This is a genomic window from Niabella drilacis, assembly GCF_900101395.1.
GTDB lineage: Bacteria > Bacteroidota > Bacteroidia > Chitinophagales > Chitinophagaceae > Niabella > Niabella drilacis.
On record NZ_FMZO01000028.1, the window covers coordinates 1 to 48,961 of the forward strand.

Consider the following 48,961-nt stretch of genomic DNA (forward strand, 5'->3'; position numbering starts at 1 on the left):
ATTCCCGCCTATGCCTGTATTTACATCGATGGTAAACCGGGATGCTAATTTAGCTTCGTATCCAAAGCCGGTACCACCGGGGCCCGCCTCTATCTTTGCCTGGCTCCGTGTTGCAGGCTGTTGCGCACCAGCCGTTGCCAATAAAAAGCCACCTCCCATAGTCAATAAAATTTTTCTCATTTGTTAGAGCCTGTTTAAATTTTATTGATGGAATTTATTATGAAGCTATTTTGGAGCGAAACAAGGAAAATTTTGCAGGCATAGCAGGCCACTATGGCGAAAAATTTAACGCAGTTGCAGCCCAAAACAGCCATAATAAAGCCATTGAATGAATTTTAAGCAGGCTCTTAGTCTCCGTCCTGTATTGCGCGTAAAAATATCACTTCAATACAGAAGACAATGTTTTCCATTTGCCGGTGTTGCATCCAGGCCAGGTAGCGGGGCTAAGTTTTTGATACAGCTTTATCCCAATACCGCATCCGCAGCGGCTTCGCCGGTGTTGATAGCGCCTTCCATAAACCCCTGCCAGTCGGCCAGGTGCTCTCCTGCAAAATGCGTATGCAGGAATTTCCGTTTTAGTTCCGGCATTAGTTTAAACCACTGACCAACGCCGTAAAGCGCATATGCTCCATACGAATAGGCATCATTACCCCAGTAATAATTTGCCTGGCTTTTCAGCAGCGGCCGCAGATCACCAAAATGAGGTTCCAGGCAACGAAACACATCGCCTGCTAAAAACGCATCAGACTGGTTGGCATTGGATGCCGCTTTATCCCCGATGCTGTAAGCGATCAGCACCCCTTCTGCTGAGGGCTGATTTTTGGTAGCATGATAAAAATAATGGGGCGACTGGTCCGATACCAGGTCAAACGCTTCCTCCTTCCAGAACCGCTTTGTAAAATGCAGGGCATGTTTATTGATCCTTGCATATTGCAGTTCGTTTAATGCAGCCGATAAGGAAGGCGGCAGGCCGGGGCTCCAGCTGATCTTCTGAACCGAGGCGGTTGGTATGGCACAGATCAGCTGATCACCGGTAAATTTCTTTCCATTGGTACAAACCACTTCTACCCGGTTATTTTGAACAATATGGGAAACATGATGATCGCAATAGATATGCTCTGCGCCGATCTGCTCCCTTAATTTATCGGCCAGTATAGCATTACCCCCTTTTATTTTGAGATCCATCTCGTTCTTTTCGCTGCTTTCCACATACTCTGCAAGAGCCGCAAAGGCTGAGACATGGCGGATGCTTTCCCCAAAATCCGTACTGTCCAGCAATTCCCGGATATCAAGATCGCGGCCGGTACAACCATTGTTCACCAGGAAGCGCCACCAATCATATTGATCCAGTTTTTGTTTATCCGTTTCCTTTAAATGCGGGTAGGCCTCCAGGATCTTTTTAAATTTCTCATTCCATGCATCGCTGTAATCCCAGGCCCCGGCTCTATGGTATTCTCCTTTGTAAACAAGGTGGGTATCCATCTGGTTGTTTTCCAGTGCCAGGCCAAACGCAGTACAAAGCTCCCGCATGCGGGTGTGCGAGTTGCCCACCCATTCGCCACCCAGCTCAACCACAAGGTCATTGCTGATCCGGTGCGAAAAAACACGCCCCCCGATCCTGTTCCGGCTTTCGATCACCACAACTGCACAGCCCTTCTTTTTTAGCCGGTATGCTGCTGCCAGGCCGGCGAACCCAGCTCCAATTACAATAACTTCCGGCTTTTTTAAAGGATAAGGATTGAACCGAGGATGGCCCGAAACAACCAGGGCTCCGGCAGACAATGCGCTCTGACGAATAAAACGGCGGCGATCCATGAAAATAAATTTAAGCCGTGAAGATAGCTTCACCGGCAACAGGTGCATATACCTGAATCTGGCGAGTACCTATCTCCTTATAGCGGCTGTAATTGCAGCAAGGGACATTTCTTCCAGCACGGTCCTGCCCGCCCCCTGGTCGGCGGCTTTCCATTTTACCAGCCGGATCACCCCACTCTCAATCTCAATACCGGTAATATCCCCATCTGAAAAACAACAGCACCCTGTATTAAAATAGGTAGGCAGCATTCTCTTATAGTCAAATACCAGGCTATTGAACCGGTCCTGGTAGAGGTTGGTTTCCTCCTGGATCTTTTTGATCGTTTCGTTGTCGTTATCGCTTTTTGCAATATCCATCTGTCGGTATAGCCGTTCAATATGCGTCAGCGATTCAAACACCGGCTGATGCGTATGACCGGTTATCAAAAGGATATGATCCTGCTCTGCCGACCATTCGTACATGATCTCATTATGAACCGTTTTTTTATAGGCATTGTTAGAGGGCTCATTGGGGTTGATCCGCAGGTACGACTGGAGTGGTCCCCAGATCCGGGAAATAAAGAATTTTGTGAACCAGTTACCGTCACTGTTGGCATCACCCTGGTGACCGTGCGTGCAAAAGATCCTTAATCCTTCTCCATTGATCCCGGTATTGAGGATCACGCCCTCACTGGCCTTTATTTTCCGTCCATACACCGCTTCCAGTTCCAGTCCTGCCAGGGGGTCATTTGCCCAATACAGATCATGATTGCCGATCACTTTTACAAAAGCGTTTCTTTGTACAAATGCTTTTTCTGCTGCAAAAGCTGCTTCATTGTATTTCTTGACCCTGGAAAGCGTATTTTCCCAAAGCTCTTCGCAATCGCCGAGGTTAATAAAAAGGAAGCCGGCTTTATTATAATATTTCAGCGCCTCCAGGTAAGCCGGAGCTGCCACCGCAAAATCATCAGCGCCGTTACGGGCGCCTTTGTGCTGGTCAGAAAATATAATGAGCTTACCGGACTGGCTGTCGAAATCAATTACAGGCCCCAGCTTTCCGGGATTATTTAAAATATGATTGAACAGCCGGGTCAGTGCATCATAGATCCGGGCCTTATCAGGACTGGAATCAAATTTTCTGGCAGCCCATAAAACAGGTCTTAATAAAAGAAACCGGAGCAACCGACGCATGGTCTCAAAATTATATATTGGGGATTCGTCAATCCGATAAGGCTTCTCAAATCTTACGGGCTGGCTGGTTCCGGATTACATGCCCGGGTAAACAGGGCCGTAACGGAGTTTTTTGGCACGACGATGCCCTTTTTCGGGGTAAATAATGTCATGTGCAGTTTCATAGCCCTCATTTGCGGTATCCAGCAATCGTTTCATCGCATTTCTTCTGCGCGCTTCACATACTGCACCTGTAACCGCAGACGCAGCGATTCCTAAAATCACAAATCCTATTAAACGATATGTATTCTTCATCACTCTAAACTATTTATTCATAACCGTAAGATATGAAATAAATGGCAAAAGTTGCTTGCTTTTTTACCCTCTGAAAACGAATGAGTGTTAGCACCGCCTTCCCATTTATCCTCCTGCAAATCTATCTATGAACAGCACAACGGGCCATTAACCAATTGCTAATTCATGATAAATTAACACTGGTGGAAATTAATTGTTGGGCTTTTTATTAAAATTATCATTTCTTTTTATGCGAAAAAAGCCATTTTAACAGTCCGGGTTCGGCAAATGCTGCATCCCAGCTGTTATGCCCCGCTTCCGGATAAACGGTGAACCGGACGGGAACTGCTTTTGCCTTCATGGCCTCCACCATCCTGCGGGAATACTCGGGCAATACCACGTCATCTTTACCACCATGAAATACCCACCAGGCGGTGTTTTGCAGGTTTCCGGCAATGCCGGGGTCTGCACCACCACAGATAGGAACGGCTGCAGCAAAGGTACCCGGCATACGGTTCACTATTTCAAAAGTGCCCATTCCTCCCATGCTCAGTCCCATCACATATACCTGGTCTTGCTTTATCTGGTACTGCCGGTTCAGGTTGTCTACAAGCGCCATCACGAGGCGCATGCTGGGAGAGGGTTCCCCGCCTGTTACAAAATAAAAGCTTCGCCTGCCATTGGAATCTGCAACCGTTTGAACATTGCTCCAGTAGTATCTTACTGCATTCTGCGGAAACACAACAATGGCCGGGTAATTTTTACGGTTCTCTGCTTTTAAAAACAAGGAGGCTCCGTGCAATAATTGCGCTTCGTTATCATTGCCGCTTTCTCCCCGCCCATGCAGGAATAGTACCAGGGGATATTGCTTCTTGGGGTTGTAGTTCTCCGGCAATAATAAACGATAGGGCAGGGTATCACCATTCTGTATCAATTTAAATTTCTGAAACAGGGAGTAATCCTGGGCCTGGGTCATCCCGGTAAGAACTACTGCAACAAGCATAAGGAATATCTTTTTCATCCTGATCATTTTTGAAACACGCGTACATAGTCTACTTCCATAATAGCTTTACTGAGCTGCTCGTCCACCCCTTTAGCACCACCCCAGTTTCCACCCATAGCAATATTCAGCAGTAAGTGAAATTTTTGATCAAAGGGCCATTCTTCAAATCCCTTCCCGGTATTCTTAAATGAAAAGAATAACTGGTCGTCTACAAAGAAATCGACCTGGTCCTTATTCCATTCAACAGCATACAGATGAAATGCGGTTCCTGCATCCTTTAAAAAGAAACCCTTTGTTTTTTGAGTGCCTATTACATGGTTAAACGATTTGGTATGTACACTGCTGAACACCGTATCCGGGTTATACCCTACATTTTCCATGATATCAATTTCACCACTTGCCGGCCAGCCACCATATTTCCATTCGGTGGGGAGCATCCATATGGCAGGCCATACGCCCCTGCCAACCGGTAGTTTAGCGCTTACTTCCACCCTGCCATATACCCAATCTCCTTTTCCCTTGGTAACCAGGCGGGCGGAGGTATAGGTATTCTGTTCCCGTTTTTCTTTGCGGGCCGTGATCATGAGCTTACCGTCTTTAACCACAGCATTGTTACTATCAGCCTTTGTATAATACTGCAGCTCCCTGTTGCCCCAGCCGTTGCCGCCTACATCATACCCCCATTTGTCTGCATCCGGCAATCCATTCTTATGAAACTCATCACTCCACACCAGCTTCCATCCCCTCGAGGCAGGGGCGGCTTTGATCCGTTCTGCCAGAAGCTCCGGCTCGTTGGTGGTAATAAATTCAAAATCGTTGGCCAAAAGCCAATCCATTTCAGCTGCCGTATTTACCGTCCAGGCATTCAGCACCACCTGGTGTTGCCGGGCCTCCCCGATCCATTCCGGATGCTTTTGAAATACTGAATAATGATAATCGATCCCATCCAGGCCATCAGCCTTTACTTCTGCCGGCGATTTTTCACCATTCAGGTACTGCACATGCGCCCGGGGATCCAGCTCTTTTACTTTTTTACATATATCATAGTCAAAGCTGATATAAACCGTCATAGGTGCTGCACCCAGTTTGTGCACCAGGTCCACTACCCGCTGGGCGATCAGCTGTCCCCGCTTCTTGCTGATGACCGATGGTTTTATTTCCAGTACCAGGCGGGTCGACTGGTTGTTCTTCAATCCAGCCAGGAGATACTCCCTTAATGTGGGCAATTGCTCCCCGTTTGAAAGAGGTGTTTTGACCAGGTCCGCATAACGGGTTTCTTCAATAGACAGTTTATTATAATGCGGGTCATGATTGATGATCAGCGAATCATCTGCGGTCATCTGTACATCAAATTCTGAGCCGGTACACTTTAGCGCTATTGCATGTTTCAGGGAAGCGATGGAATTTTCGGGGAGCTGATTTTTCTTAAAAGCGCCCCTGTGCGCCACGATTGGGCTGGCGGCAAATGTTACTTTTTTTTCTGTCTGCTGTGTTTTTGCCGATCCGCTGCAGCCACTTAAAACAAAGGCTGCCAATGCTGCCGGGAATAAAAATTGCTTCATATTTAGTAAAAGGTATGTATTCATTTATTTTAGTGCCTGGTATACCAGGGCTTTAAATTTATCGGCAATTTCGCCATGTGAAAACGGCCACTGCTGTACAAACAGCAGCGCTACGATCTCTTCTTTCGGGTCGCCCCAGTAAGAAGTGCCAAAGAACCCGCCCCAGGCAAAGCTGCCGGCAGACTGGCCCAGTTTCAGGAATCCTTTTTCGGTTGTGATCTCAAAACCCAGCCCAAATTTATTGTTGCCAAAAGGAATGTCGCCGATCTGGTTTTGGGTCATAATCTCAACCGTATGCCTGGACAACAGCCGTTTTCCGTTAAACACTCCCCTGTTAACGATCATCTGCAAAAAAGCGGCATAGTCCGCAGTAGTCGAAACCAGCCCGGCCCCTCCGGAAAAATACCCATTGTTATTTACAGGGTAATCAACCGTTATTCCCGGGAATGTCGTATCGGCCCAGGGTACGGGGGCTTTTGTTACCCGGTCCTCTGTGTACACGCCTACCAGGCGGGCGCGTTTTGCATCCGGTAAATGAAAATAAGTATCCTTCATATTCAGCGGTTCAAAGATCCGCTTGCGGAAAAATGCGTCCAGGCTCATACCGGAAACCACCTCTACCAGGCGGCCCAGTACATCGGTATTGAGCCCGTATGTGAACCGTTCACCCGGCTGGTGCACGAGCGGCAATGTTCCCAGCCTGTCTATCGCATCCGCCAGCTTCCGGGGATGGATCACAAACCCTGCGGGGATACCGGCTTTAGCATAGATCGCCTTCATGTTAGGCGAGCCGATCTGCGCATAATCCAGCCCCGAGGTATGTGTGAGCAGGTCCCGGATGGTGATCCCTCTTTTTGCGGGAACCGTGGTATAGGAGGAATCTGCAGCGTTAAACTGATCCAGCACTTTTGGATTTGCAAAAGAGGGGATGAATTTTGCAATAGGATCATCCAGCAAAAATCTTCCTTCTTCAAACAGCATCATTACCGCAACGCTGGTGATGGCCTTGGTTTGGGAAGCGATCCGGAAAATGTCATCGGTCTTTAAGGGGATGTGGTCCCGGGTATTACCAAACCCAAAGGCTTTATTATAAACGATGGTACCCTTATGCGCGATCAGCGCGGTTGCACCTTTGATCCAGTTTTTTTGAACATAGCCCTGTATAACATTGTCGATCCGTTGCAGGCGCTCCTCTGAAAACCCGTTTGCTTCCGCTTTTCCCGGAACAAAAGGGCTCAATTGAGCCACCGCAGTCAACTGCAGGAGCATGCTGATCAGTAACAAGCGAATCCGTTTCATTCGTAAATTTTGGCTTCTAAGCTACAAAAATATAAGGAAACCCCAACCGGCAGGCAATAAAAGTACAGGGTAAAAGGGGGTATATCAGGTTAACGGAAAAAATCCAGGCATCAGCATGCCTGCATCTGTACCCGGTGCAAAAATAAATAGTGGGTATTCAAATAAGAAGCGGGCAACCGGGCTGCTTTTTATTTTTTCTGCTGATCTGCAGTTACCAGGGTCGTATCCGTAACAAGGGTTGGAACGGTGTAACCACCGGAGTCCAATATGGTTTTTGGAAAGGCCTGCTTCAATTGTGCCCAGGCGTTTTTGTTCACATCCGTTTTATAAAGATAAACGGCCCGTAATGCCGGTAATGTTTTCAACTGCACAAGTCCTTTTTCCGTAACCTTTGTTCCTACCAGGTTCAGCACCTGCAAGTGCTTCAACGATTTCAGGTGCTGTAAACCGGCATCGGTTATTGCCGTACCGCTGAGGTAAAGTCTTGTAAGCCCCTCCAGTTTTGCAATTGCGGCCAGACCAGCGTCATCGATATTGCTGCCATCCAGCTTGAGCCATACCAGCTGTTTTTCCAGGGGGTCCAGCAATTTTACCAGCTCGCGCGCCTGGCTGCCGGCGGTAACAAAGCTCACCGACAAATAATTCTTTTCATTTGAAACGGGTACGACCATTATACCGGCATCTGTCAGCTTTTTTACAGCGTCTCCGCCCGCAGCGCTTATCTCCGCATCCGGCACATCCGTGTTTTTCGCCGCGCCGCTACCGCCGCTGCCCGACTGCAGTGCTGCCAGTACGGGTTTGATCTTATCGGTTTGCGGCAATTCCTTTACTTTTTTTGTAAAACTGTTGCCCGTGCTTACCCACCAGCTCAGGATCGCCACTTCGTTGGGTGTAAGCTGGGGTTTTTCTTTAGGCGGCATATGGTCATCATCATTCAGCGGCAGCAGTAACCGTTTGATCAGTTCGCTTTCATCCGGTTTACCGCTTATAATCGCTTTTCCGTCTTTTCCGCCCTTAAGGATATAGTTTTCCTCATCCAGGCGCAGTTTCCCTTTTTGCTTGCTGCTGCCATGACAGCTGTAGCATTTCCGTTTCAGGAGCGGTTGTACCACATCGGCGTATAAGACCGCCTCCTGTATATTGGGGATCGGTTTAGCGGCTTCTGCTGCAGGATCTCCTTCTATGCCCTCGGTCAGGTAACCGGCACCATGCGTTAAAGAGCCTCCCAGGTGGCCGGTAACCGTAATGAGTGCAATAATGGTCACAGCCGAAAAGCCGGCATATCCTGAAGCCAGCGACAACCGGTTCAACAGGTAAAAGATCAGGGAAACAACCGCAGTGGCAATTCCCAGCCACTGGTGCTGTGTTACCAGGTCGCCGTCATAATCGCCGCTGAGGGAAAGCAGGTATCCCGTAATACAGGAGACTATCGCGGCCATGGCACCCCAGAACAGCAATACCGGAATGGAGGGCTTCAGCAAAGGAAAACGCTTTGCAAACAGCTGCAACAAACAGGCAGCCAGCAACACACCAATAGGCAGGTGTACCAGTACCGGGTGAAATCTTCCTATAAAATCCACAAATGCAAGTATCATCATAAACTATTGATACCGGTTTCTAAGTATTTTCATCATATGTACATTGATGGCCCACTGGTCGGCCACGGGCTGCTGGGTATACGGCAATACCGGCATATATGCAGGCGGGCCAAATTCAGTGAGCACTGTCATTATTTCTCCCTGCTTCCGTTTCCGTTCTGCAACCACATCCCACCAGTCAAAATGTTGTTTAACCACCGCCTCCCATTCCGGTGCCCGCGGATCATTTACCTGCGGCCCTTCCGGATGACCGATACGCGCATGGATATGCGCTGTGCGTTCCAGGGCCCGGGCCACCGTCTCCTTCTGATCGCCCAGCATACTTTCATGCACATTGCACCAGTGCGAAATGTCCAGGGTCAGTTTTAAAGACGGGTTCTTTTCAATGAACTGCCGCGCCACATGTGCGGCAAACAACATCCGGGAGCGATGCGTTTCATGACAGATAGTGATCCCCGTCTGCGCGGAGAGCGCGGTGGTAGCATCGATAAATGCTTTATTTTCCTCATAACTGAAATGATCCCTTCCGGAATGACAGTTGATGTAAACCGGCTGCTGCAGGCTATTGGTTGCTGCAGCATTTATGGCACGTTTAAAGGTCTCAAAATGCTCCTTAAAATCAGGTTGATAACCGCCGCAGAGAAACCCTACCTGCAGATCGTGCTTTTTTAATGCACTGAACAGTTCTTTTTGCTGTGCAGCTTCTGCCGGCCACCAGACTTCGATACCATCATACCCTTCCTTTTTAGCCGCTGCACAAAAAGCGTCAACAGACCCGTTAAAACCCCAGTTGGTTGCCATTATCACCAGCCGGAACCCGGCCTTTGCAGGCGATGAAAACACCCCCGCAGTTGTGGCGGCAGCCGGAAAAAACACTCCTGCCATCGCTGCGGCAGATGATGTTTTTAAAAAACTTCTCCTGTTTTGATTCATATGTGTTACAATCGTTCTTAACCTTTATGCAATAATTTCCTGTATCACCTTACCACCCACATCGGTTAATCGGAACGGCCGCCCCTGGTAGGGATAGGTAAACTGCTCATGATCAAACCCCAGCTGGTTTAAGATGGTAGCCTGTATATCAAACGCATCCACTTTTCCGCTTACGGCGCTGTAGCCGATTTCATCTGTTTCGCCATGCGTAGCACCTTTCTTTATACCGCCGCCGGCCATCCAGATGGTAAAGGCCTCGGTATGATGATCCCGTCCTTTAAAAGGGTTCTGCACGCCATTCCGGTTTTCCATCATGGGGGTGCGCCCAAACTCACCTGCCCACACAACCAGGGTTTCATCCAGCAGGCCTCTTTGCTTAAGGTCCAGCAACAGTGCCGTTACCGGTTTATCTACGCTCCGGTATTTATTAATGATACCAATGTTAAGCGCATTGCTGGCATTATCGCCATGTGCATCCCAGCCCCAGTCGAACAACTGTACAAAACGTACGCCTTTTTCCACCAGTTTTCTTGCCAGCAATACATTGTTTGCAAAACAGGCCCTGCCGGGTTTTGTTCCATACATTTCGTGTATGTATTGCGGCTCATCATTAATATTCATTACCTCCGGTGCCGTGATCTGCATCCGGTAAGCCATTTCATATTGTGAGATGCGGGAGAGGATCTCCGGGTCATTATATTCTTTGTACTCCTGCATATTGGCTTTGTTCACCGCCTCAATGGACGCTTTGCGCAGATCCCGGCTCATACCATCCGGGTCCTTGATGAACAGTACCGGATCCCCTTCGCTCCGGCATTGAACGCCCTGGTACACCGAGGGCAGGAACCCGCTTCCCCATACGCTTTTACCGGCATCCGGAAAGCTGCCGCCACTGGTGAGCACCACAAAGCCTGGCAGGTTCTGGTTTTCTGTACCCAGTCCATAAGTAACCCAGCTGCCGATACTGGGCCGCCCCAGCCGGGGGCCGCCGGTATGCACCAGCAACTGCGCAGGCGCATGGTTGAACTGATCCGTGGTCACCGCTTTTAAAAACGCAACCTCATCCACCACCGTTGAAAAATGCGGAAGATGCTCGCTTACCCAGGCGCCCGATTGGCCATGCCGGGCAAAGGCCGCCTGCGGCCCCAGCATTTTTGGCACACCGGTGATAAACGCAAACTGCTTCCCTTCGAGGAAGGAGGGCGGACAATCCTGCCCGTCCATCTTTGCCAGCTCCGGCTTATAATCGAATAACTCAAACTGGGAAGGCGCCCCCGCCATATGTAAAAAAATAACGCTTTTGGCCTTGCCAACAAAGGGCGGGGCCTTGGGCAATAAGGGGTGTGCCGGATCAAATGCGATGGAATGGGCGGCCTTCCTTTTCCCCCCGCAACTGCCCAGCAGGGATCCCATAGCCAGCGCCCCCAGCCCCATGGCGCTTTCCTTTAAAAAATGGCGCCGCGTATGCGTGTGCATCACCATCTGCTCGGCTTCCTTTACCAATCGCTGATCAATAAGGTCTTTTTTTGTCATTGTAATCCGTTTTTGAGCAGTGTTTAATTCTTCACTACTACTTCATCAAGGTTCAGCATCGCATTGGCCACCACTACCAGGGCCGCCGTACCAGGAACCGCTTTTTCCGTCTGGCCGCCGACCATTGCAGTGGTCTTTCCAGAATCCGATTTAAATTCCTTTAAGGCCTCCGTATATAACTCCTCAAACACTTTCAGCTTATCTTCTTTTATTGATTTGTACAGCATCAGCTGATACCCTTTTCTGATCTGGGCAGTTACCTCACTACCGCCTTCTTTCTGCATCCGGTAAGCCAGATGCCGCGCCATATCAATATAGGCGGAATCATTAAGCGTGGTTAAAGCCTGCAGCGGGGTATTGGTCTTGATGCGCCGCGCGGTACACAGTACGCGCTGCACCCCGTCGAAGGAGATCATAGAGGGGTAAGGAGCCGTGCGTTTCCAGTAGGTATACACCGCCCGCCGGTATTGATCTTCCCCGGTACTGTTGTTCCAGCGGGCGCCATTATAAGGCGAAAGCCAGATGCCATCCGGTTGCCAGGGCATTACACCCGGCCCGTACATTTTACCGCTCATCAGGCCACTGATACAAAGGTTCTGATCCCGCAACTGTTCGGCGCTCAGGCGCACACGCGGTCCACGGGCATAAAACTTATTAGCCGGGTCTTTTTCCTTCAGTTCGTCCGTCAGCTTCGAGTCCTGCCGGTAGGTAGCGCTCATCACCATTTCTTTCAGCAGTTTTTTTATGCCCCATTTATAGTCGTTCATAAACTTCCAGGAAAGGTGATCCAGCAATTCCCTGTGTGTGGGCAGCATGCCCTGTGTGCCCATGTCTTCCAGTGTTTCCACGATCCCCGTACCAAACAGTTGCTCCCATAACCGGTTCACCATGGTCCGGGACACCAGCGGGTTGCGCTTGTCGGTAAGCCACATTGCAAGCCCCATCCGGTTCCCGGGTGCATTGGCGGGCATGGCAAACGCCAGCGATTGTGGCACTGCGGGCTGTACTGCTTTTCCTAATGTGAGCCGGTTCCCTCTTTCAAATACATGTGTCTCCCGCTGCATCCAAACAGGATTTTCTACCATCACCGGCGTGGTAGTGGCCGGGGCATTCAGCAGGTCTCTATACGTTTTTTCATGTGCATCATACCCGGGAGTACCCTTTGCCGGTAACTCCGGGAGAAAACCGAACCAGTCAAAAGTGGCCATAATATCCTCCCCTTTCTCGCCCGGGTTCTGGTAAGTAACATATATATCATGCACTCCGGTTGCGGGAGTGGTACCCATGATACCATAACGCCACCGGCCCTCCGGCTGAACTACATAAGTGCCCAATACTTCTCCCTGCGGGTGATCTTTTCTGAAAATGATCTTACCCCCGGGTTTGTTGGAGTAGAACATAAAAACGATCTGCCCTATACCATCCAGCTGGATATGCTTCAGCCGGGCATAGGATTGGTTACGCATATTTAGCGGACCATTTTTATTGGTAGGGAGCGCATTCTTTAAGCTATCGGCCGTGGTGGCATAAAAAGCCGGCTGCAGCGTTTTCAAAAAATGGCGGACACGCTCCGACTGCTCTGCGGTACCATTGTCTTTGATCCATCCGATCAGCTGCGCCAGTTCATTCTTCAAAGAATCATTGTATTCCCGCAGTACCGGATATTCGCCGGGGATATCATTATCCCTTGTATTGTTAAAGTACGCCATGAACTTATAGTACTCGTCATGGTGGAAGGGGTCATAGGGATGGCTATGGCACTGTACACAGGAGAAAGTGGTGCCCATTATTGATTCCCAGGTCGTATTAACCCGGTCCATCACCGCAGCCACACGAAATTCCTCATTATCCGTTCCGCCTTCGTCATTGGTCATGCTGTTCCGGCTGAAGGCCGTGGCAATATACTGGGCATCGGTTGCGCCGGGCAGCAGGTCTCCCGCTATCTGCTCCGTTAAAAAAGCATCATAGGGCTTATCTTTATTAAACGCATCGATCAGCCAGTCGCGGTACCGCCAGATGCTGCGTCCGCCGTCGGATTCGTACCCTTTTGTATCTGCATACCGCGACAGATCCAGCCAGAGCGAGGTCCATTTCTCGCCAAAATGCGGAGAGGCCAGTAATGAATCCACCAGCCGCTCATACCCTTTATCGTCTGGATTCTTCAGGTATTGATCAGCAATTGCCGGGGAAGGATACATCCCAATAAGATCCAGGCTTACCCTCCGCAGGAGCGTTTGCGGATCGGCCTGCGGTGCGGGCTTCAGGTCCTGCGCATCCAGTTTTTCATAGATGAACCGGTCCACGTCATTCCGGATCCATGAGTCGTCCTCATCGGGCGCCGGCGTTTGTTTTACGGGAAGGTAAGCCCAGTGATCGCCCCACTGTGCCCCCTGTTTGACCCACCTGCGCAAGATGTCAATTTCATCTTCACTCAGCGGCTCATGTTTATAAGGCATCCGCTCTTCGGGATCCTTTAGCGTAAGCCGGCGGATCATTTCGCTGTTGTCCGGATCACCCGGTATGATGGCCGGTGTCCCGGACTCTGTTTTTGCCAGGGCTTCTTCCCTGAACAATACACTGAAGCCGCCCTTTGCCTTAACCCCTCCATGGCAGGTGATACATTTCTTATTCAGAATCGGCTTTACATCCGTACTGAAATCTACTTTTTTGGAACGGCTGCTCAGGCATGCAACCATGCCTGTGATCGCCAAAAGGGCCAACACCAGCAGCATCTTCCTGTTGTAATAAAAATGAGCCATCGTCTTTCGCAATCATTAAAGAAACGGGACAGGGAAAAATAAGGGTGCCCCTTCCCTCTTTCAAACTTACTAAAGTTTGAGGTTCTGCTAAAGAAAATTCATCGCTTTTAACGAAAGACAGGTAAAACTGCAACGATTCTATCCTAAACTAATACTTTTTTACCCGATAGCCTGTTTTGCCTGCAAAGGCGGGTCAGTATTTGTAGTACTCCCGCATTCTTTTTATAAACAGCTCCTTTTTCCTGCGGGAGATCTCTACTTCATGATTATTGGTCATGATAACGCTTCCTCCCTCGCCCCGGATATATTCTTTAATATGCTCAAGATTGACAAGAAATGACTTGTGCACCCTTACAAAAGAGCTGTCTTCCAGCAGCATTTCATATTCAAAAATGGGTTTGCTGGCACACAGTGTGCTGCCATTGGCCAGGTAAAAGTTGGTGTAGTTGCTGCTGGCCTCACAATAAATAATATCGGGGATCTCGATCACTTTAACCCCTCTTAATGAAGGTACGCAGAGCTTCATTTTTTTTACCGCCCCATTTTGCTGCAGGTTATGCAAAAACGTGTTCAGCTGCATGCCTTCGCTTTTATCGGCGATCCTTTTTGCTGCCCGCTGTACCGCTTCAGCAAGGAGCTCATCCTCTACCGGCTTCAAAAGGTAATCAACAGCGCTGAACCGGAAGGCCTGCATCATATAGCTGTTGTGCGCGGTTACAAAAATGATCTCAAACGATATCCGGTCCAGGCTGCGGAGCAGGTCAAACCCGTTTCTCCCGGGCATGGCAATATCCAGGAATACCAGCTGAGGCCGTAAATGTTCTATTTTTTCAGCAGCGTCCTCAATATCCTGGCAGCAGGCCAGGATGTTTACTTCCGGGCAATTCAGCTGCAGCAATTTCTGCAGTGAGGAAAGGCCTCGGGGTTCATCATCTACAAGCAGGGCGGTAACGGGGTTCATGAGCTGTTTTATTTAATGGGGAGTAACAATTCCACAACTGTTCCGGTTCCGGCATAAGCATCAAGATCGGCTTTGTCGTGGATATGCACGCTGCAGCTGAGCGCATACTTTTCGTTCAGCAGCCGGATGCGGTTGGCAATATTTTCAATACCAACGGAGTGATGCGTTTTGCTTCCGTTCACTTTATTCTTAAGGGACTGCCTGATGCCGACACCATCATCTTCCACAATGCAAAGCAGCTGTTCTCCCTCCTTTTTAAAATCAATACGGATGTTGATATTCTTCCGTGTAGCGGAAGTCCCATGCCAAAGCGCATTTTCCACAAAGGGCTGTATCAGCATGGAGGGGATCATCACTTCATCAGGATCCAGGTCATCATCTGCCAGGATGCGGCTGGTAAATTCCCCGTTGCGGATCTGCTCCATTTCGATATAACGGGTAAGATGATCCATGGTCTGGCGAAGCGGAACAAAGGGCTTACCCGACTGGTCGAGGGTGGTCCGGATCAGGCCCGCAAATTTTCCCAGGAAATGGGATGCTTCTTTATTGTCATTGCACAGGATCATTTCCCGGATACTGTTGAGGCTGTTAAACACAAAATGGGGGCTCATCTGCGCCCGCAGGGCCGTCATTTCCGCTTCGGCGATCTGTTGTTTCAATGTTGCTTCTTTCTTGATGGCTCTTTCCCTTTTACGGATAAAAAAGAACACCAGGCCTGCCAGCAAGAATACGGCAGCCGTTTTGAACCATCCCCTCTGCCACCATGGTGCCCGGATGGTGATCCCCAGGGTTTGTACCTCGTTGCTCCACTTTCCATCACTATTGGCGGCTTTTAGTTCAAACACATACTGGCCGGGCGGCAGGCTGGTAAAGCTGGCAATATTTGCAGGACCGGGAGTGCTCCAATGATCATTGAGCCCCTTAAGCCGGTAGCTGAACCGGTTGTTCTGCTCATTGGAAAAATTATTGACCGCAAAATAAAAGGTAAGGAAATTTTGATTGTGATTAAAGGCCAGTGCACGCATCAATGCGGGGTTGCCGGGCGGTTGCCAGTCCCTGTCATTTACTTTAACGGAGGTGATCAGCGGCCCCGGGCTGAATTGGTTCTGCCGCAACTGCAAGGGATTAAAGAATGTGATGCCGCCTACTCCTCCAAACAGGAGCGTGCCATCCGGGTCGGTGAGCGCACAGGCCGTATTATATTCGAGGAAGCTCAGCCCATTGCCCAGGTTATAATATTTCTGTACCTCGAAGGTACGGGGATGGATCCTGTACAAACCGATATTGGTGCTGACCCAGAAAAAACCTTCTTTATCCTTCTGAATGGCGTAGCATACCCTGGAGGCATCTGCCGGACCCGGAACGATGTGCTTTATCACCTGTTTTTTCCTGCGGTCATAGACCGCGATCCCATTATCCGTAGCTACCCATAAGTAATCCCCATCCGGAAAAAGGTGACGGGCATATATGGAGATCTTCTTTATGGGGTCGATCACTTCAAAGACCTGCGTTTTATAATTGTACCTTACAAGCCCCGCGCCCCCGGTACAGATCCACAGTTCATTATCTGCACCTTCGTAAATATACCGGCCCGTAAGCAGGCTGCCGGTACCGAGGGAAGCCCGCCGCAAAATGGTATCGGGGAAAGGACGCCACGCCGCTTCCTTTATGGAAAAGAAACCCGGTCCGTTTTCTGAAGCGATAAACAGGCTGTCTGCATTTTTTAATTTTATAAGCGCATACAATCTTTTTGACACCGGCAGCGTTCCCTGTTTATACGTGATCTTTTTCGTTTTCGGATCCAGCTCCATCAACCCACCCCAGCTGGCGATCCAGAGGTTACCCCGTTCATCCTCTGTCATATCATAGATCGTATTATTTGACAGGCCGTATTTTTCGGTACCGGCCCGGGGGTAAAAACGATGCGCCTGCCGGTCCCACTCCAGCAGCCCGCTGTTCTGCGTGCCGATATAACAGGTACCACCGGTAGTGCGGTAAATGTCAAAGATCATGTTATCCGGCAACGAGGTACTTCCGGCAGGTTCATTACTGACAGCGCCAAACTGGTACCGCAGCGGGTCGTATTTGGCCACACCATTTCCGCTTACTCCACACCAGACAATACCCTGCCGGCCGCAAAACAATGATAGTACAAAATCCTTTCCCAGCGAACGGGCATCATATTTATTATGCATGGCGGACCGGAGGGTTCCCGTATGCGGATCATAACAGATAATACCACGACCCCGCGTGCCGATCCAGACATTACCGGTCGCGTCGCCGGCAAAACACCCGATGCCCAGCGCATTGATGTTTAAGCGGGAAATACCGGCAACCGATTCAAGGGGCTCCCGGATCGTATAGCATCCCTCCGTGAGCGAACCCACCCAAAGCATATCGCCATAGGAAAACAGGGATTTTATTTCCGGGAACCGGTAGTCTTTATATAAAAGAGCCCCATGGTAAGTGGCGTTTACCGGATGCATCACCACCAGTGCATCCAAAAGCGCAACAATGATCTTCCCTTTATGCCCTACAATATCATTGACATGATTACGGTCCTGCTCATTATCAAAGAACGACTGAACGGAACCCTTTTTTGTATCCAGACAGATCAATCCCCTGTTATAGGTTACGATCCAGTATTCGTCTTCCCTGAACGAAACAATTTTTTTGATGGCGATCGTTTCCAGCGCAGCCGCAAAGGGATAGCGTTCGCTGATGCGTATTAAAGAGTCGCCGGCGGATTGGTAAATACAGGCACCGCGGATAGTGCCTACCCATAACTGCTTCTTATACGGATCAAAGAACAGTGAGGATATATAATTGGAAGGTAATTTGCGGCCCCGGGCAGACTGCGGAAGCAGTACGGAAAAGGATCTTCCGTCATAGCGGTTAAGCCCATCCTGTGTGCCGAACCACATAAACCCCAGATCGTCCTGGGCAATGCTGAAACAACTGTTCTGCGACAATCCCTGTTCTGAGGTATAGTTCTCAAAACTGAGCAGATTGGGTTGGGCCCGGACATACCCGGCACCAACAGAACAGAGCAGCATGAATGCACTGAGCAGCGCGGCACAATAACGCAGGACAAGGGGTATGGTGGTACAGCGTTTCAGACAAGTACAGTTTTTCCGGTCTGTTTTTCGATTTCCCCGTAAAGTTACGGCTACAATTCAATAACTTTTTGCACCCGCAGCCCGGTGCCGGCAGTTACCACCGGTAGTGGGCGCATAATCGCCTTTTACCCCAAAAACACTACCGGAAACTCAACCGATCACAGCAAAAAAAAAGGAGCCCCATTCGCCATTTACAAATTAACCGCCACCGTTGGCTCAATGCCATCTGAAAGCGGCAACGCAGCGGCGTAGCTTTACTGCAGATCATCCAAAAACATTTGCTCATAGCTAAAACAATATCCCCTTTTTACTTCCTAAACAATGCAATAATGTCATTAGAACTACAACCCGCAGAAACGGCCATCGACACCTGGGCCATCAACTATATTGGCCCCAACGGCAAAGCGGCCACCGGTAAGCTTACCGTAACCAACCAGCGCCTGTTATTTCTGCCCCAACATGGGGCCGACTCTTTATCCCTGTCTGTTTACAACAGGAAAGGGTTGCTTGAACTGGACAAATCCGATATCAAAAATGTAGCCCCGCAAAAAAGTTTTCTTTCAAAAAAAGTACTTGTTACCATGTCGGACAATTCGGTACACACATTCAATTATGGTGTGATGAACATCGACAAATTAGTGGCCGCCATTCAGAACAGTTGAGCCGCGCATTTTCATCCCTTAAAAAATCTGATATGAAAACCATTGCTCTTTTTCTCGTTTTCAGTTTTGTTGTTTCAATAAATGGCAATACCCAGGTACTTAACAAGCTGCGGCAAAAAGCAACCGCTGCCATTAATACCACAGCGGCTTCAGACGTTCAACTCCCCTCAGCCGGTAGTACAGAAGCCGGAGGCCCCCCGTCATCGCCCGCTTTAAAAGATGCGGATACGAAATATCCTTTTACGGTGGTGCCGGCCGCAAAATTCTATTTTTCTGACCAGCCGTTCACCGGCAGCAACGCCGGGGCAAAAACAAGCTTCACTTCCCAGGAATTTATTTACGGGCGGTTGGAACTCGGCGGCAAAACCCTTGCCGAAGTATTTAAAATGGATGCACAGCCTGTTAAAGGATTTCACTACCTGAAGTATGGCATGGTGATAACGCCGAAAGGCCAAAGTGAAGAGGCCCTCAGAACTGATCAGACCGTCCAGTACGCCATTTATAACCGGAGCCGGCCCATTTTGATAAAAGAGGGTGAAGAAAAAAATACCTGGCTGAATTTTGATGTGCTTGCCGAACCCTCCAGGATCACAACACTTGAAACCGTTTACCCGACACCTGAAAAAATCAGCAATTTTAATTTTTCCACGGGGCTCAACTTTTATACTGCGGACAATAACATCCGTCAATATTTCCCGGCCAACGGCCTTTATACCATACAACTGCTCCTTTGGAGCCCTTCTTTTGACGATTGGGGAAACCCCCTGGAGTATGAAAAGAATATCGTAAGTATGGGAACTTTTGACTACCAGTTCAGCACAAAGGACGCCGCAGCCCTTACCGCCAATACAAAAAAGAGATATGAAGCACTTGAGATGAAAGAAAAGATGAAAACGAAATTGTCGAAGCTGCCCGACTGGTGGCACAAACCCTTCAGTTCCGGTGATGCCATGCTTAGCGCTGCAAAACTTACGCCCATGATCAAATCATATATCAGCCAGTGGGGGCTTACCTATATTTCGCACAAAATATACCCCAATAGCAGTACCGGGTGGACTCTTTTTAAAGACAGCCAGACGGGCTTCCCGGTATCACGCAGGTCGAATGCCGAAATATACCTCTTATATAAAGATACAGACGGCACCTGCCATATTGCTTCGGTTACCCTTGATGAAAGCTATGCCGGCGGAGGCACCTACGGTTCTCCTTATCTGAAAGGGTTGTGGAACGATGAATTTATCGAATGCAGCGCCATCAAATAACTAAAACACACACAATGAAAAAGAAACTCCTTCTTTTGCCGGTTACCGCAATAATATTAATGGCATCCTGTAACAGTAATGCAGATATGCAGACCGTAATTGATAAATATTGTGCATTAAATGCAAAGGAGCAAAATGCGCCCACTGCCCCTGAAAAAGCAGCCGCAGCTGTGGAAAAGAAAGCCTATGAAAAAGAAGTAGATGAAAAATATTTTAAGGATAACAAAACCTACCAACGCATAATGGAGGGAATGAAAAAATGCGATGAGGCTTTTTCCACCGGCACACAGACCACTACAGCGGCTTCCGATAATGATTTTCCTGCGATGCTACCGCTTGCATACAGCGACGCTGCCACCACCGCAAAGACTTATTGTACACTGACAGACCAGTCTATTGCGGCTGCAAAAAACGGAACGGATACCGAATTGAACAACATTGTTGCCGCCAAAACAATATTTGAAAAGAATATGGAAGACAGCTATAAGAACAATTCCGAAAGAAGAGACTCTATTTTCAACCTGATAAAACCCTGCCTCGACAAAGAAGTACAGTTCCGGCATCACCATCAATGAATTTTAAGAGAACCATATCGACATTAGGCCGATACCTGGGCATCAACCTGCTGACGCTTTTGGCCGCGGCGTTTGCTGATATCCTCTTATCTGCAGTGCTGTTACGTTTTTCTTCACATGCACTTACCATCGCCTGCTTTGCTGTGGCTGGAGTGTTTGCAGCGGTATTTTGTTTCGGGCTGACAGAAAATACGATTCCACAGGAAAAAAAACGCATGGCCGGCTGTATCCTCGTCATTACCATTCCCTTTTGCGCTGCTTTGTTTTTTGTTATAGCACCGTTAAGCGGCCGGGAGTACAACTGGCCGGTGAAATTTTTTGCCATGGCCCAACTTGCAGCAGGCTTCTTTTTATGGAAGAACAAACTTTATGACGATGCGGAAACATCCGGCAGTAACTCATTTAACAACCCGTAAATCTACCTCACATGAAATACAGCATCATTCTTCTTGCCTTACTATTTGTTTTCGGTTTTGCCGGCTGTAAAAAAGACGAGGCCGGAACCAGGCCTGCCTGCCGTATTAAAAAAATAGATGAGCCGAGGAACATTACCACCATGTTCAGCTACGATGCACAGGGCCGGTTACAATCTGTAAACCACAACGGCAGTATTACCAGTTTCACTTATATCGGGGATTCCATTATAAAACAAGGGGTATGGAAATCGGTATATGCATTAAACCGTAATGGATTGGTTGCTTTTGAGAGGCGGGAATATAACAGCAGTGGCACACAATGGGAAACCAGGGCTTATGAATACAATGGAATGCAGTTAAAAAAAATGACGGCGAAATCTCATTCCGGAAATTTCATACGAACCTTTACCTGGAGCAATGGCAATATGGTACTGGAACACACCGAGGGCAACCTGTACACCCAGGATATTACCTATGAATATTACACCGGCAAGCCTTACAGCCCCGGTGATGTACAATCCTGGGATCTTTGGGAAAACGGGGTGGAAACCATCCGTAATAAAAATCTTTTAAAAAGATATAGCAGCATTTTTTCAGACTACAGGAATCCCGACCCAAGCGCACCTCCGGGTACCCCAGCAGTGGAAAAAGATGCCGGTAGCTATACATATATCTTTGACGGCAATGGAACGATTACAGCCATGACGGCAAGCAGCGAAAACAGCAGTGATCTATCTACCTATACGTACGAATATCAATGCAACTGATACCAAAAGATTAGCACATTTAATTCTTAAACTACTATGAAACGATCTCTGTTATTTCCCCTGTTGCTGATCCTGGCCATCACGGCCTGCAGCAAAAAGGATCTTAACCAGCTGCGCAATGAACTGAACGATCAAAGAACCCGGATCGACAAACTGGAATCCTCCGTAAGCGGTATGAACAGCGACATAAAAAGCCTGAAGGAACTGGCAGCCGCATTACAAAAAAACATCAGCATTAAATCTTATACCGCCATCTCCACCGGCTATCTCCTTTCTATGAGCGATGGCAGCACCATTGAGCTGCGGCATGGCGCCAACGGCGCTAACGGGAAGGACGGCACCAAGGGAAAAGATGGCGCTGACGCGCCCCGCATAGGAGTAAAGCAGGACACCGATGGCCAATACTACTGGACACTGGCTGGCGATTTTTTACTGCAGGACGGGCAAAAACTCAAAGCCACAGGCAAGGACGGCGTCAACGGAACAAACGGGGCCAATGGCATTACGCCCCTGTTGCAGGTAAACAGCCCTTCCAACTACTGGATGATCAGTTATGACAATGGCAGTACCTGGACTGCCGTAACTGATAAAAATGGCAACCTGGTACCCGCTACAGGCCCCCAGGGCGCACCCGGCATACCCGGGGTGCCGGGGCCAGAAGGGCAACAGGGGCCGGCCGGAACTCCCGGTTTTGCTATTACCGAAACCGGTACTTCCGTTATTATTACCTACATGGGCGTTACTTATACCCTTTCTAAAGCGGAATACCATAATACCACACCTCAACGGGTTGTATTTGCTACAGGTAAAATACCGGGACAAACATTATCAATAACCGTAGATGCCGCCCTTGCCGAGCGCTCCAAAGTATGGATCGATCTAAACAACAATGAAGTACCCGAAGCCGGTGAAAAAATAAACAGTTTCGGAAGTGCCGTTTCCTACACCATTGGCATATCCCAGACAATGACCATTTATGGTACGATCCGGACGCTGACCATTGCCTCCGGTCAGCTTACCGGGCTGGATGTTTCAAATGCAGCCGGGCTAATAACACTTGATTGCAGCGGAAACCAGCTTACAGAGCTCGATCTATCGAAAAATACAGCATTGCAGGACCTGAAATGCCGGGTCAACAAGCTTGCAACACTGGATCTATCGAAGAATACGGCATTGCATGAGTTAAGATGCCGGGAAAACAAACTCACAGCGCTCGATCTCTCAAAAAACACACTGCTAACCATATTAGAGTGCAGCTATAATCCGCTTACAATACTGAATACGCGGAATAATGCAGCTTTAACATTCTTAGATTGCAGCGTTACTGCTCTTAATGCACTGGATATATCTCAAAATACAGCGCTTACGCATTTAAACTGTGGCGCTTCGAAACTCACAATACTGGATGTAGCGGAGAATACGGCCCTGGAACTCCTGGACTGCCGTTCCAATCAGCTTACAGCCCTGGACCTATCTAAAAACATATTTCTGAAGAACCTGTACTGTTACAGCAACAAGATTGCAGGAACCTATATGGATGCCCTTGTCAATAGCCTGGTTAACCGCGCTGCAGCAGCTACGGCAGGAGAAGCAGAGCTTCGCATAAACAGCATTTTGCAACCAGCAGATAGCAATACGCTGCCTTCATCCGCAGCGATCACTGCAGCCAACAATAAGAAATGGAACCTGTACCGGCTTGAAGACGACCCGGTCACTCCGGGCATTTACAACCGCAGCCTGCTGACTCCATAACCAGACAATATTTTTAAAATGACCCCTGTAATTTACTCCCTGGAGCATACCACCGCTACGGTAAGCTTTGTTTTAAGCGAGGACCGGTTGATTGTTGAAACAAAAGGGAAAGGCGCTCTGGATAAGCTGCAGATCATTCGCCTTCCTCTTTCAGCAATAAAAAACTTTTGCCTGGTGCCCGTTACCGGAGTTCAGCAACTTCAAACATTCCGTTCAGCCGGTGATCAATCGTATAATTCAGAATTTATTTTTTCCTACCACGAAGGCAGAAAAGTAAAAACCAAAAGGGTATTTGTAAACAGCAGTGATGCAGCTTTTGACAGGTTGCTAACCGAGCTGAAAAGAAAATGTCCGGAGGCCAGCCTGCTCCATTTGCAGCCGGCAACGGCCTTAAACCAGGTGGGCGTAGTGGCTGCCACCAAAGCCATGCGTGTTATTTTAGCATTGCTTATTGGTATCCCCGTATTGATCGCGCTGGTTTTTATTATCTCTAAAATTGTTCATGGCTAAGAAGCAGCAATTCATTTTCCTGCTCCGCACCACTTTTCACATCACCCGGCATTTTGAACTTCTGCTATCATTTATTGAGGCATCCGGATACCCGATGCCTACGCTGCTGATAGCTGAAAACTGATGGCTGACCGTAGGCAACTATTTCATCGCTCCCAGTTCACCAGTTCTTTTTTTACATCCCTGGAATTAGCGCCGATCATGATCTCGAATGCACCCGGCTCCCAGTCATATTTCAGCCGGCTGTTGTAAAATTTCAGGTCCTCCGTGGTAATATCAAAACTGATGGTCTTTGATTCCCCGGCTTTCAGCCATACCTTCTGAAAGCCTTTGAGCTCTTTTACCGGCCGGCTTACCGAGCCCACGAGGTCGCGGATGTAGAGCTGTACTACCTCCGCACCATCGTATTTGCCACTATTGGTAAGGGAGATGGAGGCCTTTAAGGTCTGGTTACCCCTTGGAGACTTACTGCTTAATGTTACGTCACCATAGGTAAAAGTTGTATAGCTGAGCCCGTAGCCAAACGGGTAAAGGGGGTCGTTGGATACATCCAGGTAATTGGAACGGAATTTCTGGAACCATTTACCATCCGGCAGCGGACGGCCGGTGTTCAGGTGTGCATAGTACAGGGGAACCTGTCCTACGTTTTGCGGGAACGACATGGTCAGCTTTCCGGAAGGGTTTACATCCCCGAACAACACATCCGCAATGGCGGCACCCGCCTCCGAACCACCAAACCATACATTTAAAATAGCAGGGAGCTTCTGCTGCTCCCAGTTCAATGTGAGCGGCCGGCCGGTAAACAATACCAGCACTACCGGTTTACCGGTTTTCAGTAATGCCTTTAAAAGATCCTGCTGTACCTTCGGGATATCCAGGTCGGTACGGCTGGCGCTTTCCCCGCTGAACTCGGCAGACTCTCCCATGGCCGCAACGATCACATCCGACGCATTTGCGATCTTCAGCGCTTCTTCTTTCATTGCCTCGGGCGTACGCATATCTCTTTCTCGATTCAGCGTTTTTCCAAATAGGGTGGCCCGCTCTTCCAGCGCCGCATCACCGGTAAGGTTGCACCCCTTCGCATATGACACTACCGCGTTGTTGCCCAATACGTCTCTTAAACCCTTTAATACGGAAACAGAGCGGTCCTGCACAGTAGCCACGCTCCAGGTTCCGGCCATATTATTGGCAGCATCGGCCAACGGGCCCACCAATGCGATCCTGCCCGATTTTTTTAACGGCAGTGCCCCCTTGTCATTTTTTAAAAGCACAAAACTCTCCGCGGCAATCCGCCGGGCGGTTTTACGATGCTCCGGTGTATAGATCTCCGTTTTTGCACGTTCCGCATTACAATACCTGTACGGATCCGTAAACAGGCCTAATTTATACTTTGCTGCCAGCACATTGCGGCAGGCGGCATTGATCTCCGCCAATGTGATCTTTTTTTCTTCCAGCGATTGCTTCAACGTTTTTAAGAATCCTTCTCCCACCATGTCCATATCAACACCCGCTTTTAACGCCAGGGCCGACACCGCCTGCAGGTCGCCCATACCATGGTCGATCATTTCATTGATGCCGGTATAATCCGTTACCACAAAACCATTGAAGCCCCATTGTTTCCGCAACACATCGGTCAGCAGCCAGCGGTTGCCGGTTGCCGGGATGCCATCCACCACGTTAAAGGAGGCCATTACACTGCCCACACCGGCATCCACGGCTGCTTTATAAGGAGGAAAATATTCATTGTACATCCGGAGATGGCTCATGTCTACCGTATTATAATCCCGGCCCCCTTCCCCCGCACCGTAGAGGGCATAGTGTTTTACACAGGCCATGATATTGGAGTTTTGCGAAAAATCGCCCTGGTAGCCTTTTACCATAGCCCGGGCGATCTGCGAACCCAGGTAGGGATCTTCGCCGTTTCCCTCCGATACCCTGCCCCAGCGGGGATCTCGGGCTATATCTACCATGGGGCTAAAGGTCCAGGAAATGCCATCTGCGCTGGCTTCCGTGGCTGCGATCCGGGCCGACTGCTCAATGGCTTTCATATCCCAGGTACAGGAAAGCCCCAGGGGGACCGGGAAAGTGGTCTCATAGCCATGGATCACGTCCATACCAAACAGCATCGGGATCTTCATGCGGCTTTCCTCCACCGCCACTTTCTGGATAGCTTTTATTTTCTCTACCCCTTTGATGTTGAACAGCCCGCCCACACGGCCTTCCTTCACATTTTTACCGATGTCCGAGTTGGTGGCCGTACCGGTTGTAAATTCACCTGCACTGGGCAAATTCAGCTGGCCGATCTTTTCTTCAAGAGTCATCTTGCTCATCAGCGTGGTGATAAACGCATCCATCCCGTTACCGGGCTTTACACCACGCACCTGTGCATATGCCCCGGAAAAAGCAACGGTAAGAAGCAGGAACAGCAGTGTAACCTGCCGGTATCTTTTCCTGTTGGTTTCATTTCTTGTTATCATGATTCCAGATTTTTTATTTCTTAAGGTAGGGCCGCATGATCTTTTGCCAGATCTGGTACCCACCCGCGTTCATATGCAGACTGTCACCAAGAAAAATACCGGATATGGGTCGCCCGTTTTCGCCCAGCATGGCAGGAAACACATCAATGTAACGCGTATTTTTCTGCCTTGCTATAAATGTTTTTATGGCGGCATTGGCATCCCTGACCTTCGGAAGGTACCTGGCACGAACCGGGCTCGGTTTTATGGATATAAAGGCAACCGGTACTTTTTTATTGTATCCCCGGATAAGGCTATACAACTGTTTAAAGCGGCTTATGGCGCTGTCTGCCGGCGTGGCATCATTGGCCAGGTCATTCTCTCCGCAATAGATCACGATCTGCCTTGGATGGTAAACGGGCACCAGGTCGTTAAAATAATAGATCAGGTCCTTCAGGGTGGAACCGCCAAAACCACGATTGATGATCGTATACCCCGGAAAATAATCGCTTACATCTTTCCATTTGGTAAACGATGAGCTCCCGATAAACAGTATTGCCTTCTTAGGCGGGGGCTGCTGCCGGTCCAGCTCCTTAAACTGCTGTATGTCCTTATAAAACGGCGGTGTTTGCGCCAGCACGCCCGTTACACACAACGATAATCCTACAAAAAACAAACAAATCCTTTTCATGTTCTATTATTTTTTCCCAAATTTACTAAACTGCTGCAGACCTGATAAACTACCTTGCCAGTGCAACATCCATGCCTCAACTCATTTCCTTACCACGGGCCTGAGTAGCCCGCCTTCCTCTTACAGCCCCTCATTTACACATATCTTACTTTAACCAGGGGCTTTTAAAACCCAGTTTTTTTAACCCGCGCTGTACATCCTTATCCTTCATAAACCATTTCCACAACAAGCCGGTGCGGTAGTTCTCGATCATCAGGATCGTAGCACCCTGGTTAATCGCCAGGTGGGAGGTGGCATACCATTTCCTTGTTTCATTATAGCTTTCCGAAAATCCGCACTTCCCCCAGATCCTGTTTCCCAGTTGCTCATAAAAATAGCGCAGGGCTGCCATCGATTCTTTGGGTGTATAAGCGATACTCGAAAGGGCCGCTGCACAACAGATAGTTCCGTTATCCTTTATGGGAGAGTGCTCCCGGTACCTTCTTTTGTAATCGCAGGCCGACAGTCCCCAGGAATGGCGTCCATAATTTTTAAACTTTTTAGGATTGTGCACACAATACCGGTAGTTGATGGTTGCGTGGGCCTTGTTCTGCCTTTCATAATTGGCAAAAGCATCTTTTAACCCCCGGGGGTCCAGCCCTGTAAAACTATAATGAGCAAAGAACAACGGCCCGCCCAGGTCCGGCCCCAGCGGCAGAACCGTATTATAAAAACGCTTCCCGTTCTTCATGGCACCGCTCCGCGCCCAACCGGTTTCATATAGCTGCTTCGAAATGGAATGTTCGGGAGCTGCGGCTGCCAGCACATAGGTAATCAGGGCTTCATTGTAGCCTTCTATCCGTAAATTCATCGCCCAGCGATGCCTGGGGCTCCAATGCCAGTACAGCGCATCCCGGCCCCTTGTAAACCAGCTCCACTCCACCTCCTGCCAGAGTTTAGTAATGGTGTTCCGTATGCTTTGCTCTTCCTTATTCCTGCGGTTAAAATATTGCCGCACCGTCAGCAATCCCTGGAACAAAAAGGCTGTTTCCACCAGGTCTGCACCATCATCTTTTTTTGCAAACGGGATGGTTTTGCCGGTACGCCCGTTGAGCCAGTGCGCAAAAGCACCATGATGTTTCTCTGCCTTAGCTAAAAAAGCAACGATCTTCGAAAGGCGCATTACCGCCTGCGCCCTGTTGATCCACTTCCGCTCCACCGCTACAATGAGCGTCATTACTCCAAACCCGGAACCACCTGTCGTTATTACCTCTTTATAGTGCTCATGATCCCTTTCTTTAGGCAGGCCGCAAGCGGGATGGGCAAAGTCCCAGAAATAGGAAAAGGTCTGCCGCTGCACCAGTTCCAGCAATGCATCATTCTCCATGTACGAAAGGGCCGCTTGTTTTGTCATGCTTATGGCAGGTAGGTACTTGTAAAACCCAGTTTCTTTAACCCGTTTTGTACTTCCGGGCAACTCATAAAAAGATTCCAGAGCAAACCGGTACGGTAATTTTCGATCATCACCACGATGGGCCCCTGGTCAATGGCCAGGTGACTTTTTGCATACCAGTTCTTTGTTTCATTAAAGGCATCCGTAAACCCGTATTCCGTCCATATTTTATCCCCCAGCGTTCCGTAAAAATACCGCAGAGCCTTCATCGATTGCTGTGGCGTATACGGAAATGCCGACAGCGCGGCAGTGGGTGTAATGGTTCCATTATCATTTGTGGGCTGATGGGCATCATATCCCCCGGGGTCGTCGCTGGCAGTGAGGCCCCAGCAGTTCTCGCCATAATTTTTAAATGCCCTGGGGTTGTCTACACAATACGCGTAATTAATAAGTGTGTGGTGCTGATTCTGCGTCCAGTAATCTGCATATTGATCTTTTAATCCTTTGGGGCTCAATCCGAGGAAGGAATAATGCGAAAAGAACAGCGGGCCGCCATAGTCAAACCCTAACGGGAGGATATAATTGTAGAACTGTTTTCCGTTCCTGAAGAAGTTGCTTTGCGCCCAGCCACGGTCATATACTTTGCGGCTTACCGGGTAGCGCTCTGCGGAAGCAGCCAGCACATAGGTGATCAGGCATTCATTAAACCCTCGTAAAGGAAAATTCATGGCCCAACCGTTGTTCGGGCTCCAGTGCCAGTATAATACTTCCTGTCCTCCCCGGGTGAACCAATCCCATTCCACATCATTCCACAGCCCGTTGATCCGGCCGCGCAATTCTCTTTCTACAGGAAGATCTTTGTTAAAATACTGCCGTACGCAGAGGAGTCCCTGCAGCAAAAAGGAAGACTCCACAAGATCGGCCCCGTCATCCTTCCTGCTGAAGGGGATGGTTTTACCGGTAGCCCCGTTATACCAGTGTGGGAATACACCATGATAAGCATCTGCCTTCAACAGCCATTTCACCATCTTCAGCAGGAACCGGGCGGCGGTATCCCGTTCGATCCATCCCCGGTTTACACCGGCCACGATCGCCATCACTCCAAATCCCGTGCCCCCGGTGGTGACCACTTCCTGTCCATAATCGAACGAACGGTTACTCCGCTCCCGGGCCATACCGCTTACCGGGTGCGCAAAATCCCAGAAATAACGCAGGGTCTGTCTCTGAACAAGATCCACCAGCGCAGAATCGGAGATATCCTTATCAATCTTTAAGGTGTAAGGAATGCCGGATTTTGATACGGACGCCGGCTTCTGGGCTGTTACCGTGCCGCCGGCACATAAGAGGGCTGCAAAAAACAGCGTTCGCAAACTTGTTGTATGCATAGTTTCAACTATTCTTTAAAAAATTATACTTCCGGACCATCACCATCCCCAACTTACAAAACAATCTATATTTTTTACCATCCCGGCTGCAAAAAGTCACTTTTTCGTCTAAACCCCATAAGCGCCAGCAAGATGCAACCATAACGGCTAATCCTTTTTTCACGTTGTTTTTAACAAAAAAAGTACATAATTTTGTACAAATTATTGTACCATGTTAGTAACAAATATTTCTGAGTTCAGGAAAAATCTCAAATCCTATATCGACAATGTATATGATAATAATGATACGCTGATCGTAACGGGCAGTGGCAAAACCGTGGTAATGATCTCGCTGGACGATTTTAACAGTTATGATGAAACGGAATACCTGACCAGTACCAAAGCAAACAAAGATCGCCTGGATTCCGCTATAAAAAGCTTTAAAAATAACAGCGGCAAAGAGCAAAGGCTGATTGAACCATGATGCCCATTGTTTTTGAACCTGAAGCATGGGAGGATTATCTCTATTGGTTAGAGACAGATAGACAAATAATAAAGCGTATCAACGCTCTGATAAAAGATGCAACGAGAACGCCCTTTTCGGGAATCGGAAAACCGGAAATGCTTAAAGGTGATTATACCGGCTTTTGGAGCAGAAGAATTGATCAGGAACACCGTCTTCTGTATGCAGTTAAAGATAAGCGCCTGCACATTCTTCAATGTCGCTTTCATTACAGGAAATAGATCTTTCAAAGAGCTTCCTTCGGCAGGCTCAAGCCCGGGGATGGCACGGGAGATCAGAAACCCGCAAATCCCAGCTTTGTTAACCCATTCTGCACTTCCGGAGCGCTCATAAACAGGTTCCACAACAGCTTTGTACGGTAATTCTCGATCATTACAATAATGGGCCCCTGATCTATGGCCAGGAACGCATCATCGAACCAGGCGCCATTATTCTTCAGCACATCCAGCGAAAAAGCATCTACAAATCCATACTCTTTCCACAGCTTATCACCCAGCACGTAATAATAAAATTGAAGTGCTGCCATAGACTCTGCCGGTGTGTAGGGCAGGGAGGCGATGGCGGCAGTGGGGGCAATAAACCCCTGGTCATTCGTGGGTGAAGCCGCTGCATACCCATTTTTTATATTGCTGGCAGTCAGCCCCCACACAGAATCACTGTAACCAAAATAATTTTTGGGATTGGTGCTGCAATAATGATAGTTGATCAAACTGTGGTTCTTTGCTTGTTCTTCATAACTGGCATATGCATCGCTTAAGCCATTGGGGTTGATCCCCATAAATGAGTAATGCTCAAAGAACAGCGGACCGCCGTAATCCGGTCCCAGTGGTAAGCGGATATTATAAAAGGATTGACCGTTTTTCATGGTGCCGCTCCCGGCCCAGCCCTCATCGTAAACCTGCCGGGTAATGGCATGCTCTTTTGAGCCCGCAGCAAGCACATAGGTCACCAGGCTTTCGTTCCATCCCCGTATCTTTAAATTCATAGCCCAGCCTTTATCTGCACTCCAATGCCAGTACAATACCTGCTGGTTGTTTTGCCGGAACCAGTTCCACTCCACGCTGTCAGCGATTGCGTTGATCGCTGTTCTTAACAGCACTTCTTCCCCTCCCCCTGAAAAGTACTGCCGGGCACTAATAAGTCCCTGAACCAGGAATGCGGTTTCCACAAGATCGGCACCGTTGTCGTTTTGGCTAAACGGTATTACGTTGCCGGATGTGCCATCGAGCCAGTGGGGAAAGGCCCCGTGAAAAGTTTGCACTTTGTTTTCTAAAAAGTCTGTTATTTTTTCTATCCGTTGCAGCCCCTCAGTCCGTGTTATAAACCCCCGTTCGATACCAACCAGCAATGCCATGATCCCAAAGCCGGTACCGCCTGTTGTTACAATATTTGAAGGATGTTTCGAACCTTCACGGATCATACCCGAAACGGGGTGGGCAAAATCCCAGAAATAGTTGAACGTCCTTTTCTGAATAGTATCCAATAAAGCGTTGTTTGCAATAACCGGGAACTTGCGTGAAGAATCAAGGGTGGTAACAAAGCTGCCATTAATGGGGCTTTGAAGGCTTCCTCCTGAAGCTGATTGCAGTGCCGTACTTACTGAAAACGTATATTTTGTAAGATACGACAGGCGCTGCGCCGGTTGCACCAAAACTACGGAGTCATTATCGGATAACAGCGTTGCTACCGGGATCTTCGTATCGCGATCATCGCTCAGCGAAATGGCAGTTAAAGAAGCGGCTTTAATAGGTTGAGAAAACACAAGTCTGAATTGCGGAATAGCAGATACGTTAACAACTGATGTATTAAAAATAGCCCCGTTAAGCATCATATTGTTTAATGACGGGTTCTTTTTTATATCAATTGCCGGAGGAACAATATCCTTTTTACTGCCACAGGAAAAACAAAGTACCAATAGCACCGTAAATACAAGCCCCGGGTTTAATTTACCTGACATTATTATTGATAAAAAGGGCCGCCTCATCCACTGCCCTGTTAAAGCTAGGCGTTAAAAGTTATTTCTTACCGGTGAACAATGCTTTGATTTCTCCCGCACCCAATGCTGTATTATATAATCGAAACTGATCAATTCCCCCTGTCCATGAATTTCTAAGCCAGTCATCGGCACCGGCGTCGATTTGAGCCTGTGTAAATTCCAGTGGCCCTGCGCCAACTTTTAAAGCCGTTATTTTGGAAGCCTCCAGCTTTACATTGCCGTGCCCGGTCCATTCAGACACAAAGGAGTGCGCAACACCATCTTTATACAGCGTCATTTTAGAGCTGCTCCCGTCATACACAAATGCCAGGTGATGCCATTGATCATCATAGAGCCCCGTTACAGCGTTCGCGCCCGACCATTCGAACCATTTTTCAGCTGTTGCATCTTTTACATACAGCTTGGCTACAGGTGTGGCTACAGACCCCTCCTCCAACAAAAACATACTCCCATTGCCCGTTGAAGGCATGCTAAAAATATGCTCCGTTTTCATCAATCCTCTCTTTTGCCAGAAAGCTACGGTAAAACTTCCCGCTGTAGCCGCAAAGTCATTGGCAGTTGAATATTTGATGTATTTATACTTTTGCCCCTGAACTGCTTTCCCGCTTATCCCATCTGCCGGCGCTAACGGGTTATCCGAAGGGAAATTGGCCCTGACACTATCCACTGCATTCCTTTGAGGGTTGTTAGAGGTTCCGTCAAAAGCTGCATAAAATTTCAACGGACCTCCCGGCTCATTGGCATCTTTTGGATAATTACCCAAAGCCGGACGATCCATTTTTTGACAGGCAGTAAAAGCAATTGAAAACATCAGAAAGCCTGATAAATTATAGAGTATTTTCTTCATTTTAAACAATTTTGGAATTAGTAATCAGGGTTTTGGATCAACACGCCACCAGACTTATCTATTTCCCCCTGGGGTAATGGCAATAGCCGGTGCTTTACCTGGTAATTACTTTTGCCGGCAGCCGGCAAAACAATGACATCGATTTTCCATCTTACAATATCATAAAAGCGCTGCTCTTCCATGCCCAGCTCTACCATACGCTCATGTCTTATGGCATCGCGAAGCTGGGCCTGGTCTGTGGTTATAACCTTTGGCAAAATAGCCGCATTGCTGCCCCTGGCCCGGGCCCTCACCATTTCGAGATACGTTAAGGCATCTGTTGTATTCTGAGCGCCACCCAGTTCGTTTGCAGCCTCGGCAGCAAGCAGCAAAATATCAGCGTACCTGATGATACGATGGTTCATCCACTTACCAAAAGTATTGTTCAATGTGATCCTGTCCGCAGGATTGGTATACACCTTCATATTCCAGTAAGGCTGCGCTATGGTGCCGGGATAAGGCGGCAGCACTGCTCCATAGTACGGATCTGCCTGGCCGGAGTATAAAAGTGTGGCAGCTTTTCTCGGATCACCGGCCTCGAATTCATTCTCCAATACACTGGTTGGCGTATTCCATCCCCAGCCCAGGTTCCAGCTGCCCGCGCCCCTTACACCCTGTGGCAAAGCATATTCTATACCCTGGTCATTGGTAGGTACATAATAAGCCTGGATCTCAAACAGGGATTCAGAACCATTCTCTCCCTCCTTGGTAAACTGGTACCGGTAACCATTATTATTGGTTGCCGGAGTATTTAAAACAAGTTGATATTTATTCAGTCCCATTAATGCCTTGGCGCTGGCAAGCGCTGCCGCCCAGTTACTACGCCACATCAGGGTCCGGGTTTGCAAACCAAGCGCAGCTCCTTTTGTAAGCCTCCCAATGTATTTGGGCTCCCAATCTACCGGCAATATATTTACTGCATTATTCAGGTCTGCATCTATCAGCGTAAACAGCTCATCTGCATTTGCAACTTTAGGGATATTCAGCTCGGCAGCCGTACCGGTAAAGTCTATTTTTGGCACCCGGCCAAAGGTCCGGACAAGATCAAAATAACAAAATGCGCGGATAAATTGTGCCTCTGCCCGGTTGATCAACGTAGCAGGATCCGCAGCAGCGCCCACAGAATCTACATCTTCGATGATCTTATTGGCCGCTAAAATTGCGGCATAGTGGTCTGTCCAATACGTTTGCAGGGCCCCGTTATTCGCCACATATTGAAAATCGTCGTACATTAAAGCATAGGCAGCCCCATCGCTGGCAGCGCTGCCCTTCTGTGCTTCATCCGCCCTGAAGCTCTGTATAGCGAGATAGGTATTTTGATTAAACCCGGCCCGTCTTAATAGCGCATACATGCCAAAAACTTTACTGTCAAGCGCCCCAATGGACACATCCTCTTCTGTATATCTGCCCAACGGCTTCCGGTCCAAAAAGTTTTTCTGGCAGGAGACAAAGGCTCCTGCTGCCAGTACAAAGAGCAGTATGTAATAAGTTTTATAAACCAGTTTATTGCTCATAAAAAATAATATTTAGAAGTTAAGATTAAGACCGATGGTATATATCGCCGGAACCGGGTAGGTCCCATTGTCTACACCAAAGCTGGTTGCCGAACCGCCGATCTCCGGGGTATACCCGGTATTATTCGCAAAAGTGGCGAGGTTCTGGGCGTTCAGGTAAACACGCAGCGATTTGACCCTGATCCGGCTGAGCAGGTCTGTATGAAACCGATAGCCTAGTTGCACATTTCTTATTCGGAAGAAACTGCCATCCTCGATCCAGTAACTTGAGTTCTGATAATTATTGGCCCTGCCGGAATGCAGGATCGGCTCCCAGTTGGAAGTGCCTGCACCTCTCCACCGGTCAACCCGGTTTACCTGGTAGTTAAAGTCAGCAAAAGTGCCCTGGTTCCAGGTCCGGTAAATTTCGTTGCCATATACGCCCTGGAAATCAACACCAAAATCCAATCCTTTATAAGAAAGATTAGCACCACCGCCATAGGTAAAATCAGGGGTCGGGTTGCCGATGATGGTCCGGTCCTTGGTAGTAATGGCTCCATCGCCATCCACATCTTTATACTTAATATCCCCGGGCTGCACCGCACCAATGGTACTGTTGGGGCTGGCAAGTATATCAGCAAAGGATTGATAAATACCGTCATGCTGATAACCATAAAAATATCCGATGGGATAACCTGCTGTGGTCCGGGCAGGTCCGTTAATAATATCGAATCCTTCCAGGTTCAGCTTTAATACTTTGTTTTTGACCGTGGTAAAATTAGCATTCAGAGAAAGGGTAATATCTTCGCCAATTTGCTTGTTCCAGGAGGAAGAGAACTCGAAACCCGAATTCTGTATCGTTCCTAAATTGGCCAGCAGTGGAAGTAAACCGGCTCCCTGGTTCACTAATGTAATGACATCTTCTGTTTTTTTGCTGTAATAAACCACCTCGAAATTCAGCTTGTTCCGGAACAGGCCTAATTCAAAACCGGCCTCCGTGGTCCTTACTGTTTCCCAGTTCAGATCGTTGGAAGTCATATATGAAGGCTGCAGCGCATTCACAACATTTTCGCCGAAAACACCGGCTTCTGCATTTGTTAAAACCGGGTATGCGGGATAGCGGTAGGCCTCCGGGATATTTTTACTACCCAGCACGGCCCAGGACCCTTTGATCTTAAGATTGCTGATATCACTAACCCCCTTCAAGAAGTCTTCGTTACTGGCAACCCATGCCAGACCCACGGCACCAAAATTTTTCCATTGGTTCCCGATTTTATAGAACTGACTGCTACCGTCCCGACGGAACGATGCATTAACAAGATACTTCCTGTCAAAATTGTAGAGCACCCTGCCCAGGTAGGATATCGAGGCATCTTCCCAGGCGCTGCCCGAGCCCTGTTTGGTTGCCTGGTCCCCCACCGCATCTACATACCAAAACCGGGGATCGTTTGGAATAATACTCGCCGTACCCTGTTGTAGAGACGAAGAAACACCTTCGTAACCTGAATAATAGGTGGTAATACCCCCCAACACCGTCAGGTCATGTTTATCTATTTTTTTCTTATAGGTCAGCAAATAATCCATTTGCGTTTTAGGGTACCGGTTTTGACTCTGATTAACCGAAGTCTTTCTTACAAGTGAATCAATTTTACTGGCACCTGCTATATCAGGATTGTAAACGGTAATGATCGGGCTATAGCCCCTGCCGCTGTTAAAGCCATAGTCGGCAAACAATTGTGTTCTGAAAGTAAAATTCTTCAAAAAGTTCAGTTCTCCAAATACACTACCTACCACGCGGTACTCTTTATTGATCCTTGTTCCATTGAGCAGATCGATTGACACAAGGGGGTTATTGACCTGCGCCCGCTGAAAGGACGGAAGACTATGCAAAAGGCCCGAACCATCAGGCGCATATACCGGGGCAATGGGGGCTGCAATCACGGCCGAAGCAACATCACGCCCAAACGTCGGTTCTGCATAGTAGCCACTGAAATTGGCCCCAAACTTCAGGTTCTTTGAAACTTTCAGTTCATCGCTGAAATTAATAGTATACTTTTTATACGCTTCATTTTTTATCACTCCTTCTTCCGTCATATAACCCAGGCCCAGGTAAAACTTATTTTTTTCAGTGCCGCTGGTAATGCTGATGTTATCATAGTTTATTTTGGCTTTTTGAAAGATAACGTCCTGCCAGTCCGTATTTGCTGTATAAGCGGGATTGCTATAGGATGTTCCCATATTAGCCATTTGCTCCTGGTATAGTGTAAGAAAGGTAGGTCCATCGGTAACTTTAATTCTCCGCTGAACATCTTTTATACCAAAAGAGGTATTAAAGTTTACCAGTAACTGCCCTGCTTTAGCTTTTTTAGTGGTAATGGCAATGGCACCATTTGCCCCTCTTACCCCGAAGATGGCCAAGGAAGATCCGTCTTTTAAAACCTCTATGGATTCAATATCCGCCGGGTTTAAAAAATTGATATTATCATTTAAAATTCCGTCCACTATATAAACGGGCTTAACACCATTAATACTGTTTGTTCCCCGGATCCTGATATCGGGTTCCGATCCTGGTCTGCCGGACGTCACTACTGATACACCGGATACCTTTCCCTGCAGCAGGTTCAAAGGATTGGCTGATGGCCTGTCTGCAATTTCTTTGGCATCAACCCGGGCTATAGACCCTGTAAGATCCCTCTTACTGGCCGTTCCATACCCGATCACCACTACCTGGTCCATCACCTGCTGTGACGCTTTTAATGAAAGGGTTATATGCGTGCTGCCGTTCAGCGGGTACTCCTGTTCTTCATACCCTACCGCAGAAAATACAAGTATGCTATTAGCCTCCGGTACAGCAAGAGTAAAGTTCCCCTCTGCGTTGGTGGCTGTGCCAATAGTGGATCCTTTTACCTGTACCGACACGCCTGATAAAGGAGCTCCTGAGCTATCTGTAACCGTACCGGTAACCGAGATGTCTTTTTTGACCAGTGGATCAGGTTTGATAACGATAAGGTTATTCGCCATTTCATGAAACGTCATGTCCGTATAAAAAAGCAGCACAGGCAGCACTTCTTCAATTGTTGCCGCTTTTGCATTGAGGGTTACTTTAGACCTGAGGGCGGGCAGTTCATTGTTATACAGGAACCGGTAGGAGGTCTTCTCCTCAATAGACCGAAGCACTTCTGCCAGCTCCGTTTTCTTCACTCTTAAATTGATGCGCTGCTGCCCGAAACCGCTGGCATGAATATGAAACGTAAAGAACAGCAAAAACAGCATCGTCAATTTCATAGCAAGTAGTACTTTTTTTGTTTGTGGAGACAAGGTCCCCTTAGTTAAGCATCTCATGTGATAAATATTGCATATTTAAACAATATCACATAAAGCATTCGTTATATAGCTTCATGTAAAGTTAACGCATCTTTATATGGCCCGGCCGCACCGTTTCTTTAAGCCGGTGCCGCCATGTTACCGGGATGAACTGATCAATACTTCATTATGTTCGACCCTGTATTCAAAGGAATTAGCAAGCTTCAGCGCTTCCAGGGCCTGTACCAGGGTTTCCTTTTCAAAAGAACCGTTAAAACTCAGCTCCTTTACCCGTTCATCCGTAAAATGAATATTTATGTTGTACCAGGTTTCCATTTTATGGGCCAGTGTTACAAAATCATCCCCCCGGAACTCCAACCGGTTATACATCCAGGCCGTTTCCACACGTGCCGCAATGGCTTTTGTGCTATCGATAGCTTCGATTTTAATAGCTTCGCGAAGACCACCAACTGCTGAAGATGCAGCAACGAGGATGTTCGGGATCACCAGTTTCTGGTTTGGATAAAGCAACACGGGCTGAAAGTTCTTCTCCCCATCGTGCTTGGTAACGCTGATCAGACCACGGTATAGTACGGCAGTAGTTGCGGGGTCATTGGCATATGCTTTTACATTGAATGCCGTTCCCAGCACCTTTATGTCGATATTACCCGCGTGAACTATAAACGGACGCAGGCCCCCTCCTTCCGCAGTTGCGTGCGCTACATCAAAAAAGGCTTCACCTTCCAGCTTTACTTCCCGGGAGCGTCCTTTAAAATCCGTTACGTAAAACAGGCGGGATCCCCCATTCAGCCAGACCTTGCTGCCATCCGGCAACAGTAATTGCTTCCGGGCTCCTTTAGGAGCATCCAGTGCCAGCCTGTAAATGCCCTCCAGCGGCAGCCTGCCGGCAGGAGCATACAATTGTGTAAAGCCCCAGTACGCCACAGCGAACACTGCAGCAGCAGCGGCTCCGTAATAGAACAACCGCCGGCGGACCTTCTTTACAGCCTGAGGCAAAATGGGGGATTCCGTTTTTGTCAGAAGTAGCTGTACCTGTTCCGTATAATCATCCTGCAAGGCAGGACTGCTGCTCTCAGTTCGCTTCAGCAGCTGATACAACAACTCATATTGTTGTTGTAAATCCGGACTTTTTGCGAGGTACTCCTGCAACGCCTGTCTTTCGGACGCAGATGCTTCTCCGTAGACCGCACGCGCCATCAGATTCCATATGAAATCATCATTTCTCATGTATAACCGGCAACTCATTGCCCATATACTTATAAGGACAGGAACCCCTTAACGATCTACTAAAGAAAATCCGGATTTTTTATTTTTTTTTCACAAAGGTCTTTTGGTGGATATTTTTGGAGATACCCAACGATTCACTGATGCGCCGTACTGCAATGGCCATCTGCACGTCAATCGTATTGACCGAGATATTTAGAATTTCGGCCACTTCTTTATAACGAAGCCCATCTTCCCGTACCAGCCTAAAGATCATTTTGCAGCGGGACGGCAGCTGCTCTATTGCCTGGTTGACCCGGTTAAGCATTTCTGCCGTTACCAGCCGGGAGTGCGGGTCACTGCCAATAGCAGCAACCGAGGTGGTGGTTTCATCCAGCCCGGAAACCATCCACTCCTGTGCCTTAGCCGACAGGCGGTTAAGTGACTGATTCTTTACAGCTACATATAAATACACGGATGGGTTTACAATGGTTGCCAGCCGGGAACGGTTCACCCAGAGTTTTGTAAAAACATCTTCCACCACTTCCTGGGCAGTATCAGGAAGCCTTACCAGGGACAGCGAAAAATGGTATAACCGTTTATAAAACAGGCTGTATAAACGGGTAAATGCCACTTCATCGCCCCCGGCGATCCGCTCCTGCAGTTGTGGCCATTCGGCTTCAATATGATCCGGACTGTTAATTGTTTTTAAAAATTGGAATTACAAATGTAGCCATTTCCTAACAATCGTTAGAAAAATCAGGAGCCGGATCGTTTTTAAATAATTTCTAAAAATGAGGTGTCGTTTTTAAATTAGTTGATACATATGCCATTTTTTTTTATGTTCCGTAAATATTATTCAGTACACACCCTTATAAATCAAATATTTATTCGTTAATTTTGGGTGAAATCACAGCAAAGGACCGTTTTATTGCTATTCAAAACGATATATTTGTAATTTACGGCTCGATTTTTGAGACGCACCCAGATTTTTTTAGACATGGCTTTAGGACAATCATTACAACAAAAGCTTTTACAAAAGCTATCTCCCCAACAGATTCAATTGATGAAATTGTTACAGGTACCTACAGCCAACCTGGAAGAGCGGATCAAGGAGGAAATGGAAGAAAACCCGGCCCTTGAGCTGGATGAAGGCAAGCACAGTGATGACGGGGAGCTAAAGGATGAATTTACAGATGGATCGGACTCACTGGACGACAGCGAGCATGGACAGGAGGACTACGACACGATTGACGTAAGCGATTATGTACACGAAGGAGATGATGACATAGCCGATTATAAAACCCGGGAAGATCATTACGGCGACGACGAGAACCGGCAATTGCCCATAAAAACAGAGACCAGCTTTTACGATACCCTCGAAAACCAGCTGGGACTGCTTTCCCTTTCTGATAAAGAACACCAGATAGCGCAGCATATCATTGGCAGTATCGATGAGGACGGGTACCTGCGGCGGGATACCCCTGCGCTGGTAGACGATCTCGCTTTTCGTCAGAATATAGAAACCACGGTGGAGGAAGTTGAGAGCATTATCCAGAAGATCCAGCAATTTGACCCTCCGGGAGTAGGCGCCCGGGACCTGACCGAATGCCTGCTGCTGCAGCTAAGGCGCCAGAAACTGGAAGGCAAGGATGTCGATAAAGCGATCCTGGCCATTGAAAAATACTTTGACGAGTTTACAAAAAAACATTACGAAAAGATACAGCGTGGTTTGGGTTTGACGGAGGAGGAGCTGAAGGACGTAATGCAACAGATCGTAAAGCTGAATCCCAAGCCGGGCGGCAATATTGGTGCTGTAAACAAGGCAGAAAGCTATGTGGTTCCCGACTTTTTCATACTGAACAATAACGGGAAACTGGAGCTGACCCTCAACAGCCGCAACGCACCGGAACTGCGCATCAGCGAAGGTTACCGCGACATGATGAAAGAGTACGATCGTGGTTCTAAAAAAGACAAACAGCAAAAGGAAGCCGTGCTGTTCATTAAGCAAAAGATCGATGCGGCCAAATGGTTCATCGACGCTATCCGCCAGCGCCAGCATACACTGCTGGATACGATGTCTGCCATCATGGACCACCAGGAAGAATTTTTCCTGACCGGTGATGAAACCACATTGCGCCCGATGATCCTCAAAGACATTGCAGAAAAGACCAACCTGGATATTTCGACCGTCAGCCGTGTGGCCAACAGCAAATTTGTTCAAACAGAGTTTGGCACCTACCGGTTAAAATTCTTCTTCAGCGAATCGCTGAGTACCGACAGCGGGGAGGAAGTTTCTACCCGTGAAGTGAAAAAGATACTCACCGACCTTATTGAGAACGAAAGCAAAAAGCACCCCTACAGCGATGAAAAGCTTACTGAGCTGTTACAGGAAAAAGGATACAATATTGCCCGCCGCACAGTAGCCAAATACCGCGAGCAACTGAATATTCCGGTGGCCAGACTGAGAAAGGAGCTGGTATAATATGGCACATTTGCCGGCAACACAAAAACGGCCCGCATAAAACCTTCCGGCGGAGCGGTTTACAAACAATAATATATCTTTTGCCCTGTCAAAAAGATATTCCGCCTCACCTGACTATAGGATGAGGCAGACTATTTCCGGGTTGGGTTTACTGTAAATAATCGTACCCTCAAAAAGCCCCGGAACATAGTTACCCTGATGTATCAACTTTAAGATCCTGCCCGGGGCCTTTAAACTCCGGGGCCCGGTTCATTTCATCAAGTGTAAGTTTTGCGTTAAAATACCCGATAATTTTTTGGCAGGCAACCGGCAATTGCTCTTTAAGAACGATCAACGCGGCATTGGTTCCTGCTTTTACCGCAATAGGAACCCCTCCGCCCAGTTCGGCCCAGTGGCCGCCGATCAGCAGGTTTTTTACCGGTGTTTTATAACGGGCCACCCCTGACCGCATATTGCTCTTGTTGGGTTTGGTGCCCATCATGGTTCCGTTTTTATTGCCGGTATAGCGCCAGTGGGTAACCGGTGTTGCCGCCTCATAAAAAAGTATTTGTGCTGCCAATCCCGGGTAAACCAATTCAAGGCGTTCGATCAGTTTTTCAGCGATCCGGTTCTTAAGCTCCACGTATTCCTCGCCGCGTTTTATACCGGCCCCGGTGTGCCATTGATCATATTGATGCATGTAGGCCGGCATAAACACCACCAGGGTCCCTTTTCCCTCCGGAGCCAGCGAATGGTCCTTATGGGAAGGGGCCAGGATGCTGAGCGCAGAAAAATCAGGATCGCCGCTATTGTGCAGATCCTTGCTAATGCCATCCTTAAACAGATGAACCATCTCCTCTCCAAAACCCAGGGATGCGGCACTACAATTCAACGCGATGCTTAGTGTAAACGAAGACGCGTAAATCTCTGCGGTATTTAACCGGTTGATCATTTTTTTGCTGATAACGCCTTCCGGTAACAATTTGCTGTAAACAGTGTCAAGGTCGCAGGCGGCAATTACATATTTTGCCTTAAACAACAGCTCTTTTCCTTTACAACTGGCCTCCACGCCTTTCACGATCCCGTTTTCAATAACGATCCTTTTTACTATGGTATTTAAAAAAAGCGGATTCCCATGTTGTTTGATGACGCTTGCCAGCCATTGCGGGATTACCTGCCCGCCCCCGGGCGGTGGTGTTTGATAATCGTTGTAATAGGCCCAGCCGATGGGAACAAGACAGGACAAGAGATCTGTTTCTGAAGAAAAGACATCATGGATCTTTTTATTGGAAAAAAACTTATTCAGTCCTTTTTCCATTCTTTTCCCACTGTAGGGGATAAACGGGATGAACGGCAGGCCAAACCGGAGCAGGCCCAGGATATTTTTGATCCTGGATAACAGGTTCATTGTTTCCGCTGCCAGCAATACCGTCTTAAAATTATTGAACGAAGCGCCAATCTTTTTTGCTTTCTGAAAAAACCGGATAATGCCTTGCTTATCGTCCGGGTAGGTTTTGATCAGCAGGTTTTTAAATTCATCCGGATTGTTGGTAAGCAGAAAGTCGATTGATTCGCTTTTGTAGCGCTGGATTTTTTCCAGGCATTTAAACGAGGGCGGATCCTTCCCGATAAAATCAAATACTTTGGAAACGCTTCCCGTTGCAGAACACTGATTGAGCCAGTGAATGGCCGTATCAAAGCGGAACCCTTTGCGCTTAAAGCCTGCAAGGTATCCTCCAACACGGGGTTCTTTCTCCAGCACTGCCACACGAATCCCCGTTCTGCTCAAAAGAGCAGCAGCAGTCAGGCCCCCAACCCCGGAGCCGATAACGATAACATCAAACTGTAGAGAATGCACACTATCCATAAAAGGATCAAACTGTTTCATCCGTAAAGCGCTTTTCTCTACTACTATGTTTAATCAGGAAGGGTTAAATCGTCCACTGATCATGTACGATAGCAATCAGGTAATACCGGCCGTTTTCCAGTTTATACACCAGGCGTACCGATTTCCAGTCCATACCGCCGTATTTCTTCGTACCATCCAGGTGATTCTCCGTAAATTCAGCGCCCGGATAAGCGGTCTTTAGATTGTTGATGGAATTCCCTTTTCCATATATCGTATTTACCCCGGCCTGTTTAGCATTGAGAAAATTGCCGTCATATACAAATTTTCCAAAATACTCCGCGGGAGAAAGAACAATGGGATTTCCGCTGCCGTCATACGCACCCCAGTTTACTTTCTTATTCCTGTTTGTGGTGATCAGTTCACGGAACGCCTCGCGGGTGAATTTCTTGTCGGTGCCCAGCTCAACGGTGGCATAAGGAGAAAAACGGATGCCTTCTTCCGGATGAATAAAGGAATCCAGCTTTGTATACTCTTTATTCTTAAACAGGGTCAGTATCTCCTTTGTGGTTGCAGTAAGCACACTATCCTTATTGGCCTCCGTTACCTGAAACGAAGTAACGGTATCAGTGCCTACCAGCTGCATGGAATCGTGTCTTTCGGAAATATCTATCCCGGTAGTGTCCTCATCCCCCGATCCGGGTTTTCCGCTCTTTCCTTTGCAACCATTACATCCGGCGATGATACTACCCAAAACCAACCCGACACCGGCCAACCAAAGCAATTGTTTCTTCATATCTTCTGTCCGTTTTTGAATCTTAAGATCTGTTCTGCGCCCGTAATACGTGATCCGTTAAAAGGGGAGATCGTCGGCCCCGTCATTCAGATCAGTATAGGTATCTGAAGGATTGTTATCAGTGAACTGGCTGCCACTGCCATTTCCGGAACCACCCGCCGGTTCTACTTTCCAGGCCTTTACATCGGTGTACCAACGACCGTTATACTCCCGGCTTTCCACATCAAACGAAATGGTCAGCGCTTTTCCAACCTGCAAAAGGCCCTCGTTGATCTTATCCCCCCAAATGGATATACAAACTTTTTTAGGATACTGGGCCTGTGTTTCCACGATGATATCCTGTTTTTTCCATTCGCCATTCTTTCCCGTCCCTCTTTGCAAGGGCAATACCTGAACCAAAGTGCCAGTCAACTGCATCATTTCACTGCTTTATTTAAATAGTAAACAAAATTTATGCTACAAATATAACAGCGTTCCTTCAAAGCCGTTGGAAATAAATCCCCCGGTAATAAATCTTAACGAAAGGTATCGCTCAATTTTATCTAACTTTGAAATCAACAACAGTGCAGAAAACACGGTAAATTAAATTAGAATGTCTGTTACTTTAGAAAATCCAAATTTAAATGAGCAGCAGGTATTAATGCTTCGCTTGCTTACCAACCCACTTCCTGAGGCCGATTTTGCCCAGGTACGCCGGTTTGTTGTAAAGTTGCTGGCAAAACAAATTGACAGCACTATAGAAGAATGGGAACAGGAAAACAATGTTACAGAAGCAACCTATGAAAAACTAAGAGTGGAACATTTCCGCTCAAAGCCCCGCAAATAAACCTGATGAAAATAGTGCTGGATTCCAATGTTCTTTTGGTTGCACTAGGTAAGCGCAGCAGATACCGGCCCATTTGGGATGCGTTTGTGAATGGAGCCTACCAACTAATCATTTCGGAAGAAATCATAAACGAATATGAAGAAATTCTTCAGGGTTACAGCGCACCGGGAGTTGCGAACTTGGTAATGAACCTGTTAGAAGAATCTCCGGATGTTATTTACCAGCGCATTTCATATAACTGGAAGGCCATTCCCCTGGATCCGGATGATGATAAATTTTTTGATACAGCTGTTGCCGGCAATGCAGACTACCTTGTTACAAACGATGGGCATTTTAAAACCGTAAAAACGCTTGAATTTCCTAAGGTAAATATCATTAATACGGAGCATTTTTTAATACTGCTTAATAACTTATTCCCAAATGGATTTGAGTAATATTTGACTTTTTATTCGCCTGCCGCATCATATGGCCCTCTTACCGGTACTGATGCAGGATCCCCCGGTCAAAAGCCGCCCATCTGCAGGCTTTTAATCCTGCTGCCTTCAGTCCGTCATTTGTCCAGCTGTTACAGGTGTGAAACAAACTATAGGCGCCCTTTGCTTCATAAAAGGCGTCATCCCTGTTGTATTGTGCATGGGTGGCAATATAAACAGCATTCCCCAGTGAATCACGGTCCAGCGATGCCTCTATATACCGGACCAGTTTCCTGTATTGTCCCTCGGAAAGGATCAGTTTCCGGCACCGCTCGTTTTCCTGAATATCTTTATAATACGTAACATGTAACGCTGTTTCTCCCAGCCCCGTGGTTGCCCTGAAAGCTGTTTTAAAAGTAAGATCTTTCCACTCAGGCGTATTCAGGTAAAATCCTTTATCGCCCCAGCCAACAGCCATCCACTGATAAACAGTATCCCTGCTAAGCGTATATTGATAGGGAAAGGTCCGGCTCCAGTTTTTCTCAACTGAGGCAACCGGCAATACGATATCAGTATGCACACCATTGGACAGCACAAACGCGGTAACGGTTTTGGGCAGGCCATCCTGCTTTTCTGCAACAGAACTGCGGGAAAGCACCCGTTCCGCCAATACATACCCGCCCACAAACACCAGCAGGAGTCCTATTGCCCAGGCGAATCCCCGCAGCACTTTTTTTACTATTTTCATATCAGGCCATAAAGATGCGAAAAGAAACGGTTTTCGCCTGCAGAATGTGTTACTTTGCACTATGGATTCCAGAATGGTTTTAGACAGCGACAATGAATTGCGGGAAACGATCGACCGGCAGCCAAAAGCGCAACGGATCATAGCAACCCTTCTTTCTTATATATTTCACCCCATTTTTGTTCCGATATACGTTATTTATTTCCTGTTGTACACAGAACCCTTCCTGTTTTATGGCACTACGGAAGACGGGCGGCTGATGGTGCTGCTGCAGGGTATCGTCAACTATACCTTTTTCCCCCTGGTATCCGTACTCCTTTTAAGGGGTTTAAAATTCATCTCCTCTATAAAACTGAAAGACCGGAAGGACCGGATCATACCGTTCATCATCTGCAATATCTGGTATTTCTGGATCTGGTATGTGTGGCGTGGCCTGGAAGGGATGCCCCGGGAAATGGTCATTTTTGCCATGGGCGTCTTTATGGCGTCCTCCATTGGCCTGCTGCTTAATATATATATGAAAGTAAGCATGCATAGCATCGCCCTGGGCACAGCCGTGTCTTTTCTATGCCTGCTGGGTTTCGAATACGGCCAGGGCATGGGGATCTATATCATCATTGCTCTTCTCATTGCCGGGCTGGTTTGTACGGCGCGGCTCCTGCTTTCGGACCACACGGCCAGGGAGGTCTATTTCGGACTGGCGGCCGGACTGGCGGGGCTGCTGATTGCCAATATGGTGGCGGGTTAACAGCCACTGAAACGCCCGGACGCTGTGAGTGTTCCGGACTAAAAGCCGATGAAGCCCAAAGCCCCTTAAAGGCTTTTGCTGCGCATCAAAAAATCCGTGCTTCTGCGCCTCAGCGGCTTACTTCAAAAATAAATCCAAAAACATTAGTTGTGTATTACTAAATTTATTAGCTTTGTGTTGTTGATAAATTCATCCGAACGGACAACGGTAAATTGTAATTTTGGTTATGGCAAAAACAGATAAAACAACAGAAATAGACATGAACAGCGAAAAGCTGAAAGCACTGCGTCTTACCATGGATAAAATTGATAAGGACTATGGAAAGGGCAGTGTGATGCTGATGAATGAAAAAGCCGAAGTGACACAGGAAGTGGTCTCCACCGGCTCTATCGGGTTGGATACAGCCCTTGGGATCGGCGGATTACCCCGTGGCCGCATCATTGAAATTTACGGACCGGAATCTTCCGGTAAAACAACCATAGCCACCCATGTAATTGCCGAAGCCCAGAAAAAAGGCGGCATGTGCGCCATTATTGATGCCGAGCATGCTTTTGACAGCAGCTATGCAAAAAAACTGGGAGTGAACGTAGACAATCTCCTGATCTCGCAGCCTGATTACGGGGAACAGGCCCTGGAGATAGCCGACCGGCTGATCCTTTCCGGCGCGCTGGATGTGGTGGTGATCGATTCTGTAGCTGCGCTGGTACCCAAAAGTGAGCTGGAAGGTGAAATGGGCGATAGCAAAATGGGATTACATGCCCGCCTCATGAGCCAGGCACTGCGGAAGCTTACCGCAACCATTTCCAAAACAAATACCATTTGTATTTTCATCAACCAGCTGCGTGAAAAGATCGGGGTAATGTTTGGCAACCCGGAAACCACTACCGGAGGTAATGCCTTAAAATTCTATGCTTCTGTAAGACTGGATATCCGCCGCTCTGCCCAGATCAAGGATGGCGATGCAGCAATAGGGAACCGGGTAAAAGTAAAAGTGGTGAAAAATAAGGTGGCGCCGCCCTTCCGCGCGGCCGAGTTTGATATCATCTTCGGCGAAGGGATCTCCAAAACCGGCGAGATCATCGATATGGGTGTGGAACTGGGTATCTTACAGAAAAGTGGCTCCTGGTACAGCTATAACAACGACAAACTGGGGCAGGGACGCGATGCAGTAAAAGCGCTGTTGCTGGATAACCCCGAAATGGCTGCCGAAGTGGAAACACAGATCCGTGAAAAGATCAAAGAAATGCAGGGATGATTTTTTGAATATAGACAGGTTAGTAAGTGCGCCCCCCGCTGTAGCAGGGGGCGTTTTCTTTTTCCGGATCGCGTAATTTCTTTTCCGGCTTTTGAAAAGCAGCCCTCATATGTAGCGGTTATTTTTGAAAGAAAAGGCCATGTGCAACTTTAAAACACTTTATTATACAGCCGACGGATACCTTATCGTTTGTAATGATTGCCGGCTTTTTCAGCTGGCTTTTAAAACAACCTTACTAACCATGACGGCCCGGGACCTGCTCGTATTTCATACCCTGGTAAAAGAGAGCCGGGAGTACAACCCGCCCACCCCGGGCACGCACCGGAAGAGCATCTATATTCCCACACCCATGGAAGGCTATGGCATCATCCTTAGTCCGGAGGAAACAGAAGCCCTTTACCAGCTGTTGGAAACCGCAGCAATAAATTTTAAAACCGAGCGCCTGCTAAGCCTCTTCAAAACCGGCTGATAATGAACCGGAATCAATTTTATTAAAATGCGTAATTACTAGTGGTTTGTGAGGACACAAACCACGGCCCACGCCACGGTCAGTGTCCTCACTGACCGAGAAAAGAAATAATTTTGATGCCG

General features: G+C 48.0%; 42 protein-coding genes. 15 read left to right on the forward strand and 27 right to left on the reverse strand.

The features are described 5' to 3' along the window. From BLS44_RS26365 to BLS44_RS24920, 13 genes are all read right to left on the reverse strand, one after another. Positions 1-180, reverse strand: a 180-nt coding sequence (locus BLS44_RS26365; RefSeq protein ID WP_143019929.1) for a hypothetical protein, incomplete at its 3' end; no start/stop codon positions are given. Between the two features lie 282 nt (positions 181-462). After that, on the reverse strand, positions 463-1,815 hold the full coding sequence (locus BLS44_RS24865; RefSeq protein WP_090393472.1) for a flavin monoamine oxidase family protein: 1,353 nt from the start codon (positions 1,813-1,815) through the stop codon (positions 463-465). A gap of 69 nt (positions 1,816-1,884) precedes the next feature. Then, positions 1,885-2,985 (reverse strand): metallophosphoesterase, encoded by a 1,101-nt coding sequence (locus BLS44_RS24870; protein WP_090393473.1) that lies wholly within the window; start codon positions 2,983-2,985, stop codon positions 1,885-1,887. 75 nt (positions 2,986-3,060) lie between these two features. Then, a complete protein-coding gene (locus BLS44_RS24875; protein ID WP_090393474.1) occupies positions 3,061-3,279 on the reverse strand; it encodes a hypothetical protein in 219 nt (72 codons plus the stop codon). A 217-nt stretch (positions 3,280-3,496) separates the two neighbouring features. Next, positions 3,497-4,279, reverse strand: coding sequence for a carboxylesterase family protein (locus tag BLS44_RS24880; protein WP_090393507.1), 783 nt, complete (start codon positions 4,277-4,279; stop codon positions 3,497-3,499). Positions 4,280-4,284: 5 nt separating this feature from the next. Then, the gene (locus BLS44_RS24885) at positions 4,285-5,823 is read right to left on the reverse strand and encodes a family 16 glycosylhydrolase (protein ID WP_090393508.1); all 1,539 of its coding nucleotides are present in this window, start codon (positions 5,821-5,823) and stop codon (positions 4,285-4,287) included. Between the two features lie 24 nt (positions 5,824-5,847). Continuing rightward, entirely contained in the window at positions 5,848-7,122 is a 1,275-nt protein-coding gene (locus BLS44_RS24890; RefSeq protein ID WP_090393475.1) for a serine hydrolase domain-containing protein, read from the reverse strand. 188 nt (positions 7,123-7,310) lie between these two features. Then, the gene (locus BLS44_RS24895) at positions 7,311-8,720 is read right to left on the reverse strand and encodes a c-type cytochrome domain-containing protein (protein WP_090393476.1); all 1,410 of its coding nucleotides are present in this window, start codon (positions 8,718-8,720) and stop codon (positions 7,311-7,313) included. A gap of 3 nt (positions 8,721-8,723) precedes the next feature. Further along, entirely contained in the window at positions 8,724-9,653 is a 930-nt protein-coding gene (locus BLS44_RS24900) for a sugar phosphate isomerase/epimerase family protein (RefSeq protein WP_090393477.1), read from the reverse strand. A gap of 24 nt (positions 9,654-9,677) precedes the next feature. Beyond that, positions 9,678-11,186 carry a DUF1501 domain-containing protein gene (locus BLS44_RS24905; protein ID WP_090393478.1) on the reverse strand — a complete coding sequence of 503 codons (1,509 nt, stop codon included), beginning with the start codon at positions 11,184-11,186 and terminating at the stop codon, positions 9,678-9,680. Between the two features lie 23 nt (positions 11,187-11,209). Next, a complete protein-coding gene (locus tag BLS44_RS24910; protein ID WP_245729423.1) occupies positions 11,210-13,945 on the reverse strand; it encodes a DUF1553 domain-containing protein in 2,736 nt (911 codons plus the stop codon). 193 nt (positions 13,946-14,138) lie between these two features. Then, the gene (locus BLS44_RS24915; protein ID WP_090393479.1) at positions 14,139-14,906 is read right to left on the reverse strand and encodes a LytR/AlgR family response regulator transcription factor; all 768 of its coding nucleotides are present in this window, start codon (positions 14,904-14,906) and stop codon (positions 14,139-14,141) included. Between the two features lie 8 nt (positions 14,907-14,914). Continuing rightward, positions 14,915-17,962, reverse strand: coding sequence for a ligand-binding sensor domain-containing protein (locus tag BLS44_RS24920; protein ID WP_090393480.1), 3,048 nt, complete (start codon positions 17,960-17,962; stop codon positions 14,915-14,917). A gap of 392 nt (positions 17,963-18,354) precedes the next feature. Here BLS44_RS24920 and BLS44_RS24925 point away from each other — a divergent pair, with 392 nt between their 5' ends. From BLS44_RS24925 to BLS44_RS24955, 7 genes are read left to right on the forward strand one after another with little or no spacing between them, the layout of a single operon-like run. After that, entirely contained in the window at positions 18,355-18,687 is a 333-nt protein-coding gene (locus tag BLS44_RS24925) for a hypothetical protein (protein WP_090393481.1), read from the forward strand. 32 nt (positions 18,688-18,719) lie between these two features. Then, positions 18,720-19,949 (forward strand): hypothetical protein, encoded by a 1,230-nt coding sequence (locus BLS44_RS24930; protein WP_090393482.1) that lies wholly within the window; start codon positions 18,720-18,722, stop codon positions 19,947-19,949. 14 nt (positions 19,950-19,963) lie between these two features. After that, complete coding sequence (locus BLS44_RS24935; protein WP_143019930.1) at positions 19,964-20,524, forward strand: hypothetical protein; 561 nt, start codon at positions 19,964-19,966, stop codon at positions 20,522-20,524. Further along, positions 20,521-20,940 (forward strand): hypothetical protein, encoded by a 420-nt coding sequence (locus BLS44_RS24940; RefSeq protein WP_090393484.1) that lies wholly within the window; start codon positions 20,521-20,523, stop codon positions 20,938-20,940. Before BLS44_RS24935 ends, BLS44_RS24940 begins: the two co-directional genes overlap by 4 nt. Positions 20,941-20,951: 11 nt before the next feature. Beyond that, positions 20,952-21,707 carry a hypothetical protein gene (locus BLS44_RS24945; protein WP_090393485.1) on the forward strand — a complete coding sequence of 252 codons (756 nt, stop codon included), beginning with the start codon at positions 20,952-20,954 and terminating at the stop codon, positions 21,705-21,707. Positions 21,708-21,743: 36 nt separating this feature from the next. After that, positions 21,744-23,459, forward strand: a complete 1,716-nt coding sequence (locus BLS44_RS24950) for a PL29 family lyase N-terminal domain-containing protein (protein WP_090393486.1) — start codon at positions 21,744-21,746, stop codon at positions 23,457-23,459. A gap of 18 nt (positions 23,460-23,477) precedes the next feature. Beyond that, entirely contained in the window at positions 23,478-23,969 is a 492-nt protein-coding gene (locus BLS44_RS24955) for a hypothetical protein (protein ID WP_090393487.1), read from the forward strand. Between the two features lie 146 nt (positions 23,970-24,115). Here BLS44_RS24955 and bglX read toward each other — a convergent pair whose 3' ends face one another. The 4 genes from bglX to BLS44_RS24975 all read right to left on the reverse strand — a co-directional run bounded on the left by bglX (position 24,116) and on the right by BLS44_RS24975 (position 29,873). Then, positions 24,116-26,446 (reverse strand): beta-glucosidase BglX, encoded by a 2,331-nt coding sequence (gene bglX, locus BLS44_RS24960; RefSeq protein WP_090393488.1) that lies wholly within the window; start codon positions 26,444-26,446, stop codon positions 24,116-24,118. Positions 26,447-26,459: 13 nt separating this feature from the next. Beyond that, positions 26,460-27,116 (reverse strand): GDSL-type esterase/lipase family protein, encoded by a 657-nt coding sequence (locus tag BLS44_RS24965; RefSeq protein ID WP_090393489.1) that lies wholly within the window; start codon positions 27,114-27,116, stop codon positions 26,460-26,462. A gap of 145 nt (positions 27,117-27,261) precedes the next feature. Continuing rightward, the gene (locus BLS44_RS24970; protein WP_090393490.1) at positions 27,262-28,509 is read right to left on the reverse strand and encodes a glucoamylase family protein; all 1,248 of its coding nucleotides are present in this window, start codon (positions 28,507-28,509) and stop codon (positions 27,262-27,264) included. Positions 28,510-28,511: 2 nt separating this feature from the next. Further along, positions 28,512-29,873: a glucoamylase family protein gene (locus BLS44_RS24975; protein WP_245729424.1), complete on the reverse strand. Its 1,362-nt coding sequence runs from the start codon at positions 29,871-29,873 to the stop codon at positions 28,512-28,514. A gap of 211 nt (positions 29,874-30,084) precedes the next feature. On the opposite strand from BLS44_RS24975, the gene BLS44_RS24980 reads away from it, so the two are divergent. Next, the gene (locus BLS44_RS24980; RefSeq protein ID WP_090393491.1) at positions 30,085-30,336 is read left to right on the forward strand and encodes a type II toxin-antitoxin system Phd/YefM family antitoxin; all 252 of its coding nucleotides are present in this window, start codon (positions 30,085-30,087) and stop codon (positions 30,334-30,336) included. Beyond that, on the forward strand, positions 30,333-30,596 hold the full coding sequence (locus BLS44_RS24985; RefSeq protein WP_317039754.1) for a Txe/YoeB family addiction module toxin: 264 nt from the start codon (positions 30,333-30,335) through the stop codon (positions 30,594-30,596). Before BLS44_RS24980 ends, BLS44_RS24985 begins: the two co-directional genes overlap by 4 nt. 53 nt (positions 30,597-30,649) lie before the next feature. On the opposite strand, the gene BLS44_RS24990 is transcribed toward BLS44_RS24985, so the two are convergent. From BLS44_RS24990 to BLS44_RS25015, 6 genes are all read right to left on the reverse strand, one after another. After that, positions 30,650-32,332 carry a glucoamylase family protein gene (locus BLS44_RS24990; RefSeq protein WP_090393492.1) on the reverse strand — a complete coding sequence of 561 codons (1,683 nt, stop codon included), beginning with the start codon at positions 32,330-32,332 and terminating at the stop codon, positions 30,650-30,652. Positions 32,333-32,390: 58 nt separating this feature from the next. Then, a complete protein-coding gene (locus BLS44_RS24995) occupies positions 32,391-33,218 on the reverse strand; it encodes a LamG domain-containing protein (protein WP_090393493.1) in 828 nt (275 codons plus the stop codon). A 17-nt stretch (positions 33,219-33,235) separates the two neighbouring features. Next, positions 33,236-34,771 (reverse strand): RagB/SusD family nutrient uptake outer membrane protein, encoded by a 1,536-nt coding sequence (locus BLS44_RS25000; RefSeq protein ID WP_090393494.1) that lies wholly within the window; start codon positions 34,769-34,771, stop codon positions 33,236-33,238. 12 nt (positions 34,772-34,783) lie between these two features. After that, positions 34,784-38,035 carry a SusC/RagA family TonB-linked outer membrane protein gene (locus tag BLS44_RS25005; RefSeq protein WP_090393495.1) on the reverse strand — a complete coding sequence of 1,084 codons (3,252 nt, stop codon included), beginning with the start codon at positions 38,033-38,035 and terminating at the stop codon, positions 34,784-34,786. Between the two features lie 177 nt (positions 38,036-38,212). Continuing rightward, on the reverse strand, positions 38,213-39,301 hold the full coding sequence (locus BLS44_RS25010) for a FecR family protein (protein WP_090393496.1): 1,089 nt from the start codon (positions 39,299-39,301) through the stop codon (positions 38,213-38,215). A gap of 79 nt (positions 39,302-39,380) precedes the next feature. Continuing rightward, positions 39,381-39,911 (reverse strand): RNA polymerase sigma-70 factor, encoded by a 531-nt coding sequence (locus BLS44_RS25015; protein ID WP_090393497.1) that lies wholly within the window; start codon positions 39,909-39,911, stop codon positions 39,381-39,383. A gap of 366 nt (positions 39,912-40,277) precedes the next feature. Here BLS44_RS25015 and rpoN point away from each other — a divergent pair, with 366 nt between their 5' ends. Then, positions 40,278-41,762, forward strand: coding sequence for an RNA polymerase factor sigma-54 (gene rpoN, locus BLS44_RS25020; RefSeq protein WP_090393498.1), 1,485 nt, complete (start codon positions 40,278-40,280; stop codon positions 41,760-41,762). A gap of 190 nt (positions 41,763-41,952) precedes the next feature. Here the strand turns inward: rpoN and BLS44_RS25025 are convergent, their stop codons facing one another. Genes BLS44_RS25025 through BLS44_RS25035 form a run of 3 tightly spaced genes read right to left on the reverse strand, consistent with a single transcriptional unit; the run spans position 41,953 to position 44,803 of the window. Next, positions 41,953-43,629, reverse strand: a complete 1,677-nt coding sequence (locus tag BLS44_RS25025; RefSeq protein WP_090393499.1) for a phytoene desaturase family protein — start codon at positions 43,627-43,629, stop codon at positions 41,953-41,955. A 43-nt stretch (positions 43,630-43,672) separates the two neighbouring features. After that, positions 43,673-44,383, reverse strand: coding sequence for a hypothetical protein (locus tag BLS44_RS25030; RefSeq protein ID WP_245729428.1), 711 nt, complete (start codon positions 44,381-44,383; stop codon positions 43,673-43,675). Positions 44,384-44,440: 57 nt separating this feature from the next. Beyond that, a complete protein-coding gene (locus BLS44_RS25035; RefSeq protein WP_090393500.1) occupies positions 44,441-44,803 on the reverse strand; it encodes a DUF3127 domain-containing protein in 363 nt (120 codons plus the stop codon). 172 nt (positions 44,804-44,975) lie between these two features. Here BLS44_RS25035 and BLS44_RS25040 point away from each other — a divergent pair, with 172 nt between their 5' ends. Together BLS44_RS25040 and BLS44_RS25045 are read left to right on the forward strand one after the other, a co-directional pair. Continuing rightward, positions 44,976-45,209: a hypothetical protein gene (locus tag BLS44_RS25040; protein ID WP_090393501.1), complete on the forward strand. Its 234-nt coding sequence runs from the start codon at positions 44,976-44,978 to the stop codon at positions 45,207-45,209. A gap of 5 nt (positions 45,210-45,214) precedes the next feature. Then, positions 45,215-45,643, forward strand: coding sequence for a putative toxin-antitoxin system toxin component, PIN family (locus BLS44_RS25045; protein WP_090393502.1), 429 nt, complete (start codon positions 45,215-45,217; stop codon positions 45,641-45,643). Between the two features lie 40 nt (positions 45,644-45,683). On the opposite strand, the gene BLS44_RS25050 is transcribed toward BLS44_RS25045, so the two are convergent. Next, positions 45,684-46,370 (reverse strand): TIGR02117 family protein, encoded by a 687-nt coding sequence (locus BLS44_RS25050; protein WP_090393503.1) that lies wholly within the window; start codon positions 46,368-46,370, stop codon positions 45,684-45,686. 61 nt (positions 46,371-46,431) lie between these two features. Between BLS44_RS25050 and BLS44_RS25055 the strand changes: the two genes are divergently transcribed. The 3 genes from BLS44_RS25055 (at position 46,432) to BLS44_RS25065 (ending at position 48,839) form a co-directional block, all read left to right on the forward strand. Then, the gene (locus tag BLS44_RS25055) at positions 46,432-47,115 is read left to right on the forward strand and encodes a hypothetical protein (protein ID WP_090393504.1); all 684 of its coding nucleotides are present in this window, start codon (positions 46,432-46,434) and stop codon (positions 47,113-47,115) included. 226 nt (positions 47,116-47,341) lie between these two features. Next, entirely contained in the window at positions 47,342-48,370 is a 1,029-nt protein-coding gene (gene recA / locus BLS44_RS25060) for a recombinase RecA (protein ID WP_090393505.1), read from the forward strand. A 139-nt stretch (positions 48,371-48,509) separates the two neighbouring features. Further along, positions 48,510-48,839 carry a DUF6686 family protein gene (locus BLS44_RS25065; RefSeq protein ID WP_090393506.1) on the forward strand — a complete coding sequence of 110 codons (330 nt, stop codon included), beginning with the start codon at positions 48,510-48,512 and terminating at the stop codon, positions 48,837-48,839. Positions 48,840-48,961: the final 122 nt, after the last annotated feature.

Coding starts and splice junctions, on each gene's coding strand:
- BLS44_RS24865 (WP_090393472.1), bottom strand. CDS start 1,815: ATGGATCGCCGCCGTTTTATTCGTCAGAGCGCATTGTCTGCCGGAGCC.
- BLS44_RS24870 (WP_090393473.1), bottom strand. CDS start 2,985: ATGCGTCGGTTGCTCCGGTTTCTTTTATTAAGACCTGTTTTATGGGCT.
- BLS44_RS24875 (WP_090393474.1), bottom strand. CDS start 3,279: ATGAAGAATACATATCGTTTAATAGGATTTGTGATTTTAGGAATCGCT.
- BLS44_RS24880 (WP_090393507.1), bottom strand. CDS start 4,279: ATGAAAAAGATATTCCTTATGCTTGTTGCAGTAGTTCTTACCGGGATG.
- BLS44_RS24885 (WP_090393508.1), bottom strand. CDS start 5,823: ATGAAGCAATTTTTATTCCCGGCAGCATTGGCAGCCTTTGTTTTAAGT.
- BLS44_RS24890 (WP_090393475.1), bottom strand. CDS start 7,122: ATGAAACGGATTCGCTTGTTACTGATCAGCATGCTCCTGCAGTTGACT.
- BLS44_RS24895 (WP_090393476.1), bottom strand. CDS start 8,720: ATGATGATACTTGCATTTGTGGATTTTATAGGAAGATTTCACCCGGTA.
- BLS44_RS24900 (WP_090393477.1), bottom strand. CDS start 9,653: ATGAATCAAAACAGGAGAAGTTTTTTAAAAACATCATCTGCCGCAGCG.
- BLS44_RS24905 (WP_090393478.1), bottom strand. CDS start 11,186: ATGACAAAAAAAGACCTTATTGATCAGCGATTGGTAAAGGAAGCCGAG.
- BLS44_RS24910 (WP_245729423.1), bottom strand. CDS start 13,945: ATGGCTCATTTTTATTACAACAGGAAGATGCTGCTGGTGTTGGCCCTT.
- BLS44_RS24915 (WP_090393479.1), bottom strand. CDS start 14,906: ATGAACCCCGTTACCGCCCTGCTTGTAGATGATGAACCCCGAGGCCTT.
- BLS44_RS24920 (WP_090393480.1), bottom strand. CDS start 17,962: ATGCTGCTCTGTTCTGTTGGTGCCGGGTATGTCCGGGCCCAACCCAAT.
- BLS44_RS24925 (WP_090393481.1), top strand. CDS start 18,355: ATGTCATTAGAACTACAACCCGCAGAAACGGCCATCGACACCTGGGCC.
- BLS44_RS24930 (WP_090393482.1), top strand. CDS start 18,720: ATGAAAACCATTGCTCTTTTTCTCGTTTTCAGTTTTGTTGTTTCAATA.
- BLS44_RS24935 (WP_143019930.1), top strand. CDS start 19,964: ATGAAAAAGAAACTCCTTCTTTTGCCGGTTACCGCAATAATATTAATG.
- BLS44_RS24940 (WP_090393484.1), top strand. CDS start 20,521: ATGAATTTTAAGAGAACCATATCGACATTAGGCCGATACCTGGGCATC.
- BLS44_RS24945 (WP_090393485.1), top strand. CDS start 20,952: ATGAAATACAGCATCATTCTTCTTGCCTTACTATTTGTTTTCGGTTTT.
- BLS44_RS24950 (WP_090393486.1), top strand. CDS start 21,744: ATGAAACGATCTCTGTTATTTCCCCTGTTGCTGATCCTGGCCATCACG.
- BLS44_RS24955 (WP_090393487.1), top strand. CDS start 23,478: ATGACCCCTGTAATTTACTCCCTGGAGCATACCACCGCTACGGTAAGC.
- bglX (WP_090393488.1), bottom strand. CDS start 26,446: ATGATAACAAGAAATGAAACCAACAGGAAAAGATACCGGCAGGTTACA.
- BLS44_RS24965 (WP_090393489.1), bottom strand. CDS start 27,116: ATGAAAAGGATTTGTTTGTTTTTTGTAGGATTATCGTTGTGTGTAACG.
- BLS44_RS24970 (WP_090393490.1), bottom strand. CDS start 28,509: ATGACAAAACAAGCGGCCCTTTCGTACATGGAGAATGATGCATTGCTG.
- BLS44_RS24975 (WP_245729424.1), bottom strand. CDS start 29,873: ATGCATACAACAAGTTTGCGAACGCTGTTTTTTGCAGCCCTCTTATGT.
- BLS44_RS24980 (WP_090393491.1), top strand. CDS start 30,085: ATGTTAGTAACAAATATTTCTGAGTTCAGGAAAAATCTCAAATCCTAT.
- BLS44_RS24985 (WP_317039754.1), top strand. CDS start 30,333: ATGATGCCCATTGTTTTTGAACCTGAAGCATGGGAGGATTATCTCTAT.
- BLS44_RS24990 (WP_090393492.1), bottom strand. CDS start 32,332: ATGTCAGGTAAATTAAACCCGGGGCTTGTATTTACGGTGCTATTGGTA.
- BLS44_RS24995 (WP_090393493.1), bottom strand. CDS start 33,218: ATGAAGAAAATACTCTATAATTTATCAGGCTTTCTGATGTTTTCAATT.
- BLS44_RS25000 (WP_090393494.1), bottom strand. CDS start 34,771: ATGAGCAATAAACTGGTTTATAAAACTTATTACATACTGCTCTTTGTA.
- BLS44_RS25005 (WP_090393495.1), bottom strand. CDS start 38,035: ATGAAATTGACGATGCTGTTTTTGCTGTTCTTTACGTTTCATATTCAT.
- BLS44_RS25010 (WP_090393496.1), bottom strand. CDS start 39,301: ATGAGAAATGATGATTTCATATGGAATCTGATGGCGCGTGCGGTCTAC.
- rpoN (WP_090393498.1), top strand. CDS start 40,278: ATGGCTTTAGGACAATCATTACAACAAAAGCTTTTACAAAAGCTATCT.
- BLS44_RS25025 (WP_090393499.1), bottom strand. CDS start 43,629: ATGAAACAGTTTGATCCTTTTATGGATAGTGTGCATTCTCTACAGTTT.
- BLS44_RS25030 (WP_245729428.1), bottom strand. CDS start 44,383: ATGAAGAAACAATTGCTTTGGTTGGCCGGTGTCGGGTTGGTTTTGGGT.
- BLS44_RS25035 (WP_090393500.1), bottom strand. CDS start 44,803: ATGATGCAGTTGACTGGCACTTTGGTTCAGGTATTGCCCTTGCAAAGA.
- BLS44_RS25040 (WP_090393501.1), top strand. CDS start 44,976: ATGTCTGTTACTTTAGAAAATCCAAATTTAAATGAGCAGCAGGTATTA.
- BLS44_RS25045 (WP_090393502.1), top strand. CDS start 45,215: ATGAAAATAGTGCTGGATTCCAATGTTCTTTTGGTTGCACTAGGTAAG.
- BLS44_RS25050 (WP_090393503.1), bottom strand. CDS start 46,370: ATGAAAATAGTAAAAAAAGTGCTGCGGGGATTCGCCTGGGCAATAGGA.
- BLS44_RS25055 (WP_090393504.1), top strand. CDS start 46,432: ATGGATTCCAGAATGGTTTTAGACAGCGACAATGAATTGCGGGAAACG.
- recA (WP_090393505.1), top strand. CDS start 47,342: ATGGCAAAAACAGATAAAACAACAGAAATAGACATGAACAGCGAAAAG.
- BLS44_RS25065 (WP_090393506.1), top strand. CDS start 48,510: ATGTGCAACTTTAAAACACTTTATTATACAGCCGACGGATACCTTATC.